This window comes from Kibdelosporangium aridum, assembly GCF_900176515.1.
Taxonomy (GTDB): Bacteria; Actinomycetota; Actinomycetes; order Mycobacteriales; family Pseudonocardiaceae; genus Kibdelosporangium; species Kibdelosporangium aridum.
In genome coordinates, this window is the sequence record NZ_FWXV01000005.1 from 186,617 (window position 1) to 244,287 (window position 57,671).

A 57,671-nucleotide genomic window follows, 5' to 3' on the forward strand; every position below is an offset into this window, starting at 1 on the left:
GATGCCGCCGCCGGGTGTGCCCTGGTTGGACCAGACCCAGGTGCTGCCCGTCCACGAGTTGAGCCACAGGTTCCCGTCGTTGCCACGGACGAACACGAACGAGCGTTCAGGCTGTTGGGGGGTGTCCCGGATCGTGGTGGCAGCGATGCCCTCGGCGATTCCGCCTGCGGGCGCGCCGTGGTTGGTCCAAGTCGAGCTGCTGCCGGTCCATATGTTCCGCCAGAGGTTTCCGTCGCCGCCCCGGACGAACGTGTACGCCACGTGACCCCCGAGGCCGTCCCCGATCCGGACGACACCCACAGCACTGGCGAAACCGGAGGCGGGGGCGCCGAGAATGGACCAGTTCCAGGAAGCACCGTTCCACCAGTTGGTCCACAGGTTTCCGTCGGCCCCGCGAACAAAGGTGTGCACCCGATTGTCCGGCCCGCCCTGCGGGGGCCGCATGGACACCGTGCCGACCCGTTCGGCCACAGTGGTGTTACCTGGCGTCCCCTGGTCCGCCCAGTGCCAAGCGGCCAGTATCGAGGACTCGGCGTTCGAGGTGCCAACGGTCCCGGCACCTACCATCAGGAAACTTAACAACAAGCAGGCGACTCGTCTGAGTCCACCGCGCATGCGCTTTCTCCTTGTTCTTGTCGTCGCGACACGCCAGAGCAGCGTGGAATCGCCGACCGGCGCGTCTGTCGGCTGCGGCTGGGGCGGCGGCCACCGCGAGATCCGCGGTGGTACTGCGGGAACAACCGGGCTGTTTGCCAGTTCGTTGTCCTGGCGCACCTGGCCGGTGGCTGCGGCGGCAATTCCCGGGGCATGATCGTGTCAGCGCGTCGTGCCCGGGCGCATCGTCATAGGGCGAGAATCGACGTCGGCGCACGGCAGCCGGTTTGTCACTTCTGACAAGCGGCCTACTGAGACGCAGCGCACGCTCGGGCGACGGCCGGGTCAACAGGTAGGGTCAGCGGGAACGACGAAGCAGTGAGGAAGCCGGTGCGAATCCGGCGCGGTCCCGCCACTGTCACCGGGTCGGTGTCAATCGACGCAGCGGCCCGGGAGCCAGACACTTCTGCTCGTCGCGTACCTGCGTCTCGGGGCGAGGACCTCGGGGGAGTGGAGTGAGCCGCGTGATCCTGCTGCTGTCGACGTCCGACACCGATCTGTTGTCCGCCAGGGCCAGTGGCGCCGATTTCCGCCTCGGCAACCCGGCCAGGCTCGAAGTCGATGACCTTCCTTCGTTGCTCGACGGTGCCGACCTGGTCGTGGTCCGCATCCTCGGCGGCCGCAGGGCCTGGGAAGAGGGCCTGGACGCCCTGCTCGCCGGGCCGCGTCCGGTGGTCGTGCTCGGTGGTGAGCAACAGCCGGACGCCGAGCTGATGGAACTCTCCACTGTGCCTGGTGGTGTCTGCGCCGAAGCGCACGCCTACCTGGCGCACGGCGGGCCGCAGAACCTCACCGAGCTGTTCAACTTCCTGTCGGACACCGTTCTGCTGACCGGGCTTGGCTTCAACCCGCCGGTGGCCGCACCGGCCTGGGGTCTGCTGGAGCGTGAATCGAAAGGCGAAGGCCCGGTCGTCGCGGTGCTCTACTACCGCGCACACCACATGGCCGGGAACACGGCCTTCGTTCACACCTTGTGCGACGCCATCGAAGCCGCGGGCGGCCAGGCGATGCCCGTGTTCTGCTCGTCGCTGAGGACCGCCGAGCCGGAACTGCTGGAGACGCTCGGCAGGGCGGACGCGCTTGTCGTGACCGTGCTCGCAGCCGGTGGGACGAAGCCGGCCACGGCCTCGGCCGGCGGCGACGATGAGGCGTGGGACGTCGGTTCCCTCGCGGCCTTGGATGTCCCGATCCTGCAAGGACTGTGCCTGACCACGAGCCGGTCGAGCTGGGACGAGAACGACGACGGGCTGTCGCCACTCGACACCGCGACGCAGGTCGCGATCCCGGAGTTCGACGGCCGGATCATCACCGTTCCGTTCTCCTTCAAGGAGATCGACGAGGACGGCCTGACCGTTTACGTCGCTGACGAGGAGCGTGCGGCCCGGGTCGCGGGCATCGCCGTACGGCATGCCTCGCTGCGGCACATCCCAGCGGCCGAGCGGCGGATCGTGGTCATGCTGTCGGCGTACCCGACCAAGCACTCCCGGATCGGCAACGCAGTCGGCCTGGACACCCCGGCGAGTGTCGTCCGGCTACTGGCCGCCATGAAGGAACGCGGCTACGACGTCGGTGAATTGCCCGGCGTCGAGGCGCAGGACGGCGACGCCCTGATCCACGCGTTGATCGCCGCTGGCGGCCAGGACGCGGACTGGCTGACCGAGGAGCAGCTGACCGGCAACCCGATCCGCATTTCCGCGGCGAAGTACCGGGCGTCGTACGAGAAGCTGCCGCAGGACGCCAGGGAGGCCATCGAGGAGCACTGGGGCCAGGCGCCCGGCGAGCTGTTCGTCGACCGGTCGTCCGATCCGGACGGTGAGATCGTGCTGGCCGCGTTGCAGGCCAACAACATCGTCGTGATGGTCCAGCCGCCACGCGGGTTCGGCGAGAACCCGATCGCCATATACCACGACCCGGACCTGCCGCCGAGTCACCACTACCTGGCCGCATACCGTTGGCTGGCTGAGGAGTTCGGCGCGCACGCGATGGTGCACGTCGGCAAGCACGGCAACCTGGAGTGGCTGCCGGGCAAGACCGTCGGTATGTCCGCCGGGTGCGGCCCGGACGCGGCGCTCGGCGACATCCCGCTGATCTACCCGTTCCTGGTCAACGACCCTGGCGAGGGAACGCAGGCAAAACGCCGCACCCACGCCACTCTGGTCGACCACCTTGTGCCGCCGATGTCCCGTGCCGACAGCTACGGCGACATCGCGCGCCTGGAACAGCTGCTCGACGAGCACGCGAACATCGCCGCGATGGACCCGGCGAAACTGCCCGCGATCCGCGCGCAGATCTGGACGCTCATCCAGGCCGCCAAGCTCGACCACGACCTGGGCCTTGAGGACCGGCCGCACGACGCCGAGTTCGACGACTTCCTGCTGCACGTCGACGGCTGGCTCTGCGAGGTCAAGGACGTCCAGATCCGCGACGGCCTGCACATTCTCGGCGTCGCGCCGCAAGGCGAGGCCCGAGTCAACCTCGTGCTGGCCATGTTGCAGGCGCGGCAGATGTGGGGCGGCCAGGCCGACGCGCTGCCCGGCCTGCGCGAAGCCCTGGGCTTGTCCGAAAAGGACTCCGACAGGACCGCGACTGACACGGTCGAAGCCACCGCGCGTGCACTGGTCGAGGGCATGGAGAACGCGTCGTGGAACGCGGCCGCGGCCGCGGGCGTGGTGTCCGAAGTGCTCGGTCGGTCTGACGACGTGGTCGAGAAGATCATGGTGTTCGCGGCGACCGAGGTCGTGCCGCGGCTGGCCAAGACCACGGATGAACTCGAGCATGTCCTGCACGCCTTGGACGGCGGCTACATTCCGGCCGGGCCAAGCGGTTCGCCGTTGCGCGGGCTGATCAACGTGCTGCCGACCGGGCGTAACTTCTACTCGGTCGACCCGAAGGCCGTGCCGTCCCGCCTGGCGTGGGAGACCGGCCAGGCCATGGCCGACTCGCTGCTGAACCGGTACCGCCAGGACACCGGGGAATGGCCGCCGTCGGTCGGGCTTTCGGTGTGGGGCACGTCGGCGATGCGGACCGCGGGCGACGACATCGCGGAAGTCCTTGCCCTCATTGGTGTCCGGCCGAAGTGGGACGACCAGTCCCGGCGCGTCTCCGGCCTTGAGGTGATCGGCCTTGAGGAGCTGGGACGGCCCCGCATCGACGTGACCGTGCGCATCAGCGGCTTCTTCCGTGACGCGTTTCCGCACGTGGTGGCACTGCTTGACGACGCCGTGCAAATGGTTGCGGCCCTGGACGAACCCCTTGATCAAAACTTCGTCAAGGCTCATGTGGACGCCGACCGGCAGGAGCACGGCGACTCGCGGCGAGCCACTATGCGGATCTTCGGCTCCAAGCCGGGCGCGTACGGTGCGGGCATCCTGCCGTTGATCGACAGCCGCAACTGGCGTGACGACGCAGATCTGGCCGAGGTCTACGCGGTGTGGGGCGGGTACGCCTACGGCCGTGGTCTCGACGGAGTCCAGGCACGCCAGGACATGGAGACGTCGTACAAGCGGATCGCGGTGGCGGCCAAGAACATCGACACCCGCGAACACGACATCGCCGACTCGGACGACTACTTCCAGTACCACGGCGGCATGATCGCGACCGTCCGCGCGCTCACCGGCAAAGCACCCGCTGCTTACGTCGGTGACAGCACACGCCCGGACGCGGTGCGTACGCGAACGCTCAACGAGGAGACCGCGCGGATCTTCCGTGCTCGCGTGGTGAACCCGCGCTGGCTCGCCGCGATGCGCAAGCACGGCTACAAAGGCGCTTTCGAGCTCGCGGCCACTGTGGACTACCTGTTCGGATACGACGCCACCACGGGTGTGGTGGCCGACTGGATGTACGAGCAGCTCGCCGCTTCGTACGTGCTCGACCCGGAGAACCAGAAGTTCCTCGCCGAAGCCAACCCGTGGGCGCTGCACGGGATCTCCGAGCGGCTACTCGAAGCGGCCGACCGCGGCATGTGGGAACACCCCGAGCAGAGCACCCTCGATGCCTTGCGTGCGGTGTACCTGGACACCGAGGGAGACCTCGAGGCTGGAACCTGAGAAGTTTCGCTCGCCACTTTCCCTGTCTGCACGGCGTTGTGGGTCGAACAGGTGACACCGTTTCGCGCCACCGCTCCTAGTGTTGGCTCCGATGTCGGCGTCAACACGTTTCAGGAACTACGAATGCGAAACGAGGGGAAAGCTATGACGGTCATACCGCCGTCCGCGGACAACGTCACCTCGGCCGCTACGTCGCCCGCGTGCCGCCGCACGTTCATCAGCGCCTCCGTCACGGCGCCGCAGATCGCCTCGGCCTGGTGGGCAGGCAGGAGAACCGGTCCAGGTGGCCCGGAGAACCGGGCATCGCCGCACAGGTCCGTGAGCACCGGAACCAGGTTCACCGCGTTGGTGGCGGCAAACCGGCGACTGTCACGGATGACGTACAGGTCAGCGACGGCCACGGCCACGTCGACCGCCAGCGTGACCCGTGGCTGATGCCGGAGCAGGACAAACCCCGCGACCGACCAGGTCAGTACCACCGAGGCTGCGACCAAGATCGCCGGGCGGTCGTCGGTGAACGGCGCGAGGACCGAGGTTGGCACGATGACCGCGACCTTCCATACGGCCGCGTATCGCCGTGCGGGCTCGTGCAGCTCCAGCACAACAGGTCCGGCGGTCACGTACGGGAATTGTGGCCGCAGGTGACGCCGTCACACGGACATACGTCAAAACTTCGTCCAATTGGCAGGCCGGGTGTAGCGGTGTTTGACACCGACCGGGAAGTACTCCGGATCGCCTGCCGGGCGCAGCACCACTTCCGGCAGTTGCCGCTCGGCCGGGACGTAGTTGGCGAACTCGCTGTTCAGCCTGCGCAGCTGGGCGAGGATTTGCTCGGCGATGCTGGCCGCGTCGCCCTGCTGTCCCGGCGCGAGTTCGACCGTGACCCGCAGGCGCCGGTCGCGGTCTTCGTCCTCATAGGTCTCCAGGACGAACTTCCCGGTCACCCAGTCACTGATGCCCGGCTGTTCCAAGCCGACGGTGACGTTCTCCGGGTAGATGTTCGCGCCGAAGTACGACACGGTGAACAGCGACCGGCCGAACACGAAAACGAATGGCAGATCGGGCCCGTCCACCGGAGTGAACCCGTTGGTGTCGCAGAACTCCAGCATGTCCTTGTGCGGGATCACACCGCCCTCGTCGGCGATGTGATAACGGATCAACGGAACGCCGTTGTCCCCGGAGAACAGCAACGTTCCATTGTGGACCTCGAAGAACCGGCTCCGTGGATCGTATTGGACGAGGGTCGGCAGCCGGGAGTCGCCGAAGAGCTCTCTGGCCAGATCCGGTCGGCTGGCGAGAAAGCGCCGGATCGACACCGACTTCGGCGTCTCGTTGCCCAGTACACCCGCGTCCGCGGTGCCGTACAGCGACGCCATGCCACGGACCGGATCCTGCACTCCTGCCCTGGACGCGACGAGATCCCGCCACTCCTCGCTGAACACCTCGCCGGCGAAGACCATCTTGACGTCGTACGACGCCCAGCCTGACCCGGAGTCGACGACGTCCTTGACGAACGGCGGGTACCCCAGCAGCACGACCTGGTCGAAATGCGGTGCGAGCTCGGGAATCACCCGCAGGATCTCGGCTTTGTTGTTACCGGGGGCCACGGCCGTGATCGGGAACCCCTGTGTGGCGAGGTGCCGTACGCAGGCGAGCGTGAACAACCCGCCGACCCACGTGCCCAAGGGAAAGCAGATCACCGCGAGCGTGGTCTTGGTGTCCGCCTCGAACGCCCGGAACACCTGCTCGAACCGCTTGGTGATGTGCAGCTCGTCCTCGACCGACCGCGGCCAGGTCGTTGGTGTACCAGAGGAACCAGACGACACCGAGATCATGTCCCCGATCCGCCCGTCCCGGCACAATTCGGCCAGCGGATACCGGCTCTGGTAGTTCGCCTTCGAGGTCAGCGGAAGCCGTTGGAAGTCCGCAAAGGACTGTACGGAACCCGGGTCAATCCCGTGCCCGGCAAGGAACTTGGGATACGCCGGAACGGTCGCCACCACGTCGTGGAAGAGCGCGAGCACATCATCCATGCCCCTGATTCTCCCGGTCGGCGAACCTGATGGCGAGCCCGTCCAGCAGGGCCCGCAGGCCCTGTTCGAAGAGGTCGTCCAGGATCAGGTCGTAGCCGTCGACGTTCAAGGCGGTGATCATCTTGGTGAAGGTCGGGAACCGGCCCATCGCGGTGATCGCCTGGATCGCGCCTTCAGTGCTGTCCAGCCAGTCCTCGTCGGACATCCCGGACGAGCTGAACGCTTGCTGCTCACGTTCCAGGTGAATGGCGATTCCCTGGGTATAGCTGAAGATCAGGACCGTGATGTCCAGCATTTCCGCCGCGCTGAGGCCGAGCGCGGCCAACGGCACGAGCATCCACTCGGAGTGCGCGGTCAAGTTGGGCAACGGCAGCGGACGGGTGATCGTGCCTAGTTGAGCGAGCCACGGGTGACGTTTGAACAGCGACCAGAACGTGCGCGCCGCCAGTTCCAGCCGAGGACGCCAGTCCGTCGGTCCCTTCGTGGGGTAGCCGCGCTCCCCGAATGCCGCGTCGGCCATCAGGAGGACGAGTTCGTCCTTACCTTTCACATGCCGGTATGGCGCCATGGTCGCTACACCAAGCCGCGCGGTGACGCTACGCATGGACACCGCGGTCAAGCCCTCGGCGTCGGCGATCTCGATGGCGGCACGGACGAGCCGGTCGCGCGTGAGGTCGTGCTGCCGTGACCACTTCGGCGTCCTCACGTTCTTCGTGCCCGTGACCACGAAGCCGGACCGAGGTTCGGCGTGGATGAGCCCTTCTTGGCTCACGGCGGCCAGCGCCTTGGCTGCGGTGGCCGTCGCCACGCCCCACTCCGCAGCGAGCTTGCGTACCGAGGGAACCTTGGCGCCCGGCAGCAGTTCGCCCTCGCTGATCCGCCGCTTGAGCTCGGCGGCGATGTCCATGTAGCGCGGCATCCGGGCCCTTCCTGTGCTAGTACAGATTGCCGCCTGTACTAGGTCAGTTTTGACGTCTTCGCCTGTTCGACTGCCAGTGTATGCGTCGTAGCGTACAGCTGAGTGATACAGGAGAATCTGATGCGAAACGTTCTGGTCTCGGGTGCGGGTGTCGCCGGTTCGGCCGTCGCCTACTGGCTCACGCGGAACGGCTTCTCGGTCACTGTCGTCGAGCGGGCATCCGAACCACGCCAGGGTGGCCAGGCGATCGACGTCCGGGGAGTCGCCCTCGACGTGGTCGATCGAATGGGCCTCGGCTCACAAATGCGCGCGGCCCGGACCCGCATGCGCGGCATGTCCATGCTGGACCGCGACGGCAACGAGATGTTCCGCTCGGAGGAAATCGCGTTCAGCAGCGGACGCCTTGACAGCGAGGACGTCGAGTTGTTGCGGGAAGACCTGACCGAGATGATCTACGAGGCGACGAAGGACCGCGTCGAATACGTCTTCAACGACGCGATCACCGCCCTGCACGAAGAAGACCACGGTGTGCGGGTCGAGTTCGAGAAAGGCGGCTTCCGCACCTTCGACTTCGTGATCGGCGCCGACGGCATGCACTCCAGCGTCCGCCGCCTGGCGTTCGGCCCGGAAGAGAACTACGTCCGTCACCTCGGCTCGTACGTCGCGGTGTTCCCGTCGCCGAACTTCCTTGGGCTGGACAACTGGCAGATGTGGATCCAGGACCAGGAAACCGGTACGGGCGGTGGTATCTACCCGGTACGCGACAACACCGAACTGCGTGCGACATTCGGCTTCTCGTCCGACCAACTGGAGTACGACTACCGCGACGTCGAGCAGCAGAAGAAGCTGATGGCCGACCGCCTGGCGCATCTGGGCTGGGAAATGCCGAAGTTCCTCACGGTGATGAAGGACGCCCCGAACTTCTACTTCGACGCGATGGCCCAGATCCACATGGACAAGTGGTCCATCGGGCGGGTCGCTCTTGTCGGCGATGCCGCCTACTGCGCCTCGGTGTTGTCCGGCCAAGGGACGAGCATTGCCCTGGTGGGCGCGTACATTCTCGCCGAGGAACTCGGCAAAGCCGACCACAGCGAGGCTTTCGCGGCTTATGAGCGTCGGATGCGGCCCTATGTGGCGCTGAACCAGGCACTGGCGACCGAGAACGCGGGCGCGCCCGCGTCCGAGGAGTCGATGGAGAAGGCCAAGAACGCCATCGTTCTCTGATCACCCGATCTGCGCTGAAGGCGGGTCTTGCTGCTCGCCGGGGCGGGGTTCGATCGCTCCACGGTGGCCATTGGCCGGTGGACTGATGGCCCGCAGGATCTCGCACGGGGATGTCAGGAGGTGCGGCTGATGATCGAGAAGCAGTTGCTGTTCCGCGGTGAGCTGGTGCACCGCGACAGTCCAGTCGACCTTCACGATCAGCACCGCGCCGATCCTGATCACCGCGTCCTTGGTGGGCTGCAAGGACGTCAGGACAGGGCCGACGTTCGCCATCATCGCCGCAGTGACCTTGGCATCCTGTTCGAGGACCAGCCTGGACTCCAGCGCGTGCACGGCGCTCGTCACGGCCTGCCTGCCGACCTCGGTTTTCGCCGCGGCGCGCAGCTTGCGGAACCACGAGCCCAGCACCGGCTCGTCCCGGTGGACGATGTCCGCGCCGGAGTCGGTGACCAGCTGCTCCACGGCGGCCTGTACGCGTTCGTGCCCGGCCTCGTCGGACAAGTAGATCGACACCGGGAACAAGGTCACATTGTCCTGGCTTTCCAGCAGGTCACGAAGGGTGTCCAGGCATCGGCGCCGGGTGGGGCCGATGCTGCCGCGCTTCATCTGCATGGCCTCGGCGACGATGCGGTATTCGCTACGACCTGCCAGCACGGTCAGCCGGAGCAGCTCCTGACACTTCTCCGGCAGCTCAGCGAACGCACGCCACAGCCGCGTATCGAGGTCCGTGCGGACCGCTTCGTCTTCCGGCTGGGGCAGCGTGCTCAGCAGCTGCTCGGCCATTTCGTCGGTGAGCGGCAGGTCGGTCGCGCGCTTGGTGCGCACTCGCTGGGCTTCGCGGCGGGTCGTCGTGATCAGCCAGCCGGCCAGCGCCTTCGGCTCGGCGATGGAGTTGATGTGGCCGAACAGTGCGAGCCAGACGGTCTGGACGACCTCCTCGGCAGCGTCCCTGCTCAGGCCATTTCCCCTGGCCACATGCCACACCAACGGCGTGAGGTCCTCGACGAGAGCGGCCCGCGCGGCCTGGTTGCCTGCGCGAGCCGTGTGCAGGCAGACGGCGTAGCGCTCGGTGCCTTGCAGGCCGTCCCATGGCGGGTGGCTGGAGTCAACCTGGATGTCCAATTCCCCACCTTTCCTGGCGTCAGGTACCAGGCAACCCGTTCATCGAACGGTGTATCCCGCATTTCGACGGGATTGCCTGGTACCCGAGCGTCAGTCAGGCGATGGGACGGTCCGTCGGTGCGATCGGGGCGGGTAGGACGTCGCGACCCATCAGGTACGCGTCCACCCCTGCTGCCGCCGAGCGTCCTTCGGCGATCGCCCAGACGATGAGCGACTGGCCGCGGCCCATGTCGCCCGCGACGAACACGCCATCGACGTTGGTGGCGAATGACTCGTCGCGGGCGACATTGCCCCGGGGGTCGTAAGCGACCCCAAGGTCGTTGAGCAGGCCTTCCTGCTGCGGGCCGACGAAGCCCATCGCGAGGGTGACCAGCTGGGCCGGGATCTCCCGTTCGGTGCCGTCGACCGGGACGAACTTCCCGCCGTCCATCTTGACGTCCACCAGCTGCAACGACTGGACGTTGCCGTCGGCGTCGCCCTTGAACTCCACAGTGGACACCGAGTAGATCCGGTCGCCGCCCTCCTCGTGGGCCGAGGACACCCGGTAGATCATCGGGTATGTCGGCCACGGGTGCGCGTCCGACCGGACCTCCGGCGGCCGGGGCATGATCTCCAGCTGTGTCACCGAAGCCGCGCCCTGCCGGTGTGCCGTTCCGACGCAGTCGGCGCCGGTGTCGCCGCCGCCGATCACCACGACGTGCTTGCCGGAAGCGTTGATCGGGGACGTGGCCAGGTCACCGCGGGCCACGCGGTTGGCCGGCGGCAGATACTCCATCGCCTGGTGGACGCCCTTCAGCGACCGGCCAGGGATAGGCAGGTCACGCCATGCCGTCGCACCACCGGCCAGCACCACGGCGTCATACGACGTCCGCAGTTCGGTGGCTTTGATGTCCACGCCGACGTTGACGTTGGTCTTGAACGACGTGCCCTCGGCGCGCATCTGGTCGAGTCGCCGGTCCAGCCGCCACTTCTCCATCTTGAACTCGGGGATCCCGTAGCGCAGCAGACCGCCGATCGCGTCGGCCCGCTCCAGCACGGTCACCGAGTGCCCCGCGCGGGTCAGCTGCTGGGCCGCCGCGAGACCGGCCGGGCCGGAGCCCACCACGGCGACCGTCTTGCCGGTCAGGGCAACCGGCACCTGCGGGGTCACCCAGCCTTCGTCCCACGCGCGGTCGATGATCGAGATCTCGACCCGCTTGATGGACACCGGATCGCCGTTGATCCCGACCACGCAAGCGGTTTCGCACGGCGCCGGGCACAACGTCCCGGTGAACTCCGGGAAGTTGTTGGTCGCGTGCAGCCGTTCGATCGCGGCGAGCCAGTCGGTCTGCCAGACCAGGTTGTTCCACTCCGGGATCAGGTTGCCCAGCGGGCAGCCCTGGTGGCAGAACGGGATCCCGCAGTCCATGCAGCGGCCCGCCTGGCGCTGCGTGCGTTCCGTCGCGAAGTCCTCATAGACCTCGCGCCAGTCCTGCAGCCTGAGGAAAACCGGCCGCCTGCCCGGGTTCTCCCGCGGGGTGGTGATGAAACCTTTCGGGTCAGCCATGCGCGGCCTCCATGATCGCCTCGTTCACGTCACGGCCGTCCCGTTCGGCACGGGCCCGCGCGGCCAGGACACGCTTGAAGTCCTTCGGCATCACCTTCGTGAACCGGTCAGCATCGATGACGGTGTCCCAGTCGACCAACAGGTCGTGGGCGACCACGGAGCCCGTTTCGGTCAAATGCTTCTCGACGGTCTCCCGCAGGAACTCCCGATCGGTGTCATCCAGCGGGTCCAGGTCGACCATTTCCGGGTTCACCCGGTGCTTGGCCATGTCGAGTACGTACGCGATGCCGCCGGACATCCCGGCCGCGAAGTTGCGCCCGGTCGCGCCGAGCACGACCACCCGGCCACCGGTCATGTACTCGCAACCGTGGTCGCCGACGCCTTCCACCACGGCCAAAGCGCCGGAGTTGCGGACGCAGAACCGCTCGCCGACCTTGCCGCGGATGAAGATCTCACCGCTGGTGGCGCCGTAGCAGATCACGTTGCCCGCGATGATGTTCTCCTCGGCCACGAACGGCGCCGACGGATCGGGCCGCAGTGTGATCCGGCCACCGGACAGGCCCTTGGCGACATAGTCGTTCGCGTCACCGATCAGCCGCAGCGTCACGCCGTTCGGGATGAACGCGCCGAACGACTGGCCCGCGGTGCCGGTGAACGTGATGTCGATGGTGTCGTCCGGAAGTCCGGCGCCACCCCAGATCCTGGTCACCTCGGAGCCGAGCATCGTGCCCACAGTCCGGTTCACGTTGCGCACCGGCAGTTCCAGGCGTACTCGGTCCCCTGAGGACAGTGCACCCTCGGCGAGCTGGATCAACGTGTTGTCCAGTGCCTTCTCCAGGCCGTGGTCCTGAGCCACCGCCTGGTGGCGCAACGCACGCGGCGGCAGTTCGGGCACGTGGAAGATCGGCGTCAGGTCCAAACCGGACGCCTTCCAATGGTTCACTGCCTTACGCGTGTCCAGCAGCTCGGCATGCCCGATCGCCTCTTCCAACGACCGGAAACCGAGCTGCGCCAGGTACTCCCGGACTTCCTGGGCGACGAACTCGAAGAAGTTCACCACGTACTCGGCCTTGCCGCTGAACTTCTCGCGCAGCACCGGGTTCTGCGTCGCCACGCCGACCGGGCACGTGTCCAGGTGGCAGACGCGCATCATGATGCAGCCCGAGACCACCAGGGGAGCGGTCGCGAAACCGAACTCCTCGGCACCCAGCAGCGCCGCGACGATCACGTCCCGGCCGGTCTTGAGCTGGCCGTCGGTCTGCACCACGATCCGGTCACGCAACCGGTTGGCCAGCAACGTCTGCTGGGTCTCGGCGAGCCCGAGCTCCCACGGGCCACCTGCGTGCTTGATCGACGACAGGGGAGAAGCGCCCGTGCCACCGTCGTGGCCGGAGATCAGCACGACGTCCGCGTGTGCTTTGGACACACCGGCCGCGACCGTGCCGACGCCCACTTCGGACACCAGCTTGACGTGGATACGCGCCCGGGGGTTGGCGTTCTTCAGGTCGTGGATCAGCTGGGCCAGGTCTTCGATGGAGTAGATGTCGTGGTGCGGTGGCGGCGAGATCAGCCCGACACCCGGCGTGGAGTGCCGGGTCCGCGCGATCCACGGGTACACCTTCGCGCCGGGCAACTGGCCGCCCTCACCGGGCTTGGCGCCCTGCGCCATCTTGATCTGGATGTCGTCGGCGTTGACCAGGTACTCGCTCGTCACGCCGAACCGTCCGCTCGCGACCTGCTTGATCGCCGAGCGGCGCAGGTCGCCGTTCTCGTCGCGGGTGAACCGGTCCGGGTCCTCGCCGCCCTCACCGGTGTTCGACTTGCCGCCGATCCGGTTCATCGCGATCGCCAGTACCTCGTGCATCTCCTTGGAGATCGAACCGTACGAGATCGCGCCGGTGGCGAACCGCTTGACGATGTCGCTGACCGGCTCGACCTCCTCGATCGGCACCGGCGGCCGGTCGGTCTTGAAGTCGAACAGCCCACGCAACGTCATCAGCCGCGCGGACTGCTCGTCGACGTACCGGGTGTACTCCTTGAAGATCTCGTACTTGCCGCTGCGAGTGGAGTGCTGCAGCTTGAAGACCGTCTGCGGGTTGAACAAGTGCGCTTCACCATCGCGGCGCCACTGGTAGTCGCCGCCCGTCTCCAGCTCGCGGTGGCTCGGGCGCACACCGTCGGGCGGGAACGCCTTACGGTGCCGCTGCGCCACTTCCTCGGCCAGCACGTCGAATCCGACGCCACCGAGCCGAGACGTCGTGCCGGTGAAGCAGCTGTCGATCACCTCGGCACCGAGGCCGATCGCCTCGAAGATCTGCGCACCGGTGTACGAGGCCACAGTGGACACGCCCATCTTGGACATGGTCTTGCGGACACCCTTGCCCAGTGCCTTGATCAGGTTGCGGGTGGCCTGCTCGGCCGTCTCCGCGATCGCCATCTCCTCGACGCTGGCCATCGCCAGGTACGGGTTCACCGCCGCGGCGCCGTAGCCGATCAGCAGCGCGATGTGGTGCACCTCGCGGGCGTCACCGGCCTCCACGATCAGCCCGACCTGCGTACGGGTCTTCTCGCGGATCAGGTGGTGGTGCACGGCTCCGGTCAGCAGCAGCGACGGGATCGGCGCGTGCGTCTCGTCCACGCCACGGTCGGACAGGATGATCAGCCTGGCGCCGTCGGCGATCGCCTCGGACACCTCGGTCTTGATCTCCTCCAGCCGCCGTTTCAACGATTCGCCGTCACCGGCCACTTCGAACAGACCGCGCACCGTGAACGTCTTGAACCCGGGCAGGTCGCCGTCGTCGTTGATGTGCACGATCTTGGCGAGTTCGTCGTTGCCCAGCACAGGGAAGGACAACGAGATCCGGCGGCACGCACTGGCCACTGTCGACAGCAGATTCGGTTCAGCACCGACCGAAGTGTGCAGCGACGTGACCAGTTCCTCGCGGATGGCGTCCAACGGCGGGTTGGTCACCTGGGCGAACAGTTGCGTGAAGTAGTCGAACAGCTGCCGTGGCCGCTCCGACAGCGGAGCCAGCGGCGAATCGTTGCCCATCGACCCGATCGGCTCGGCACCGGTCGCGGCCATCGGGCGCAGCAGGATGTTCAGCTCTTCCTCGGTGTACCCGAAAGCCTGCTGGCGGCGCACAAGGGACGCGTGCGTCGGCACTTCGCGGTCCCGTGTGGGCAGATCCTCCAGCCGGATCACACCGGCGTGCAGCCATTCGTCGTACGGGTGCTCCGCGGCGAGCTGGCCTTTGATCTCATCGTCGTCGATGATCCGGCCGGCCACGGTGTCCACCAGGAACATCCGGCCCGGCTCCAGCCTGCCCTTGCGGATCACGCTCGCCGGGTCGATCTCCAGCACACCGGCCTCGCTGCCGAGCACGACCAGACCGTCCTCGGTGACCCAATAACGGGCTGGACGCAGACCATTGCGGTCGAGCACGGCACCGATCAGCGAGCCGTCGGTGAACGACACCAGCGCCGGTCCGTCCCACGGCTCCATCAGGTTCGAGTGGTACTCGTAGAAGGCCCGCCGGGCCGGATCCATCTCGTCGTGGTTCTCCCACGCCTCCGGGATCATCATCAGCACGGCGTGCGGCAGGCTGCGGCCACCGAGGTGCAGCAGCTCCAGCACCTCGTCGAAGCTCGCGGAATCACTGGCACCACGCGTGATCACGGGCAGGATCCGCTCGATGTCGCCGGGGATGAGCTCACTGGCGAGCATCGACTCGCGAGCGTCCATCCAGTTGCGGTTGCCGCGCAGCGTGTTGATCTCACCGTTGTGGGCCACATACCGGTACGGGTGGGCCAGCGGCCATGACGGAAACGTGTTGGTGGAGAAGCGGGAGTGCACAAGGCCGATCGACGAGCACACCCGCTCGTCGGTCAGGTCCGGGAAGAACCGGTCGACCTGGGTCTCGGTGAGCATGCCCTTGTAGACGATCGTGCGCGACGACAGGCTGGGGAAGTACACGTCCGCCGCGTGCTCGGCCCGCTTGCGGATCACGAACGCCAACCGCTCGAGGGCCAGATCGTCTTCACCGGCTGCGTCTTGGAAAGTGAAGAACAGCTGGCTGAAGTAAGGCATGGTGGTCGCCGCTGTCGGACCGACATGCTCGGTGTCCACAGGGAGTTCACGCCAGCCAAGCACCCGCGCGCCTTCTTCGGCAGCGATCTTCTCGATCGTGCCGACGACCTCGGATCTCGCGGCGTCGTCGACCGGCAGGAAAGCCGTACCGACAACGTATTCGCCCGCAGGCGGCAGATCGAAGTCCACCACGGCGGCGAAGAACTCGTGCGGAACCTGAATCAGCAGTCCGGCGCCGTCGCCGGTGTCGGGTTCCGCACCCCGGGCACCGCGGTGCTCCAGATTTCGCAGTGCGATCAGGGCTTTGGCCACAATGTCGTGATTCTTGCGGCCGGCGAGATCCGCGACGAACGAGACGCCACAGGCGTCGTGCTCGAACTGTTCGTCGTAAAGGCCCTCGGTCTGATGGCGGGTCACAGCAGCGGCCCTCCCAGGCGGTTAAAGGGGCTGGTGCCGCACGTCGTTGTGCGAGAAAGGCTGCCGAGTTTCCCGGATGGCGGGATGGCGGTCAGCGCAGGACAAGCTCCCCGGGGTCTTCCGGGTTTCTCGTGACAGTAATGTGAACACACGGTTATACCTGATGTCACGTGGTAAATCCCACGTGACCGTTGACAGTTACGGACAAACGGTGCTCAACTGGGGCATTCCACAATGTGGACACCCATGGCGACTAGTCGTTTCCCGGCCTGTCCTCACTTCAAACGTGGTGTGGCCAACACCAGTGGTCTAGCATCGGTCCATCCTCAGATCGACGGGGATTGTGTGCGGCGCGTGATTGAAACGTTTCAATACCCAACGGAGGGTAACGCGATGGAGATGAACCGCCGTGTCTTCTTGCAGAGTTCTGCCATGAGTGCCAGTGCTTTCGCCATGCCGAGCGAAAACCCGCCCAGCGAGAACCCATCCGTTCAAGGCACGCCCAGTGAAAGGCGGCCTGAGCCGATGTGGGTCGAACGGACCACTGTGGAGTACGCCGATTCGTTGCTGGGCACCGATGTGGCGACCCCGCGGCTGTCGTGGGTACTCGGTTCGGATCTACCTGGTGCCCGCCAAACGGCGTATCAGATCAGGGTGCGGGGAATCTGGGACTCCGGCAAGGTTTCCTCGGACCAGTCGGTGACCGTGCGCTACGCGGGACCGGCGTTGCGGCCGCGAACCCGCTACGAATGGCAGGTCCGGGCATGGGATTCCCGCAACCGGCCGACGGAATGGTCGCCACTGGGGTGGTGGGAGACCGGGTTCCTCGGCACGGCTTGGCAGGCGCGCTGGATCGGTTCGCCCCCGCCGGAAGCGCCGCCCACGATCGAGGGTGCGTCGTGGATCTGGTCGGCCACCGCGCCCACGGCGTCTCGGTGGTTCCGTGGAGCCGTCGACATCACCGGTTCCATCACCCGGGCACGGATCGTCGCGACGGCCGACGACGACTTCACCCTGTTCGTCAACGGGACTCAGGCCCTGCACGCCCCAGAGGCGACGGACAGTTGGAAGACGGCGTTGACCGCGGACGTGACAGGCTTCATGCGTTCGGGCCGAAACGTTTTCGCGGCCGTGGCGACCAACCGCGGCGCACCCGGCTCCACCAACCCGGCCGGACTGTTGGTCCGCGTGGTCGTCGACACCTCAGCCGGGCAACAGGTTCTGGTCACCGGTGCCGGCTGGAAGGTCGCTGAAACGGAGCAAAGCGGTTGGCAGCAGCCGGAATTCGATGACTCCGCGTGGGCGCCGGCGACTGTGCTTGCGCCGTACGGGCAAGGAGTCTGGGGGAGCAACGTGTCTGTTGCTGCACCAGAGGCCCCGGCGCCGTTGTTACGCAAGGAGTTCTCGCTGAGCAAGCGCGTGACCAAGGCGCGGCTGTACATCAGCGGCTTGGCGTACTACGACGCGACCATCAACTCCACCCGCGTTGGAAAACAAGTCCTCGATCCAGGCTTCACCGACTATGACAAAACCGTCCTGTACGCCACTCACGACGTGACGAACCTGGTGAAGCAAGGCAACAACGCGGTGGAAGTCTTGTTGGGTCGCGGTTTCTACGGCATGACCACGCCCAACGTGTGGAATTGGCATCGTGCGACCTGGCATGGCGAACCGAGACTCCTGGCGCAGTTGGAGATCAGCCATCCGGATGGCACCAAGACGACCATCGCCTCAGGACCGGACTGGCAGCTCGCCGAAAGCCGCACGATCACCAACTCGCTGTACGCGGGGGAGACCTACGACGCGCGCAAAGCCATCGTCTGGCGACAGGCGACCGTCCTGGACGCTCCTCAAGGGACACTCAGGGCCCAGCAACACGAGCCGATCGAGGTCGTCGAGACCGTGACACCGACGATCCGGGAACTCAGCCCCGGCGTCTACATCGCCGACATGGGCCGCACGATGTCCGGATGGACCCAGGTGAGTGTCCGTGCTTCGGCGGGAACCGTGATCCGACTGCGGCACGGCGAGAAGCTCAAGGCGGACGGCACTGTGGCGTGGGAGAACGGTCACGTCCCCGGCAGGCACCAGACCGACGAGTACATCTGCGCAGGCACCGGCCTGGAGACGTGGGAGCCGAAGTTCTCCTACAAGGGATTCCGGTACGTCCAAATCACCGGTGCGCGCCCGGAGGCGTTGCAGGGCAAGGTAGTTCAAACGGCTGTACCGGACACCGGGACATTCCGGTGCTCGGAGCCGTTCTTCGAACAGCTCGACCGTGCGATGCGACGGACATTGCGCAACAACATGCACGGTATCCCGACCGACACCCCGATGTACGAGAAGAACGGCTGGACAGGCGATGCCCAAGTCGGCGCGCCGGTGATGATGTACGCCCTCGGCGTCGCGCGATTCCTGAGCAAGTGGCTCAACGACCTCGCCGACAGCCAGACCGACGTGGGGCAGCTGCCCGTGATCGTGCCGAGCGGCGGCTGGGGTTACCGGGAACTGGCGCCGTCACCGGAATGGACAACGGTGTATCCGTTCATCATCCGGGAGATGTACCGGATCTACGGCGACTCGTCGGTCGCGGCCGAGCACTGGGGCACGTTGACCCGTTACCTGGACTGGGAAATCGGGCGCCTGCAGGACGGGCTGGCGATCACGGCACTCGGCGACTACCTGCCACCCGGTTACGGCGGCAATCCGCCGGAGGACACGCGGCTGACCGCGACCGCGTACCTGCACCGGGCATTGACCAACACCGCGGAGCTCGGGGACCTGTTGGGACACAGCGACACTGCCGCCAGGTACCGCTCGGTCGCCGAAGGTTGCCGTACCGCGCTCAACGCCGCTTTCCTGGCAGACGGCCGTTATCGGACCGCGAAGGACCCGGACTACCGGCAGACGTCCAACGCGATCCCGCTGATGTTCGGGCTCGTCCCACCGGGCTCGGTCACCCAGGTGGTCACGAACCTGGTCGCGGACATCAAAGCGCGCGGAAACCACCTCAACACAGGCGCTCTGGGCACAAGCGTCCTGCTGCGCGCGTTGACGGCCCACGGTCACGCCGATGTCGCGCACGCGGTGGCGACCCAACGGACGTATCCGAGCTGGGGTTACTGGTTCGACAACGGCGCCGACACGATGTGGGAGATGTGGCCGCTCGATTCCCGGTCGCGCGACCACTACTTCCAGGGCACGGTCGTGCAGTGGCTGTACGAGAACGTGGCCGGGCTGCGGCCCGGTGATGACGGTTATCGGCGGTTCACCGTCAAACCGGACGCCCGTGTCGGTGTGAACTGGGCGCAGACCTCCGTGCGGACCGTGCGCGGCTTGGCTTCGGTGGCGTGGTCGAGGGTAGGCTCGACTGTCCATCTGACGACGGTCGTGCCAGTTGGCTGTACCGCCGAGGTTTTCGTCCCCGGAGTGGTCCGGTCCAAGCCGTCCGGCGTGGACTTCCTGCGTGCCGAGGCGGATTTCCAGGTGTTTCGGGTGCCTGCGGGCCGGTGGGTGTTCGCCGGTGACGTGGATCACCCTTAGCCTGCCCCTAATTCGGGGCGGGTGGAATGGTTCCGGGGCCGTCGCGCGTTGTAATAGTTGTTGAGGATTGTCACGTGCTTGGAGGCTTGTGGTGCTGGAGCCGGAGAACCTGTACGAGGTCGATTCGGACGTGCCGGATCTGACCGGCGCGGTGCTGCTGCACCACTTCGACGGTTTCATGGACGCCGGATCGGCCGGTGCGGCGCTTGTCGAGCAGTTGCTGACCGCGTACGAGAACCGCGTGATCGCCCGGTTCGACATCGACGGACTGCTGGACTACCGCGCACGGCGGCCGTCGATGACGTTCGTGCAGGACCACTGGGAGGACTACCAGACCCCTGAGCTGGTCGTCCGGCTGCTGCACGACCAGGCAGGCACGCCGTTCCTGCTGCTGACCGGCCCGGAACCGGACTTCCGCTGGGAAGCGTTCGTCGAGGCGGTCCGCCAGCTCGTGGACCGCTGGGGCGTCCGGCTGACGGTCGGGGTGCACGGAATCCCGATGGGCGTGCCGCACACGCGTCCACTCGGCCTGACCGCGCACGCCACCCGGCCGGAGCTGGTGAAGGATCACCAGCCGATGTTCAGCCGGGTGCAGGTGCCGGGCAACGTGGCCGGCCTGCTGGAACTGCGTCTCGGCGAGTCGGGCCATGACGCGATCGGCTTCGCAGCGCACGTGCCGCACTACTTGGTGCAGTCGACGTACCCGGCGGCGGCACTGGTGCTGCTGGACGCGGTGACCCAGGCGACCGGCCTGGTCCTGTCGCCCGGCGCGCTGGCGGAGAGCTCCCGGCGCGCCGACGCGGAGATCGCCCGCCAGGTCGCGGAATCCGACCAGATCGCCGAGGTCGTCGCGGCGTTGGAGCAGCAGTACGACGCCTTCACGGCGGCGAAGGACGAGGACAACCTGCTGCTGGACCCGAACGACATCCCGACCGCGGACGAACTGGGTGCGGAGCTGGAGCGGTTCCTCGCCGAGCAGAACGGCAAGTCCGACTAGAAGACGGCGTACGAAAAGCAGCGGCTGGTGATCCAGCCGCTGCTTTCGTACGCCGGGGACCGACCAGTTTCCGCGCCCGGCGGTGTCCATCTCTGTGGGAGAACAGACAGAGAGAAGGAACCACCATGCGGGACATCCGGCCGGCCGGTGATCTGCTGGCGCTGGCACGCGACGGCGACGGCGAGGCGTTTCGCGGGCTCGTCGAGCCATACCGCCATGAGCTCCAGGTGCACTGTTATCGAATCCTCGGCTCGGTGCAGGACGCCGAGGACCTGGTGCAAGAGACGTTGCTCGCGGCGTGGCGGGGGATCGGCGGCTACGAGGAACGCGCGTCCGTCCGCACCTGGCTCTACCGGATCGCGACCAACCGCTGTCTCAACGCGCTGCGCGCCGGCAGCCGTCGCCCACACGCCGGCTACGAGCCGGAGGTCCCCTTGCCCGAGCCGTCACACCGCCGACCGGAACCAAGCTGGCTTGAGCCGTACCCCGACACGCTGCTCGACGAGATCGTCGACGGCACTCCCGGGCCGGAGGCGCGCTACGAACTCAGGGAATCGGTGTCCCTGGCTTTCCTGACAGCGTTGCAGCAATTGCCGCCAAGGCAACGAGCGGTGTTGGTGCTGCGGGATGTCATGGGATTTCGCGCCGCCGAGGTCGCGACCATTCTTGACACCACCGAAAACGCTGTGACCAGTGCACTGACCCGGGCACGAGGTGCGCTGGCGAACGAGCTCCCTGACCGCGAGAACGCACCACGGCCGAACTCACCACTCGAGCGCCGGATCGTGGCTGACTTCATCCGTGTGTTCGAAGCCGGGGACGTCGACGCGGTCGTGGCCATGCTGACAGATGACGCGCTGCTCACGATGCCGCCACTGCCGCTGGAGTACCAGGGCATCGAGGCGGTCCGGCATTTCCTGGCGACAGTCGCCCTACGCGACGGTCGCCGGCACGTGTTGATCCCGACTCGAGCGAACGGCCAACCGGCATTCGGTTGCTACATGCGGGATCCACGGACATCGATCATGCACGCACACGGCGTGGTCGTGCTGACGTTGGCAGGCGACCGGATCGCCGCACTGACCCGGTTCTTGGACAACTCGCTGCTGACGACATTCGGCCTGCCCCGATCACTGCGCGTCTGAAATCCAGGGGAGAAAAACGTGAATACCAAGCAGGCGTGGGGTTTGGGGCTTGCTTCGTTGGCGTCGTTCATGATGGCGCTGGACAGCTTGGTCGTGACGACGACGCTGACCACGATCCGGCAGGACCTGGCGGCGTCAGTCGAATCACTGGAATGGACCGTCAACGCCTACAACCTGGCGTTGGCGGTGTTGCTGCTGACCGGGGCGGTCCTGGGGGACAGGTTCGGCCGCCGCCGGATTTTCATCGCCGGCCTGGCCGTCTTCACGGTCGCTTCGGTGGCGTGCGCGATGTCGGACACCATCGGCGCTTTGATCGTGTCCCGCGCCGTGCAGGGTGCTGGTGCCGCGATGGTGCTGCCACTGTCACTCACGCTGATCAGCGCGTTGTTCCCGCCGCGGCAGCGGGGCAAGGCGATGGGGCTCTACCTGGGCATCACGGGCCTGGCGACATTCAGCGGCCCGCTCATCGGCGGTCTCATCGCCGACGGGCTGGCCTGGCAGTGGATCTTCTGGCTGAACCTGCCGGTCGGCGTGATCGCGATCGTGCTCACGGCTCGCCGCGTCGATGAGAGCGTCGGCCCGAACGCCACCGTCGACTTTGGCGGCGTCGTCCTGGTCACCCTAGGCGCGTTCGGCGTGGTCTGGGGTCTGGTGCGCGGCAACATGGCGGGGTGGAGCAGTGCGGAAGTGCTGGCCGCGCTGCTGCTGGGTGCCGCGCTGCTGGTGGCCTTCGTGTTCTGGGAACGACGGACGACCGCACCGATGTTGCCGATGCGGTTCTTCCGGCTGCGGGCATTCGCCACAGCCACCTCGGCGAACTTCCTGGTGTTCGCTTCGCTCTACGGCACCCTGTTCTTTCTCGCGCAGTACTTCCAGACCGTGCTCGGCGACGGGCCGCTGCAGGCAGGTCTGCGGCTGATGCCGTGGACCGCGACGCTCATGGTGTTCGCGCCCATCGCCGGGCGACTGGCCGACAAGGTGGGCGAGCGGCGGTTCATGGTCGGCGGACTAGCCTTGCAGACCATCGGCGCGGGCTGGATCGCCGCGGTTACAAGCACCGATTACCTCGAACTGCTGCCCGCGCTGATCATCGGTGGCGCTGGGCTGACCATGGCCATGCCCGCGGCGCAGAAGGCGGCCGTCGGAGCGGTCCAGCCACAGGAGATCGGCCAGGCTTCCGGCGCCTTCATGATGCTCCGGATCTTCGGCGGGGTGTTCGGCGTCGCGATCTCGGTCGCCGTCTTCGCGAACGCCGGCGGCTACGCGTCAGCCGAAGAGTTCAGCCAGGGCTTCACGTCAGCGATGTACGCGGTCACCGCATTCGCGTTCATCGGCATGCTCATCGCCCTCGGCGTACCAGACAAAGCCAAAACACTGGAGGACGTCAATGCCCGCTGACCTGAAGGCGCACGCCGCGCGGTTGCGCGAGTTGCACAGCGGAAAGATGCTCGTACTGCCCAACGCATGGGACGCGGCGAGCGCGAAAGTCGTGGCAGAAGCGGGTTTTCCCGCAGTAGCCACGACAAGTGCCGCCATCGCGGCGATGCTCGGTCATCCCGATGGGGAAGGTGCGCCGTGGCAGGAGATGTTCGCCGCAGCCGGGCGGGTTGCCCGGGCTGTGCCGGTTCCGGTCACTGTGGACGCTGAGGCCGGATACGGCATGCGGCCGCGTGAACTGGTGGACAGGTTGCTCGAGATCGGAGCGGTCGGCTGCAACCTCGAGGACACCGACCACCGAGCGGGTGGCCTGGTTGAGGCCGGTGCACACGGCGAATGGCTCGCGGCCGTCCGGTCCGCCGCTGACGATGCCGGAGTCCCGATCGTCATCAACGCCCGTGTCGACACCTTCCTGCCTGGCAGGGAAGTTCACGAGCCGCTCGCCGAAGCGATCCGCCGGGGCCGGCTCTACCTGGACGCGGGCGTCGACTGCGTCTACCCGATCGGCGTACGGGACGAGGGCGACATCGCCGCCCTCGTCACCGAACTACCCGGCCCGGTCAACGGCAACACCAGTGACGACTTGGACCTGGCCACACTCCAGGAACTGGGTGTGGCACGAGTGTCCTACGGGCCGCGCTTCTACTGGGCAGCCATGGCCAGCCTGAAAGCCGAGCTCACGCACGCATGACGGTCGCGATGGGGATGCGGGCGGCCCTGATCGCCGGGATCAGGCCGCCCAGCAGCCCGGCGATGAGACCGGCGATCACCCCGGCGACGCCCGCCTGCCACGGGAAACTCAGGTCCTCCAGTGAGGCGAACCGGTTGCCGAACATCGAAGCCCCGACCTTGATCCCCGCGGCTCCGACCCCGATGGCCGCCGCCGCGGTCATCAAGCCCACGAGCAACGTCTCGGCCAGCACGATCCCGGCGAGCAGGATCCGAGGTGTTCCCACGGCCCGCCGCAACGCGAACTCCTCGATGCGTTCGCCGACCGTGGCCAAGCCGACGTTGAGAATCCCGGCCGTGCCGATCAGCAGGACGAGCCCTGCCATGCCCAGGAAGATCAGGCGCATCAACGCCAGTTGGTCCTCCACGCGTTCGCGGGACTTGACGGACTGGACGTAGATCTGGTCGCCGGGCATGCCCGAAGCGATCAGGCGCGCCTTCAACGTCTGTTCCAGGTCGTGTGCCTCGGGCGACATGAAGACCTGCAGCCGCATGTTGTTGCCGCTCAACGCGTTCGTGGGCAACCAGTTCAGCAGCTCGTCGGCGCGGACATACGCCATCGGCCCGTATCCGCTGCCGTCGTTGACCACGCCGATGATCTGGGGCGTCGCATCCGCTGCCGCGCCGTCCATGTGCATCTGGGCGGGGACTCGGTGGCGTTCGAAGCCTTTGGCCGCTTCCTTGTTCAACACCAGCCTGGGTGCCAACGACGGTGCTGAGGCGAAGTCCAGCCATTGGCCGGATTCCTGGCGGAACGCACGGAACGGCCGGATGTCGCCGGTCAACGCGACCACGGTCAGTTCGATCGCGCGGCCGGGTGGCGCGTCGGTCTGGCTGCCGTCGTAGCAGTTGCCCTGGTTGTCACACCGCATGAACCGTCCGCCGCCGGGCTGGTCGAACGGGCCTCCGCCGGGGTTCACCGGGGCCACGCCGGGTTCGCCGATGATCGCGCGGTTGTCGATCATCGCCACCGCTTCCGAGCGGCCCCGCAGGGTCTCGAGGGTGACCGGAGCGGCTTTCTCGTGTGGTGGCAGGTAGATCTGCAGCGTGCCGTCCTTGGCCATGTTCAGTTCCGACTCGGCCAGCACCTGGCGCTGGGCGAACTCCGAACCGGCCTGGACGATCACCACGGCGAGCACACCGAGGAACAAGCTCAGCATGGACAGGAACGTGCGCAGTTTGCGGGCCCGGATGCCTTGCCCGCCGATGATCACAGCGGACCGGAACCGGCCGGACAGCCTGATCACACGACCACCTGCTCATGGGCCGCGGCGAGCTTGCCGTCCTGCAACCGCAGTACGCGGCCCATCCGGTTGGCGTGCGCGTGGTCGTGGGTCACCAGGATCAGTCCGCAGCCGCGATCAGTGGCTGAGTGCAACGCGTCGATCACCAGGTTGCCGGTCTCGGTGTCCAGCGCGCCGGTCGGCTCGTCGGCCAACAGGATCCTGGGTTCACGCACCAGCGCACGGGCGATGGCGACCCGTTGCTGTTCACCACCGGACAGCCTGGGCGGCTTGTTCTTGGCCAGGTGCGCGATGCCGACCTGCTCCAGCGCGGCCATCACGCGGGCGCGCCGCTTGCGCCGCGGCAGCCAGCCTTGGCCGTTGACCAGCGCCATCGCCACGTTCTGCGCCGCGGTGAGGTTCTTGAGCAGGAAGAAGCGCTGGAACACGAACCCGAACCGGGCACTGCGCAGCGCCGCCGCCCTGCGCTCGGCGATCCGCGAGATGTCCTGCTCCTCCAGCAGGTACTGGCCGCTGTCCGGCCGGTCGAACAGGCCGATCAGACTCAGCAAAGTGGACTTCCCCGACCCGGACCGGCCGAGGATGGCCACGCTCTCTCCACTGTGGACAGTCAGGTCCACGCCGTCGAGAATCGTCCGCGGTTGCTCCTGGCCCTTGAGCGTCTTGGTGATCCCGGCGAGCCGGATCAGCGCGGGCGACCCGATGGGCTGTGTCATGTCTGTGGCGATTCCGGGGGTCACTTGCCCGGACCTCCCTGGGCGTCCTGCGGCGCCGGTGGCAGGTTCGGGCCGGGCACGGCCACCGTCTCGTCCCCGGTCAGGCCGGACTTGATCTGCACGACCTTGCCGTCGGTCAGGCCGAGCACGACGTCCTTGGTCACCCGCTCGCCGCCCGTGCCCATCACGTCCACTTTGCCCTTGCCCTGGCCGCCAGCGACCGCCTCGACCGGCAGGACCAGGACGTTCGTCGCCTTCTCGGTGATCACCTCGATGGTCGACTCGGCTCCGTTGATCAGCTTCACGTCCGTCGGCGCGGTGCACACCAGCCGCATCCCGGTCGGCTCGGACGGTTCCTGCTTCTTCTTCTCCTGTTGCGGGCCGCCGATCGTCGGGGGAGCGGGCGGCGCGCTGCTGCCCGACGGCGGAGCAGGATTCTCGACGGGTGGCGGCGGCTCGGGAATGGTGCCCGCGGGCAACGCGGCGATCGTGCCGAGCACGGCGCACGGGAACGGCCCCGGACCGTTCTTGATCTGCGCCTGCACCGACGACAGCGTGTCCGACAGTTGATACGCCTGCTCGCCCTTGATCTCCGCGACGATGCCGTACCCGACGTGTTTGGCGGACACGATCGGCTGGCCTGCTTGGACGTTGGCCTTGTCGTCGGCCAGCCGCCCGCTGAAGATCGCCCCAGCCGGGATCTCCACGGACGTCGGCCTGCCGCCCGCGAAGACGTTGGCCACCTTGGTCGGTTTCACCGGCGTCTTGTCCGGCGCCTTCACGTCCAAGTAGCGCACCTGGCCCGCGACCGGCGACACCAGCCCGAACGTCGGGTTGATCGTCACCTTGCCGCTCAGGCTGACCTTGTTGGTCAGGTCCTGACGGGTCGGCTTCGCAGTCGTCATCTGCGTGCCGCGCGGAGCCATTCCCGGCGGAGTCTGTTCCTCTGGTGCCGGCGTACTGCACCCGGTGACGACGAGCAGCGCCACAACGAGCGCGGAAAAAGTGCGCACCAGTTGACCCCCAAGGTCCGGTTCATGGTGATTCATTCACGGTGTTACTGACACTGACGCCACGCAGCCGGGAAAGGTTGCGTCGAGCGTCACCCCGGAACACCGCATTTGATCTTGCACTGGCCCCCAGCCTCAGTCAGGCTATCGGGGTGGCATGGCGCGTTCGAGGAGGGGGACCCTGAGCGATCAGACCGTCACTGAAGGAAACGACCTCAATGCCCAGGTAGACCGGATCACAACCACGATCGCGCCAGCCGAGCACGCCGAACATCGTGCACTGGCGCGCAAGTGGCTCGCCTCCGCCGGTCCTGGGTCTTCAGTGGCACATCGGATCACGGTGGCACGCGGCTACATCAAGCTGCTCGCCGCCGGAGTGTGGGGCGTTGACGAGAGTTGGCGTGGCGAGGTCCGTGACCTCGTGCACGCGTTGCGGCCGACCGAGGACGACCAGGCCAACGCGTCCGGTGAACAGCTGGACGAGCTGTACGCGCTGATCGCGATCGGCCTGGCGTTGCTGTTGCAGGACGCCAATCTGCACGGCGGCGCGGGCCCGGACCTGATCGCCAAGTCGGCGTGGGACGAGACCCAGGAACTGGCCGCGTTCGCCGACGAGTCCGTTGTCGGCAAGTACCTCGTGCACTCGACCCAGTTGCACGCACGCGTGGCGACGGAGTCCGAGGTGCAGAGCGTCGTCGAGCTGGCGATGGCGGCCGCGGACGACCCGAACGCGGAACTCGTTGCCGCGCTTGAGGCTGAAGGCCTGCATGCGGAGCTGATGGACAGCGTGTGGGTGATTGACGGCGACTTCCGCACGCCGTTGCGTGCCGCTGCCCGGGCCGCGACGCTGATCGGCAGCCCATGCGTCGTTCTGGCCCGCAATACCAAGAAGTCCACAGTGTTGCTGTGGCGGGACTCGACGCTGGCGATGGCGGACTCGACCGTGCCGAGGTGGCGGGTCTACCGGATCGTGCCGCCGACCACGCCGCAGTCGAAGTTCGGCGGCGGTGAGGGCCTGCCGTCCACCCGGGACATCTTCCCGCTCGCGCCAGCCCCCGAGCAGGTCCGCACGCTGGCCGAACAGGCCGGGGTGCAGCTGCCGATGCTGCTCGCGGCCCTGCGCTAGCCCGGTAGATCAGCCCGGCTACGATGCGTGGCCTGGGCTGATCACACAACTGGGGTGGGGGTAAGCCGTGAGGGTTGTGGCAGGCAGATACGCCATCCGCGACGAGCTCGGCCGCGGTGGGATGGGCGTGGTCTGGCGCGCCGACGACCAGGTGATCGGCCGCCAGGTGGCGTTGAAGGAAATCCCGCCGCCGCAGGGCGTGACCGGCGACGACCGGGCGGTCTATCTGGAACGTGTGCTGCGCGAGGCACGCACGGCCGGGCGCCTCAACGACCCCGCTGTGGTCACGGTGTACGACGTGGTCAGCGAGAACGGCGCCACGTTCATCGTGATGGAGCTGGTCGAGGCGCCGACCTTGGCCGACATCATCGCCGCGGAAGGGCCGCTGCCCGCCGAACGGGTCTCGTCGATCGGCCTGCAGGTGCTCGGCGCGTTGGAGACCGCGCACGCGGCCGGGATCGTGCACCGGGACGTCAAGCCCAGCAACATCATGGTGATGCAGGGTGACCGGGTGAAGCTGGCGGACTTCGGCATCGCCAGGGCGATGGACGACCCGAACCTGACCATGACCGGCGGCATCATGGGCTCGCCCGGCTACATGTCGCCCGAACTGTTCTCCGGTTCCCAGCCGTCGCCCGCGACGGACCTCTGGGCCTTGGGCGCCACGCTGTTCCACGCGGTCGAGGGGCGTTCGCCGTTCAACCGTGAGACAACGGCTGCCACGATGCACGCGATCATGTACGACGACCCGCAGCTCACGCGCTGCCAGGGGCCGTTGGCGCAGGTCATCTTGGGTTTGCTGACGCAGTCGCCGGAAGCCCGTCTCACCGTCGCGCGCACGCGGGAGCTGCTGTCGAGTCCGGTTTCCGACCGTACGCAGGTCGTCGAGCAACACACGCAGGTTGTCGACGCGCCGACCGTGCAGGTGCACGCGGTGCGTCGGGACACGCGTCCGCGTGAGCCATGGCAGGAGGCTTACCCGGAGGAAGCGCCGCTTGCCGCGCCCGCCCCTGTGAGCTGGGGTGAAGACCAGTGGGGAACGCCGTCGGCGGAGAAGAAGAACGGCAACCGCAAGCGGGTTCTCTTGTTGTCCGGCGCGGCCGTGGTCGTGGTGGGCGCGTTGCTCGCGGTGTTCCTGATCTTGCCGAGTGGGCAGGAGGGCGAGGCCGCGGGCAAGCCGGTAACCAACGTCGGCGAAACGGAGTCGCAGAGCGTGATCGCGACCCCGGTGTTGCCGTCGTCCGTGCCGCCGTCGTCCACTGTGTCCTCGGCGCCACCGCCGAGCACGGTCACCGTGACCAAGTCGGACACCCCGATCAAGCAGCCCAAACCAACGGGCGGCCAGCAGCCGGTCGGCACGCCGCCCCCGCCGCCACCCGACAAACCGCAGCGCAATCTGGTTCAGATCACCCGCTACAACCACCCCAAGGGGCCGCATTTCACGGCCACGCCGAATGTCCCGGCGCCCGCGGGGTTCAACCGCGAGTTCCCGATGGGCTGGCTGGTCGCCGACGCCGAAACAGGCACCAAGCGGCTGTACGCGTGCCAGCTCAAGGGTTCGGAAGACCGGATGACCTCAGTGGACCCGGGCTGTGAGGGGCACACCCAGGTCGGTGTGCTCGGCTACATCTTCACCAGCAAACCGGCGGGCGTGAACAGCCGGGGACTGTTCCGGTGCACCTACTCCGGCGGGCACTACGACTCGACCGACGCCAAGTGCGAGGGCTACAACCCCGAGTTCCAGTTCGGCTACATCCTGGTCTGAAGCAGTTCGTCGACCTCGGCCCTGGTCGGCGCGGTGGCCGGTCCGTGCCTGGTGACGGCGATCGCGGCGGCGGCGTTGGCACGTGTCGCGGCCGTCGTGAGGTCGTTGCCGCGCAACAGTTCCGCGGCGAGCACGCCGCAGTGTGCGTCTCCGGCGCCGTTCGTGTCCACGGCTCGCACCGCGAAGCCCGGGATGTGCGTGGCGTGTCCGTGTTCGATGATCGTGCAGCCGTTCGGGCCTTCCCGCCGGATGACCGTCGGCACGTCCACATCGGACAGCTTGGTGGCCTCGGTGGCGTTGCTGCTCAAGATGTCCACGTAGGCCAGCACCGCGCGCCACGTTTTTGCCGGGATGTCGGCGACCAGCGGGCTCGGGTCGAGCAAGACCTTGGCTTCGACGCGCGGCAGCCAGTCGATGAGGGCGTCCACGTTGTGCTGATGGGTCAGGCTGTACCCGGTCACGTAGACGATGTCGTCCGGTGTCGTGTCGACCGGGGTGAAGTGGCCTTCGGCGCCTGGGCTGGTCACGAACGTGCGCTCGCCGTCGCTCTCGACCAGTGCGACGGAGATGCCGGAATCCGGTTCGGTGGCCGGGTGGGCAACGAGAACGCCTTCGGCCGCCAAGGCGGCGCGGATCAAATCGCCGTAGGTGCCTGAGCCGTGGCTGCCCGCGTACACCACCTCGGCGCCCGCTCGCCGGGCCGCGGCCATGACATTGAAGCCGCCGCCGGCGGTCTGCAGGAAGTCGGAGGCGAGCACGTCCCCGCCGCGCGGAGGCATCTTGTCGATCCGCAGGACCAGGTCGACCACGACCTGTCCGGTGTGGACCAACCGGCCGCTCACCGCAGTTTCAGCAGGTCGTCGACCAGTGGTTCGAGTTCGAGCCGGTTCACGGTACGGACCTTAGTGACAAGGTCGGCAGGCAGACCAGACAGGCCGTGCTGTGCGCCAAGGATCGCGCCGGTCATCGCGGCGACGGTGTCGGTGTCTCCGCCGATCTCGGCTGCCAGGGTCATGGCGTCGACCGGGTCGTCGCCCAGCGCCTCGGCCAACGCGATCGCCGCGACCACGGACTCCTGTGCTGCCACAGAAGTCCCGATCACCTCGACGACCGCGTTGGCCAACGCGTCGCGGCTCATGCCGCGTACCCAGGTGCGGGCCCAGCGGATCCGGGGGGAGATCTCGCCGCCTGGCACCCAATGGCTCCGAGCCGCGCCGTTGCCGGCGGCGCGTTCGGCTTCGTCCAGCGCGGCACCGAGATCGGCGCCGTCGATGGAGGCGGAGACCGCGGCCGCGATGGCGGAGGCGGCCGCGATCCCCAGACTGGTGTTGTGCGTGACCATGCTTGCCTGCACGACGGCGTCGAGCAGGCGGTCACCCACTGGATGGGCGATGCCGACCGGAGTCACCCGCATCGCCGCCCCGTTGGTGGTTCCGGTGACGCCGGCCTGCTGGGGGTCCAGGCCGGCGTCAAGCAGCTCGAGCGCGCGCTTCGTCGACGGGCCAAGCAGGTCGAGGGAGCCTCGGGCGATCATGTCGGCTTCCCACGCCCGCAGCGCGCCGGCGAACGCGCGCGGGTCGACCTGCCCATCACCGTCAATGAGCAGCTTCGCAACGAGCACAGCCTGTTCGGTGTCATCCGTGATCGACCCGGCGGGCATCCCGGGTGCGATCGGCTGGTCCGCGATTGCGTCGACCAGCCCGACGACGGAGCCATACCGGTTCTTGATCTGGGTGCGGGACATCGACTGCGTCGGCATCCCGAGGGCATCACCCAGTGCAAGACCGTAGAACGCACCCAGCGCCCTGGCTCGCACCTGTTCAGGCATGTGCAAACAACTACCGGACAGGTGTGATCAGGTCAAGCCCGCGATTGCCGGAAAGTCAAGCCGCCGATGGGGTAAAGGCGCAGCTGGAAGACTTTCACGGCCGGGACCCACCTTGAGGTTTTGTCCATACTGGTCGTCACGGGCGGCATCCAGGCACGGTCAGCCGGTACTTCGCGCCTGCCCGGGACACCGTCGCGTCGGCGCTGTCGACCAGAGAAAGCAAGCGCGAGGTTGAACGTGGGTCGGTGGTCAGCTGAACACGGCGCGCAGTCCTGAGCTCCGCCTTTTCGTTGCGGTGCAATGGCTTCTGTTACTCCTGCGATCTGGCTGACACCTTGTGGCGAATTGCCGCCGAAACAGCGGCCGGTGGCCGAGCCCGGAGGTAGCCTCGCCAGTAGATCAACTTCCGCTCCCCTCGGAGGGAAACGTGCTGGATACCGGGTCGGCTCCAGGTGTGCCTCGGTCGGCGTCCCGGCTCGCGGGTGTGCCGGTCGCTGTCGTCGGTGGCGGTCCTGTCGGGCGGTGGACCGCGCTTCTGCTTGCCCAAGCTGGTGCGGTCGTCACGTTGTACGACGATGGTTCGCTGAATACCGGGCTCATCAATGGCGGCTGGGGATTCGCCTACCATTCACACGATCCCGCCGTCGGGCACCTTGCGACTCAGGGCATCGAGCTTTACCTGCGGATGCGGGACGTCGTTCTGCCGCAAGGCGTGGTCACCGAGGAATGGTCGACCGTGCAGCGGGCAAGCGGTGCGGCTCCGTTTCCCGAAGGGCTGGAAGAACTCGAGGGCTACCGGCGGCTCGACCCCGCCGACTTGTCCGTGAACATGGTCGAGGGAGTGGTCGTCCACTCAGTCGTCGTGCCAGGCGAGTTGCTCCTTGGCGCGTTGGCGCAGCTGCACAAGGACCTCGGTGTCACGTTCGTCCGCGAACACGTCGCCGATCCGGCGGACATCTCCGACGTTGCCTTCGTGGTCAACGCGACCGGCTTGGCCAGTGCGTGGCTGTACGACGACCGCGAGTTCACCCCGTCGATGGGCACGGTGGTCCGGCTGCGCAAACCGGAAGGTTTCAGCGGTGTCTACGCCTGGGACGACGCGACCAACTGCGCTCCCTACGCGATCTCGCAGGACGCGACGGGACACGTAGTCGTTGGCGGGACTACGAAGCCGGTCACGATCGAGCAGGCTCGCGAATGGGTCGACGCCGGATCTCCGCCCGACATGGCCACCGGCGAGTTCCTCCTCGGGCACATCTCCAGCTACTTGCCCGCACTGGCGAAGGCCGAATACGTCCGGACGGACACAGGCATCCGGCCCGAGCGCAGCGACATTCGCATTGCCCGGGACCAGAACGATGCCCGTGTCATCCATGCGACCGGCTTCGGCGGCTTCGGTGTCACGGTCGCGCCCGCGGTGGCTGCGCGGGTCGTCGACCTGGTCGCCGCCGGCGTCCAGCGCTGAGCGTCACAGCCGGGTCGGCGCCTCGATGCCGAGCAGGTCGAGACCCATGGTCAGCACCTTCGACGTGAGCGCGCACAGCACCAGCCGGGACGCGCGCAGCTCGTCCGATTCGGCCTTGAGCACCGGGCACTTCTCGAAGAACGCGGTGAACGCTGTCGCGGTGTCGAACAGGTACGTCGCCAGCTTGTGCGGCGTGTACCCGTCGATCGCGGACTGCACCGCCGCGGGCAGCTGGATCAACTGCAGAGCCAGGTCGCGCTCGGCCTTCTCGGCCAGGATCACCGGGGTGCCCGGCTGAGGGGTCTGGCCGGACTTGCGGATGATCGAGAGGGTCCGCGCGTTGGCGTACTGCAGGTACGCGGCCGTGTTGCCGTCCGTTGCCAGCATCTTCTCCCACGAGAAGACGTAGTCCTTCTCGCGGTCGCTGGACAGATCCGCGTACTTGATCGCGCCGATGCCCACCGCGCGGGCGACCTTGGCCTGGTCGGCTTCGTCGAGCTCGCTGCGTTCCTGCACCAGCGCAGCGGCCCGGTGGATGGCTTCGTCCAGCAGGTCGATCAGCTTGATCGTGTCGCCCGACCGGGTCCGGAACATCTTGCCGTCCTCGCCGAGGATCGACCCGAAGTTCACGTGTACCGCGTTGTGATCCGGCGTGAGCCAGCCCGCGTCCCGCGATGCCGCGAAGACCATCGCGAAGTGCTGCGACTGCGGGGTGCCCACCACGTACAGCAGATCCGTGGCACCACGCTCGCCGGTCCAGTACCGGACGGTCGCGAGGTCGGTGCTCATGTAACCGTAGCCGCCGTCGCTCTTGCGGATGATCAACGGCAACGGGTCGCCGTCCCGGTTGAAGAAGCCCTTCGGGAAGACGCAGACCGCGCCGTCGCTGATCTCGGTCAGCCCCTTCTGCTCGAGCTCGTCCACCGTGTCGGCCAGGAACGGGTTGTAGAAGCTCTCGCCGTAGTTGTCCTCGGGCGTCAGGCCGATGCCGAGCATCTGGTAGACCTTCATGAAGTGCCGCATGGACTCGTCCACGAGCTCGTTCCACAGCCGCAGCGTTTCCTCGTCGCCGCTCTGCAGCTTCACCACCCGCAGCCGGGCCCGCTCGGCGAAGTCCGGGTCGGCGTCGAACTTCTTGCGGGCTTCCTGGTAGAAGCCGTTGAGGTCGCTGATCGAATGCTCGGCGTTGAACCCCTGGTCGATCAGGTGCTCGATCAGCATCCCAAAGGGCGTTCCCCAGTCACCGAGGTGGTTGTGCGGGATGACCTCGTCACCGTGGAACCGCAGCAGCCGCACGAGCGCGTCGCCGATGATGGTCGACCGCACGTGCCCGACGTGCATCTCCTTGGCCACGTTCGGGCTGGAGTAGTCGATCGCGATCCGCCGCGGGTGCTCGGTCTTCTCGACACCGAGCCGCGGGTCGCTGAACAGACCCTCCATCTGGGTGGTGAGCCACGTGTCGGTCAGCGTCAGGTTGATGAAGCCGGGACCGGCGATCTCCGGCTCGACGATCAGGTCGGTGCCGTCCAGCGCGCCGACGATCGCGGCGGCGACCTCTCTCGGCGGCCTGCCGACCTTCTTGCCAAGGCCCATGGCGGCGTTGCACTGGTAGTCGGCGCCCGGTCGGCTGGACGGGCGGATCAGCGCCTCCGCCGGGGTGATGTCCAGGTCAAGCGACGACTTCACCGCGGCGGCGACCCGCGCGGCCAATTCCAGTCCAACGTCTCCGTGTAGCACCTGTCCAGTATCCCAAATGGCGCCAACCGAGTATCAGCCGAGCTTGTCCCAATGCTCCTGGGCGGCCGGCCGCCATTCCTGGTGCCTGCGGTGGAACAGTTCGGCGGCGTGCGCGCCGCGCCAATTCGCGGGCAACAAGTCGGCGGGCAACTGCGGGTCGAGGAACGGGAAGCGGCGCCATTCGTGCACCAGTCTTGTCTGCGCGTGCAGAGTCGCCGGGCCGTCGTCCGGGTCGAGCGCGGCGAACTCGTCGATGAATTCCTCGTACCTGCGTTCCACTTCGGACAGGTCCCACGCGCGGGCGACCATCGAGCCGACTTCGCCGACCGAGCCGTACTCGGCGACGAACGACATGGCGCCGCGGGTGAGCTCGAGACCGCTGAGGATGCCCTTGGCTTCTTCCTGCCTGCTCGCGTCCGGGCAGATCCACACACCCGCCTCGGGCGAGCCGAAACCGGCCCACGTCAGCCGGGTGCGCAGCCGGTGCCGGAGGTCGCGTTTGGACTCGGGCACCGAGACCAGCAGCACCAGCCAGCGGCCGTCCCACTGGCGTTCGACGCTGCCGAACTCGTAGATCCGCTGCGCGCCTTCGGTGAGCAGCTTGCGTCCAGGCGGGGTGAGCGACCACCGCACCCGGCGGCCGACCCGGTCGGAGGTCAGCCAGCCTTCGGCGGCCGTGCGAGCGAGCGCCTGGCGGGCCGACTTCTCCTCGATGTCGAAATTCGCCAGTGTGTTGACCAGAACGGATGTCCAGACGGGGCGGTCGCGGGGCAGTACGTACTCACCGAGTAGTGTCATCAGCAGTGAACGCGCGCTGGTGTGACTGACTTCCCTGCGCCGGGTCACCATCGGTCGGCTCATTCCCGACATAATACATGATTTCGACGTGGCGTCACGTTTTTGTAGAACTTTGGTTGTATCTGTTTTATAAGTCCCGGTCCGACACTCTCGCCGAGCATCCAGCGAAGGGACCGGGGATGAGAGTCAAGCGGTTGATCAGCTTGGGCGTCGCGCTGCTGAGTGCGACCGGATTCATTGTCTTCGCGGGGGCGGCGGAGGCAGCCGGGCCACGGCCCGCGTTCCAGTTGCCCTTCCCGTGCAATCAGGCGTGGCACGGCAACTCCAGCAATTCCAGCGCGCACCGGGCGTGGGAGATCGACTTCAACCGGGGCGGCACACCGGACGCGGATCTCGGCGACACCGTTGTCGCCGCGGCCGCGGGCAAGGTGGTGATCTCGGCACACCAGGGATCCGCGAACGGCTACGGGAATCTGATCAAGATTGACCACGGCGGCGGCTGGTCGACCTACTACGCGCACTTGCGTGTGCGCTCAGTCGGACTGAACGCGCAGGTCAGCCGGGGTCAGAAAATCGGCGAGGTCGGCAACACGAGCAAGCCGGGCAACAACATCTCGCCGCATCTGCACTACGAGGTCCGCACGACCGACGCGTCATATCCGGCGAACATCCAGAAAGCGGTCTTCAACGGCGTGACGTTCGGCTATCCCGACCAAACGGTGACCTCGCGCAATTGCAGCGGGGCAGCGAACCCGTATGAGGCGGCCGAGGTTTGCGGCAGTGGTTTCGGTGTGATCGACTCCGCGGCCATCGGCTCGGCGGCGACGGTCTATTTGCTGTGGAACAACAGCACCACGCAGAACTGCGTCGTGACGATCAAGAACGCCTCGATCGGCAGCGCGACAGCGGTATCGGCGTATTTGGAGGTCCAAGGGGCCTCCCGGGTGACCGATTCCGGCAATTTCGAGTACTACGCCGGACCGGTACGGGCCGCCGCGCCTGACAAATGCGTCAGGTGGGGCGGCTCAGCCGGATCAAGCCGCTACGACAGCCCTTTCGAGCACTGCTCGTGACGGGGCTACGGCCTTGACCAAAGCGAGGGCTGCTACTGCCGCTACTTCGGTGACGAGCAGTCCTCGCTCAACCGCGCCAAGGGGAATTGCCACCCACCACCGAACTCCGGTGACCGGCTGAAGCATCACGGCGCCGAGGATGAACGCGAACCAGCCAAGCGACAACACACCCAGCCACGTCGGCCACGCGGCCTTCGCCTTCCGGCCCACGATGATCGCGGCGATGGGGAGCGTGAGGAACGCGACCACGCTCGCGTATCGATGGATCATGCCGCCGAAGCTCGGCCCGATGGCCCAGTTGTTCTTCGGGAACACCACGATCGCGATCAGGCACAGCGCCCAGAGGCCGATCAGGATCGACGCGGGGGAGAAGGGCTTGATGATCTGGCGGCTGACCAGTGCCGCGATCACCGCGAACGACCCGATGGCCAGCGCCATTACCCCGACGTTGAACACCCATGCGTCTTCGAGTAGCGCGTACTCGCTGATGGTCCGGCGCACCGGGCTCACTTGCGATGACGGCGGCAACACGTGCAGTGACCCGATGGTCAGGACTGAGGCCGCGACTCCGAACAGGCCGAGGTTGGCGGTCGCTCGGGACCAAGGAGTGAGCGCGGCCATGGGGACTACCTCCTGCAGGTGAGTGTGTCTGACAAACGGACTAACTTCCGGGAAATTCGCGGCGTTCCCGACGACAGCGGTTTGACAGCTAGTTTGGCTGGGTAACCCCCGGCCATGTTTGCCGGCGCTGAGGAACGCATGCTCGGACCCCTGGTCTGGGTGCACCTGGTGATGTACAGACCGGTGCTGCTGCCGGATCGGTCGGTCAACGACGTGATCCGTGATGTCGAGGAGCTTGCCGGGCACATGGCCGACCTGCTCGCGGTCGATTCTCCTCAGCCTGGTGCGGCGATCGCGGCCGCCAACCGCGTGTTGGACGAGTGCTGCGTGTTCGTCGAGCGCTGGACGCTGGGGCAACAGCGCCAAGGGGCGTTCCGAGGTGACGTGCTCAAGCTGCGCATGCGCCTGGACACCATCGCCAACCGCCTGGTCCCCGACGCGGAGCTCGAGGTGGCCCAGAAGGCCTCCTGATCGGGGTTCCTCACCGAACAGGGCCGCGTCGCTCTCGGCCTGGTAGTCGCCTGCGACCGCTTGACACAGCCTGTCGTAGTTGAAGTTGGAGATCACCCCGGCCACCGCGTGACCAGTCTCCCGCGTGGCTTGCTCACGATGTCCTCCCAGTTCGGCCTCACCGCTGGTGGAAGACGACATATACAACGTTGTAAAAACGGGCTACCGTCTTCTTGGTGTCACCGCGGTGCGGCGTTGGCCGGACCGTTCCCTGCCTGCGTCCGACCATTGCGAGGAACGTCATATGCGCTCGCTTCGCCGTCTGTGCACCGCTGTGGTGGTCGTCGTCGCCCTGTTCGCGGCCGTGGTTACGGCGCCGGCGACGGCTGGGCCTGTACTTGGCCCGCCGCTGTACCCCGAGGTGGGTCCCGGAACGCACGTGCTGGACCACGCCGCGAAACTGGCCGGCTTCGTGGAGCCGGAGTGGTACGAGGCCAACATCCCGTTCGTTGATCTGCCGGACCAGGAGATCGAGAAGACCTACTACTACCGCTGGCGTACGTACAAGGAGGCGCTCAAGTACACCGGCCCCGAGGACGGTTGGCTCGTCTCGGAGTTCCTCGGCCCAGTCGGCTATTCGGCGCCGGGCGGTGGGATCGTGGCTGCGGCAGGGCATCACGTCTACGAGGGCCGGTGGCTACGCGACAACCGTTACCTCGACGACTATCTCGACTACTGGTTACGTGGCAGCGGCTCGGGCCCGAAGCCCGCGACCGACAAGCTGAACGAGAACACCACCGATTGGGCCCACCAGTACTCGTTCTGGGCCGCTGACGCCGTACTCGCTCGGGCGTCGGTCGACGGGCGGTGGGGTTTCGCGGTGGACCGGTTGCCCGAATTGGAAAAGCAGTGGGCGGTGTGGGCGCCCCAGTTCGACAGCAGCCTGGGCTTGTACTGGCAGGTGCCGGTGTGGGACGCGATGGAGTACACGGCCAGCTCCTATCAGAGCTCCGATCCCTACCACGGCGGCACCGGCTTCCGTCCCACGCTCAACGCTTACCAGTACGCCGACGCGAGGGCGATCGCGAGCCTGCTGCGGATGCGCGGCGACCGGGGACTCGCCGACCGGTACGAGCGCGACGCCCGTTCCATTCAGGCGGCCCAGGAACGGTACCTGTGGGACAGCGGCGACCAGTTCTACAAGCACGTGATGCGGGACGGCAACCCGGCTCGCACCAAGATCGACGACCGGGAGCAGATCGGTTTCGTCCCCTGGTATTTCCACATGGCTCCGGCGGGCAACTCGGCGGCGTGGGCACAGCTGACCGACCCTGCGGGATTCAAGGCCCGGTTCGGGCCGACGACGGTCGAACGGCGCAGCCCTTGGTTCATGCACGACGCGTTCCTGGGTTGCTGTCGCTGGTCGGGCCCGAGCTGGCCGTACGCGACAAGCCAGACGCTGACCGCGCTGGCGAACCTGCTCATCGACTATCCCGCACAACCCTTTGTCGGCAAACAGGATTACTACGACCTGCTCCACGGATACGCGTTGACACAACGCAAGAACGGCCAACCCTACGTCGCGGAGGCACACCACCCGGACGAGGACCGGTGGTTGTACGACGCGCGCGACCACAGCGAGGACTACAACCACTCGACGTTCAACGATCTGGTCCTGTCCGGACTGCTCGGCATCCGTCCGCGGCAGGGTGACCAGGTCCGGCTGTCGCCGCTGGTTCCGTCCACATGGGACCACTTCGCCGTTGAAAACGTTGCGTACCATGGACGAAACCTGACGGTCGTGTGGGACCGCGACGGACACGTCTACCGTCAGGGCGCGGGGCTGCGTGTCTGGGTGGATGGCGAACTCGTGCACCGCCAAGCAGACCTGCGCCCCGTCGACGTTCCCGTACGCCAGGGCAAGCAAAAGGTCTCCGCGCAGGTGGTCGACGACATGACCAACATCGCGAGAACCGGCTACCCGGCCGCCACCGCGTCCTACACCTCGCCAGGGGATCGGCCGGCCAACGCGATCGACGGCCAGGACTTCCACCTCGACATCCCGTCCACGCGCTGGACGAGCTACGGCAGCCCCAACCGGCAGGACTGGCTCGCAGTCGACCTCGGCGCCAGCACCAGCATCTCCGACATCCGGATCTCCTTCTACGACGACGGCGGCGGAGTCCGTACACCCGACACCTACGAGCTGCAGTACCGCAAACCGGACGGATCGTGGTCCGACGTCCCCAGGCAACTACGAACACCACAGGCACCCGTGCGTGGCCGGCTGAACCGGATAGTGGTCCAACCACCCGTCCACACAGACGGCATCCGCGTGCTGCCGTCCAGAACGGACGGTGGCGCGGTTGGCATCACCGCGCTGCAGGCATGGCGGACCGAAGACGAGCGGGTCAGCGTGCGGTTGCAGGATGGGAGCAACCTCGTCCACGTCCGACCCGGGCAGACAATCGAAGTCACGGGGACGGTACACAGCATCCGGCCAGTCAAGACCCGTTACGAGTTGACGCTGCCCAGGGGCTGGACTGCCCAACCGATCAGCGCCAGTGGTAACCAGTCGCTCACCCCGGCCAAGCCCTTGCGGTTGCGGTGGCGGGTGTCGGTCCCCGAAACGGTGCCATTGGGTACCCGAATGCCCCTGCGGCTGCTCGTCCACACGCTCGAACGAGGCACGGAAATCCGCGTCACCGCTGATGTACTGCACGTACAGGCGGCGTTCGACCCGGTCGACTTCGCCACACCGGTGTGGGACGACGACTTCACCCAGCCGGCCGCGTACCGAGTCGGTGCGCGGTTCGGTGAACCGGCGCCCGATCTCCACATCGCCAACGGCGCCCTGATCGCCTCGGCGGCGGGCCGACAGTCCGCCGCGGTGCTTGTCGCGCCCGTGGCGGCGCCGGCTGGAGACTTCACGGTGATCCTCGAACCACGGTCGTTCGCCGGCGCGGCACCGGAGGACAGCGTGTTGCTGGGCCGCGCGGCCGGACCGGACGACTTGGTGCAGGCCTGGTACAACAACCACTTCCACACCTCTGGCGCGGACGTGCGTGTCGAGGGCAGGGACCATGGTGACAACGCGACCGGAGGCTGCTGCGCTGACGTGGCCTGGTCGCCCGGCGACCGATTCGCGGTCGTGTTCAGCGCCGGGACGATGACGAGCTGGCTCGATCACGGGGGCCAGTGGCACCTGCTGCGCACAGTCCCGTTCGGCACAGCGATCACCCCGGAGAACATCGCCGGGTGGTCGCCCGCGATCGGTGTACGGCTGACCATCGGGCAACTGGCCATCGACCGGATGACCGTCCTGGCAAGGATGTGAAGCGGGCACTCATGATGAGACGTCGGGGTGGCGTCCGCTCATCCGGGCAGATCGCCACGGTGCTGTCCACGCCCGGAGTTCGAGCCGGCTTGAAACGTGTCGCGGTCGGCTGGCATCCAGTCATATGGTGCGCGGCATGGATCTGGGGACGGTCTTCGCCGGGGTGCCGCGCGTCGGCGGCCGGGTGGACGGCTGCACGTACTGCTACTCCGAGTCCGACCTGGAGTTGCTCGGCGGCGACCCGGCCGACGTGCCGGACTCCCTGGTCTCCTCGTTCGCCAGGGAGGTCATCGACCACTGGTCCGAGGACCACCGGCTTGAAACGCTGATCTGCGCCGCGGCCCACATCGATCACGATCTGGCGCCTTGGCTGTTGTACCTCGACACGCTGGGGCCCGACGCGGACGCGGCGATCGCGGAGGTGGCGGAGTACTGGGCCACGGGCGGCGAGCCGATGCTGTGGTGGTTTCCCGAAGACCCCGCCGCGCCGATCCGCGACTGGCTCCACTCCGACGTCCTGTGGGACCGCTTGTCACGGGCGAAGGCCGACGATGTGAAGATCGCCATCGCCCGGATGTAAGCCTGTTCACCTGCTGGCCGAGTCGGCGTCAGAAACCGGTGCTGGGATGAGCGGGTTGATCATCGGTCGTCCCTGAGGAGCATTCGTGCGCACTCGTCCGTTCCGAGCTGGCGTGGTGGCGTTGGTCGCCGCGTCCGCCGTGATCTCTGTCGGCGGTGGGTCGACCGTCGGCGCCACCGAGACCCCGCTTCCCGGCTGGCAGCATGATCGGTTGGCGCAGGGCGTCGATCTGTACCAGGGCGTGATCACGGGCCGTCCCGGCGCCGACTATTGGACGGTCACCGTGCGCGTCAACGGATCCCATCTGACCGCTGACCCTGACGCACTCGCTGCCCGCTTGCGTAGTGCCGGGTTCAGCCCGCGTGTCGAGCGTGTGGAGTGGCCTGCGGGATCCGATCGGCGTGGATTGATCGGATCCCGTGTCCGGGTCGGTGTCTTCGGCGGGCAGAACCAGGCGGACAACCAGCGGACCGCGTTGGCTGCGGCCGGATTCGACGCGATCAGCGAATGGACCGGCGGTGACGGGACGCCCGGCACGGGTATCGCGCAGGTCAAAGCCGTGATCATCGACCCGCGCCGGTTCCGTGGGCAGCTCTCGGCCAGTTACGGCAAGTCGGTCGCGGGGCGGGAAACCGTGACCGCCATGTCCGGCAACGCATTGCTGGCGATCAACGCGGGCTTCTTCATCATGGAAAGCGTTGACGGCGTCCCGGGCGCGTCGGCAGGCATCGCCGCGTACGACGGCAATCTGCAGAGCGCCTCGACGAACGGCCGGATCGCGGCGATCCTGCGCGGCGACGGTCTCCGTCCCGAATTGGCGCACCTCACCACGTCGACAAGGGTGCGCGCGGGCAATGCCGCCGAACTCGTGGACGGCATCAACCGGATCCCGGGCAAGATCCGCAACTGCGGCGGAGTCGGTGGCGACCAGCCGACCGAACGACCACAGCACGACGTCACCTGCACGGATCCATCGGAGATCGTGCAGTTCACCCCGCAACTCGGCGCCAGCACGCCAGCGGGCGAAGGCACGGAAGCGGTGCTTGACCGCACTGGCCGGGTGCTCGAACTCCGCGCTCGGGGCGGCGCTGTGCCAGCGGACGGAAGCGTGCTCGCCGGGATCGGTGATGGTGCTCAATGGCTGCGTCAGCACGCGGTGGTTGGAAGTGTGCTGACCATCGAGCAGCGCATCACCGACTCGACAGGCCGGGAGATACGGCTGGGGCGCGGCGACGACATCGTCAACGGCGGCCCTGAGCTCGTGCGGGGCGGCCGGGTCGCAGTGGACTTCGGCGCCGACGGCATCGAGCGGATCGGTGACCCGTCGTTCGCCTACACCTGGGGACTCAAGCGCAATCCGCGGATGGTGCTCGGCATCGACCGGTCCGGCAGGCTGATCATCGTCACGGCTGCCGGACGGCAGCCCGGATACAGCGACGGGCTTGGCCTGACCGAAGCCGCCGAGTTGGTTCGTTCGCTGGGTGCTGTGCGAGCGATGAACCTCGACGGCGGCGGATCAGTCACCATGACGGTCAACGGCAAGATGGTCACCATGCCGTCGGATGCCACCGGCGAGCGCGCGGTCGGCGACGCGTTGGTGCTCACGCGCTAGACGAATTCGGTGACGCCTTCGTACTTCGCTGTCGGGGCAACGCCGACTGGCTCGTAGTGAAGTATGAGCATGCCGGTTGTGGTCACCTCGTGGTGGGCGAGCTTGAGCCCGACAGGTCCGGTCGGATGGTCGAACAACCGCCGCCCGGACCCGATCACGGTAGGAGCGACGACCAGCCGGACCATGTCGACGAGACCCGCGGCCAACAGGGCGTTACCGAGCCGGGAACTGCCGTGGATCTGCAGTTCCCGGCCCGGCCGCGCCTTGAGTTCCCCGACTGTCCGAAGTGGATCGCCGCGTAGCACGGTCGTGGGATGCCAGCTGCCTTCGGTGAGGGTGTTGGTCACCACGTACTTCGGCAGTGCGTTCATCCGCTCGGTGAACGGGTCGTCCGGGTCGGTGATCTGCGGCCAGTCCCGGGCGAACGCCTCATAGGTACGCCGTCCCAACAGCAGGCCGTCGGCGAGGTCCAGCCATTGCGAAGTACGCCGGACGAACAGTTCGTCCAGGTAGGGCACGAGCCACCCGCCGCGGGTGAAGCCGTCGGTCGTGTCCTCCGCCGGTGAGCCGGGCCCCTGGCTGACGCCGTCGAGCGTGACGAACGAGGTGAGCGTGATCTTCACTGTTCAGCGACCTCGGCGAGTTGTTTGGTGACCGTGCCCCAGCCTTCGAAGAAGCCCATTTCCTCGTGACGGGCGCGGGACGCCGGATCCCCATGCCGGACAATCGCTTGGTATTCCGTGCCATCCGGGTGATCGCGAAGGATGATCTCGGCCGTCAGGGCGACCGGCTCAGGAGTCCTCGGGCGCCATGAACTGTCGATGGCGTTGGTGAACACGATCCTGGCGTTCTTTTCGACAACCAGGAAGCTCGCGTCCATGTGCGGCACGAACCGCACGCCGTCCTCGCTCATCCGCGTCACCAGCCCGCCACCGGCGCGGGCTTCCAGGCGGTCGACCTGGCACACCATCGGGGCCGGGAGGAACCATTTCGCGAAGCGGGCCGGATCGGTCCACGCGGTCCACACCGCGTTGCGCGGGGCGCGGATGACGCGCTCGATGGTCAAGTCGAGGTCGGGGTTCATTGCTGCTCCTCAGTGACAAGGCGTTCCAGCCGGTCGGTGCGCTCTTCCCAGATCCGGCGCTGCTCGGCGAGCCAGCCGTCGACCAGGGCGAGGCGCTCGCGGTTGAGCACGCAGGTCCGCACGCGGCCGACCTTGTCCGTGCGGATGAGGCCGTTCGCCTCGAGTGTCCGCACGTGCTTCATGAAGGACGGGAGGGTGATCGGGAACTCGCGGGCAAGGTCGCCGACGCTCGTCGGGCCACGGCCCAGACGCCGGATGACGTCACGCCGAGTCGGGTCAGCGAGGGCGACGAACACGCCGTCGAGCTCAGCCGAATACTGTGCCATGCGGCTAAGTATTAACCCGTCGAGACACTTAGCGCAAGGGCTAAGTATCAGCGAGCCGTGCAGGTCACGTCCGGCTTCACCGGGTTCGGGCCGGTGGTCCCCGCGATGAAGCCGAAGGAGGTCGACGACTCGACGGCCGTGTTCCACTGGGCCGCCGCCACCTGTATCGAGGTGCCGTCCTGCGACAGGGTTCCGTTCCACAGGTTGGTGATCCGTTGGCCGCCGGGCAGAGTCCAGCTCACGGTCCAGCCGTTCAACCGGGTGGCCTTGGCGCGGACGGTCACCAGGGCTTCATAGCCGTCCGGCCACGAGTTCGTGATCCGGTAGTCCGCCTCGCATGTCGACTGTGGACGGCTCGTGGTCGTACTGCTGGGAACAATCAGTGGTTCGGGCAATGCTTGTGGTTGCGACGGTTGGCCACGGTTGATCGCCAGCCCAACCACAAGTCCAATGGCCACAAGCAGAACGGCCGCTGCCGCCAGCCAGACCCCGCGCTTGCGAGGTTTTGGCGGCGGCAGCGTCATGGTCGCGGTGCGTGGCTGGAACTCCGGCGGTCGTTTGCCTGTCGCCAGGTACTCCTCGGCCTCACGCATGCTCGGGCGTTCGCTGGGATCCGCGCGTAACAGCCATAACAGCAACGGGCTGAGCGCTCCGGACTGGTATGGCGGTCGGATCTCCCCGGTGGACACCTTGCGCAGCAACGCGATGGTGTTCTCGTCCACGCCGAACGGCGGCGTGCCTTCCGTTGCCGCGTAGAGCGTTGAGCCCAGGGAGTACACATCGGACGGGAAGCCCGCTTTGCCGCCGTCCGCTACTTCCGGCGCCAGGAACGCCGGTGTGCCCGCGATGATGCCGTTGCTAGTCATCGTCGCGTCCCCGACCGCACGGGAGATCCCGAAGTCGGTGATCTTCACCGTGCCGTCCGGTGCTATCAAAACGTTGTCAGGTTTGACGTCCCGGTGCACGATGCCGACGTCGTGCGCGGCGGCCAGCGCCCCGGCGATCTGGGCGCCGATCCTGGCCACCTCGTCCGCGGGCAGCGCCCCCCGGTCGTTCAGCACCGCCGAAAGACTTTCGGACGGCAGGTATTCCATGACCAGACATGGCCTGCCGTCGTGCTCCACGACATCGTGCACTTGGATCGCGTTGGGGTGCTGGATCCTCGCGGCGAGACGGGCCTCACGCATCACGCGTGCGTCGGCCTGTTCGCCTTCCGTGCCACCGAGGGCCGCGTCGAACGACAGGAGTTTGACCGCGACCGTCCGGTCCAGGCGCTCGTCGTACGCGCGCCAGACCACCCCCATCGCACCGCGGCCGATCCGGCCTGCCAGCCGGTAGCGACCGGCGACCAGGTCGTCCTTGTTCGTCACCCGGCCGATTCTACTTTCGCGACGGCCATTCCGAGGCCAGTACGGACCAGACCTGTGCGTCCTGCCGGGTGCCGTTGATGGGGTACTCCGAGCGCAGCACACCCTCGAGTGTCATGCCAAGCCGTTGTGCCACAGCGATACTGCGTTCGTTCTCCGGGCTGCACCGCCACTCGACGCGGGACATTCCGCGAACGCATACCGCCCAGTCGATCATGTGCCTGGCGGCACGGGTGATGAGGCCGTGCCCGGCCGCGTCGGGATCCAGCCACACACCGATCTCGCACGTGCCGTTCGACGCGTCGAACGTGCGGAACAGCGTGCCGCCCATCAGTTTTCCCGCGACCCAGATGCCGTAGATCCGGCCTTCGTCCCTGGCCAGCTTGTCGATGTAGCGCTGCAGGACCGCGCGTCCACTCTCGGTGTCCGTCACGACGTGCGACATCCCGATCCACGGGCCGATGTACTCGCGGACGTGGTTGATGTGCGCCGCGAACTCCTCGGCGTTCCACGGCTCCAACGCGCGCAGTTCGGCGTCGTCGGTCAAGCGCAACGAGAGCATCCCCAGAACCTCCGTACCAAACGTTTGTTATGTACCATCATGCCATGCCTCCAGCCCCTGGCGACCACGACGCCCGCAGGCGTGACGTGTCCGAAGCGGTCTGGCGTGTCCTCGCGGCACGCGGATTCGGCCAGCTCACGCTGCGCGCCGTGGCTGCGGAGATGGGTGCGTCGACCGGCATGCTCACGCACTACTTCCCGGCCAAACGCGACTTGGTCCGTTACGCCCACGCGATCGCCGAGGAACGCACGCTGGCCGCGCTCTACCGCGAGCTGGACGTGACCGGGCTGGCGGCGTTGCGCGAGTACCTGCTGGACGTCCTGCCGCTGACGCCCGAATCGGTCGCGATGAACCGGGTATGGGTGAGTTTCTGGGACGCGGCCATCGGCGACGAGGAGCTCGCCGCGACCGAGACCGCCCGGTACGAACGGTGGCGCGGCAAACTCCGGCCACATGTCCTCGTCGCGCTCGAGAAGGGTGAGATCCCTGCCGACACTGACGTCGAGGACGTGGTCGCCTCGGCCGCGGCGATCACGCACGGATTGGTCGTGCAGGCCCTGTTCGACCCGGACAGGTTCCCGCCTGCCCGGCAGGTCCGACTGATCGACGACTACCTAAGGACACTCAGATGCCCATCCACGACCGGATCAACGACGTAGCGGGCAACGCCCCAGGCTTCGGATACGCCCACGCGGTGACCACTTCGGGCAGGCTCGCGTTCGTCTCCGGCCAGGTCGCGCTGGATGAGAACGGCCAACTCGTCGGCCAGGACAACCTGGCCGCGCAGACCAGGCAGGCGTTGCGGAACCTGGAGAACGTGCTCAAGCAGCTAGGCGCGACCTGGGCGGACGTGGTGCGCTTCAACTGGTACATGGTCGACACGTCCGAACTGCCGATCGTGCGGGAGATCCGCGACGAGTTCATCCGCCCAGTGCTCGGTGACCGTCCCAACCCGGCCAGCACCCTGATCCAGGTCGCGGGCCTGTTCCGGCCGGAGTGCCTGATCGAAGTGGACGCGGTGGTATCTATCCCCTAATGGCCCTGTTTTCGGCAAGCAGCGCCGGGTAGCACGGAAGACATGCGAGCTGTCTGGCGTGGAACCGTGACGATTGGCCTGGTGTCAATAGGTGTGCGCGCGTATGCCGCGACCAAGGACCATGATTTCCGGTTCCACCACGTCCATCGGGCCGACGCCGGCCGGATCCGCTACCGGCGGGAGTGCGAGGCGTGCGGCGAGGAGATCGACTTCGCCGACGTGGCAAGGGGTTACGAGCTGCCCGACGGGCGGCTCGTGCTGCTTGACCGGGCGGACTTCGACTCGCTGCCGAGCTCGTCGGACCGGGCGATGCAGGTGCAGTACTTCGCGCGGGCCGGCGACATCCACCCGATCTACTTCCAGCGCAGTTACTACCTCGAGCCCGAGGACAACGCGGTGCAGTCGTATGCCTTGCTGCGCCAGGCGATGGAACGCACGCAGCGGCTGGCGATCGTGAAGATCTGCCTGCGCCGCAGGGAAGTTCTCGCTGCCGTGCAGCCAAGGGGCGACATGCTGGTGCTGCACACGATGTTCTGGCCGGACGAGATCCTTCCCGCGGAATTCCCTGTTCTGCAAAGGGAAATCACCGTCCGTCCACAAGAGCTCGCCGCGGCCACGGCGTTGGTGACGAGCATGGCCGCTGAGTTCCAGCCCGGCGAGTTCACCGACGTCTACCAGGAAGCGCTCGCCGATCTGATCGAGGCGAAGACGGAAGCGGCGCAGTCGCCGCCGATTCCCGTCCAACGAGACGGCGATACCACTATGGATTTGCTGGAGGCGTTGCGGCTCAGCGTAGAGCGCGCACGGTTGGACGATTTCTAGCCACCACGCAACAGGCGAGCAATCGCAACGACAGACCGTCCAACGAGGTCCATACGAGCGGTGGTTCCCACCCGGCTTTGACCGCCTCCTGGTGAATCTCCTCCGCGTAGATCGCCAGCAACACCAACGGCGGCGCTTCGACGAGCTGCTTGCGGATCGCGGCGTCACGGTCCAATTGGGTTCGTACCACGTGGACGTGTTTCTCCAGCGCCGCGGCGATCACCGGATCGTGGTCGGCCGCGGTGTGGCCATGCTGAAGACGGGCGTCCAGCCTGCGCAACCAGCGCCGGGCGGACCACCTGGCAGCACGATCCCAAATGCTCACGTATCAGATTCTGTTGGACGGACATGATTTCGGCGGCCGCACAAATTTACGCTGTGCGGCCGCCGAACGCTCACACCGGCTGAGGAACCTTTTCGTGCTGCTCTTGCCGGCCGATGTGCCGGGCAAGCGTCTCACCCTCCACGTCCACGTTCGGGGTAATCCGATCGAGCAGACGGGGGAACCACCATGCGGCCTTGCCGAACAGCGTCATCAGCGCCGGCACCAGGGTCATCCGGATGACGAAGGCGTCGATCATGACCCCGAACGCCAGCGCGAAGCCCATCGACTTGATGACCGTGTCGTGGGAGAACACAAACCCGAAGAACACTGCCGTCATGATCAGCGCGGCCGCCGTGACCACGCGGGCGCTGTGGCCGAGGCCGTCGATGACAGCTTCCTTCGGCGTGTCACCACGTACGAACGCTTCCCGCATGCCGGACACGAGGAACACCTCGTAGTCCATGGCCAGGCCGAACAGGATGCCGGTCATCAGGATCGGCAGGAAGCTGATGATCGGTGAGCCGTGCGTGATACCGAACAGGTCACCGAGCCAGCCCCACTGGAAGATCGCCACGACCGCGCCGATCGACGCGGCCACGGTGAGCAGGAAGCCCGCGGTGGCCTTGATCGGCACCAGGATCGACCGGAACATGATCGCCAGCAGGATCAGCGACAGGCCGACGATGACGATCAGGTACGTCGGCAGCGCGTCGGACAGCTTCTGCGACACGTCGATGTTCAACGCGGTCTGGCCCGTGACACCGATCGTCGACCCGGTCTGCGACTTGACCTCACCGGTCAGCTCACGCAATCGCGACACCAGGTCCTTCGTGGCCTCAGTGGACGGTCCGCTGCCCGGGATCACTTGCAGCACGGCGGTTGTGCCGTCCGGGCTGACCCCGGCGGGCACGACGCGGGTCACGTCCTGCACCGAGCTCAGCTTGCCGACGAGCGCACCGAGCGCTTGCTGGGGGTTCACACCGGACGGCAGGTCGGCGACGACAACGAGCGGCCCGCTGAAGCCGGGCCCGAAGGCCTCGGTGACGAGCGCGTTCGCGCGCTGCTGCGGGCTGCCCTGCGGCGCGGTCGAGTCGTCCGGCAGGCCCATTTCCAGCGAGAACGCCGGAATCGCGATCGCGCCTAGGGAAACGACGATCAGCACGAGCGCGGTGATCGGGCGCTTGGCCACCGCACGGCCCCAGCGGTAACCGAACGCCGGCTTCTGCCCGGGCGCGGTGGCCTTGGCGCGGGCCTTCTCGGAGACGATCTTCTCGCCGACGAAGCCAAGGATCGCGGGGACCAGCGTCAACGCCACCAGTACGGCGATGGCGACGGTCGCGGCGGCGGCCAAGCCCATGACCGACAGGAACGGGATTCCGACGACCGTCAGGCCGACCAGCGCGATGATCACCGTAAGACCGGCGAAGAACACCGCGCTACCAGCGGTTCCGATGGCGCGCGCGATCGATTCGTTGACCTCCATGCCGCCGAGCACTTGCTTGCGGTGCCGGTGCACGATGAACAGCGCGTAGTCGATGCCCACCGCGAGGCCGAGCATGAGCGCGAGCACCGGAGCGGTCGAGGACATGTCGATCACGCTGGTCAGCGCGTACAGGCCGCCGATGCCGATGCCCACACCGACGATGGCCGTCAGCAGCGGAAGGCCCGCGGCCACGAGCGAGCCGAACGTCAGCACCAGCACGATCGCCGCGATCACCACACCGATGCCCTCGGTGACGCCGATCGCGACCATCTCACCAGCGATCTCCTGGCTGTACGCGACCTCCATGCCCGAGTTGGCGGCTGCCTGGACGGCGGTCTTGATCGCGTCCTTGGTCGACTCCTTGACCTCCGGCGGGGAGACCGAGAACTGCACCTGCGCGAGGCCGATCCGCCCGTCCTGGGAGACGGCCTGGGTGACGAACGGGCTGAAGGCGCCTGCGACCTGCTCGGTCTTGCCGATCTGCGCGATCACGCCGTCGATGGTCTGCTGCTCCTGCGCGAGGGTCTTGCCCTGCGGTGCGGCGAACACGATCCGCCCGGACGCGCCGGCGGCCTGGGGCAGCTTGTCCTTCAGGTGATCCAGTGCCCGCTGCGACTCGGTTCCCGGGATCGAGAACTGGTTGGTCGTCTGGCCTGCGAATCCGAGTGCGCCGATTCCGGCGACCGCCAGCACAAGCAGCCAGATACCGAGGACAAGGCCTCTGCGCCGTCTGGCCGCGTGCGCGAGCCGGTAGAGCAGCTTCGCCACGGGCGTGCTCCTTCATCAAAGTCAGGTGTGGGGAACCGATCCGCGCTGATCAGCTCTGGGGTTGAAATCCGGTACGCAGGTAGTCGAACGCCTCGTCGATGAGTGCGCTCACGCTGGCGTCCTCGTGGTCCATGGCACGGGTGATCGCGGCCTGGATCACGCCGAACGCGGCGTGCACCAGGGCGAGCGGGAAGAACGCCGAGCATCCGGCCGGCATCCGGTCGGCGAGCGCTTCGTGCGCGCCCTGCACCATGCGTTCCCTGATCACCAGCTCGTAGGGGACGAGCTCGTGGTAGTCGGACGCGATCGTGGACAGCCGGTTGACCAGGCCGAGGTTCTCCGGGCTGATGACCAGCTCGGCGACCACGCGCAACGAGTCGAACAACGGCTCGTCGGCAGGCCTGTCCTGCAGTGCGGCCATGGCGTCGTCGAACACGAACCCGCTGACCGCGACGACTGCTTCTTCCTTGCGGTTGAAGTAGTTGAAGAAGGTCCGGCGGGACACACCCACCCGGTTGGTGATGTCCTCGACGAGGAATCCGTGCAACCCCCGCTCCGTGGCGAGTTCGAACGCGGCGAAGCCGAGCGCTCGTCGCGTCTCGTACTTCTTCGCCTCGCGAATCCCCGGTTTGGGTGTCACACGATCAGACTATCGAGTAATCTTGCCCGGCGTGCAACTTTGCCCGGCGTGCAGGAATGTGATGTTGCTCATGGACTAGCTTCTCCGGTGTGCCGAATGTGTTCGATCCGCGGGTGTTCGCGCAGGGTGTGCCGCACGCCGCCTTCCAGGAGTTACGCGACACGGCGCCGGTCAGCTGGCAGGACGAGCACGCCGTGCTCGACTGGCCGGCCGGGCCCGGTTATTGGGCGGTGACACGGTACGCGGACGTCCGGCAGGTGCTGCGGACGCCCGAGGTGTTCTCGTCCTGGCTCGGCGCGACCCAGATCCGGGACCCGGAACCGGACGACCTGGCGTTCATCCGGCGGATGATCCTCAACATGGACCCGCCCGAGCACCAGCGGCTGCGCAAGATCGTCGCGGCGGTGTTCACCCGGCGCAGGCTCGAACAGTCAGCCGCCGAGATCACGGCACGTGCCTCGGCATTGCTGTCGTCGGTCGGTTCGCGCGGTTCGTGCGATCTGCCCGTCGACGTCACCGACGACTTCCCGTTGCTGAACCTCGCCGATCTGCTCGGCGTGCCCGCCGCGGACCGGAACCTGTTGCTGCGCTGGACGAACCGCGTGATCGGCTACCAGGACCCGGAACACGCCGACGAGGTCGTCCGGGACGCTTCCGGCAAACCGCTCAACCCGCGCTCGCCCGCGATGCTCGCCGACATGTTCGGCTACGCGTCGGAATTGGCTGCTTTCAAGCGAAAGAACCCGGGTGACGACCTGATGTCGGCCTTGGTCAGCGCCACAGTGGACGGTCGTGCGCTTGACGAGCCCGAGCTGCAGATGTTCTTCTTCCTCGTGGTGATCGCGGGCAACGACACCGTCCGCAGCGCACTGCCCGGCGGCGTCCTGGCGCTTGTTCGACACCCTGCGGAATACCGCAGGTTGCGGTCCAATATGGATCTTCTCGACTCGGCGGTTGAGGAGATGCTGCGCTGGCACCCGCCGGTGCTGAGCTTCCGCCGGACCGCTGCTCGTGACGTCGTCCTAGCCGGGCAACAGATCCGCGCGGGCGACAAGGTGGTCGTGTACCACGTGTCCGCGCACTACGACTCGCGGCAGTTCCCGGACCCGTTCCGGTTCGACATCACCAGGACACCGAACGACCACATCGCGTTCGGCCAAGGCCCGCACCTGTGCCTTGGCGCGCACTTCGGCAGGCTGCAGATGCGGATCTTCTTCCGCGAGTTCCTCACGCGCCTGCCGGAGGTTCAGCTAGCCGCCGAACCGACCCGCCTGACGTCGAACTTCATCAACGGCATCACACATCTGCCGCTCAGCTGGTCTCGTCAAGGATCGCATCGCTGAGCACCGGCCAGACCTCGGCGGCCCACTCACCGAAAGCCCGGTCGGTCAGTGCGATGGCGGAGATCCCGGCCTTCGGGTCGACCCAGAGAAAAGTCCCGCTCTGCCCGAAGTGCCCGAACGTCTCGGGGGAGTTGCGCTTGCCGGTCCAATGCGGACTCTTGTGGTCCCTGATGGAGAAGCCCAGGCCCCAGTCATTGGGCTTCTGGTGGCCGAACCCCGGCAGAACGCCGTTCAGCCCAGGAAAGACAACGGTTGTCGCCTCCTGGAACGTCTCATCGGAGATCAAGCTCGGCTTGAGCAGTTCGGCGGCGAACTTGCTCAGATCGGCGCAAGTGGACACACCGGCATGAGCGGGGCTGCCCTTGAGCGTGGTGTCGTCCATGCCCAAAGGCGCGAACACGGCTTCGGCGAGGTAGGCGTTGAACGGAATGCCGGACGCCTGCTGGACGGCCTCGGCGAGCGTTTCGAAGCCCATGTTGGAGTAGATCCGCTTGGTGCCAGGCTGTGCCTGGATCTTGTCCTCGGACATCGCCAGCCCGGAAGCGTGTGCGAGCAGGTGCCGGATCGTCGAACCCGCCGGGCCCGCCTGCTCGTCCAGCTCGACCGCGCCTTCCTCGACCGCGATGAGCACGGCGTAGGAGGTCAGCAGCTTGGTCACGGAGGCGAGCGGGAACAGTTGCTTCTGGTCACCGCGCGAGCCGAGCACCTGTCCGTCGCGACCGACCACAGCCACGGCCACGTTGTCGACCGGCCACGTCTTCACCAACGACAAGCTGTCCATGGGACAAACGCTATACGATCGCGCGGGTGTGGAAGTTCTCGGTGACGGATGCCGATCGTCGCGTGGTCGGCCTCGCGGCCGACATCTCGAACTTCGCTCCGGACGGGCCCAGCGCTTTGACAGACCGCGCCCGGATCTCGGACATCATTGATTTCTATTGCGCGATCGGCGAGCGATCAACGGACCAGGCTGCTATTTCGGCTGGAATCTCGACGCGTTGACCGACTGCCTTCGCGGCCGATGCGGACGTCCAGGTGGATTCGCGGTGAGAGCTGGACATGATCTGCCGGGCGGTGTTGTGCTTTCTTGATGCGACGACGCATCCTGCTGCTGAGCGCTGCCCTGCTGGCCTGTTCGCCGACGTCTTCGCCTGCGGTTCCGCCAGGGGATCGGGATGTGATCGTCCAACTGTTCCAATGGAACTGGGCGTCGGTCGCACGGGAGTGCCGGGATTTTCTCGGGCCGCGGGGTTTTGGGGGAGTGCAGGTCTCGCCGCCCCAGGAACACGTCGTTGTGCCGGGAAGGCCGTGGTATCAGGATTACCAGCCGGTCAGCTACAAGATTGACGCCACTCGCCGAGGTGATCGTGCGGCATTCGTGAACATGGTCAATACATGCCACACCGCGGGAGTGAAGATCTATGTCGACGCGGTGATCAATCACATGACCGGCCAGCCCGGCCCGGCGACCGGCAGCGCTGGCTCGTCCTATACGCAGTACAACTACCCGGGCATTTACCAGACGCAGGATTTCCATCACTGCGGGCGCAACGGGAACGACGACATCGTCAACTACAACGACCGGTTCGAAGTGCAGAACTGTGAACTGGTCAACCTCGCTGACCTCGACACCGGGTCAAACTACGTCCGCGGCAAGGTCAAAGCGTATCTGCAGGATCTTCAGTCGCTCGGCGTCGACGGGTTCCGCATTGACGCGGCGAAACACATGCCCGCGGTCGACATCGGCGCCATGAAGGTCGGATACGTCTACCAGGAGGTCATTTTCGGCGCCGGCGAGCCGATCACGCCGGAGGAGTACACCGGAAACGGCGACGTCCTGGAATTCCGGTACGGCGAGGACCTCGCCAAGATCTTCAACCGGGAGAAACTGGCCTATCTCAGGACATTCGGGTCACCGTTGCCGTCGAACCAGGCGATCGTGTTCACCGACAACCACGACACCCAGCGCGGTAAGCCAGTGCTGACCTTCCGGGACAACGCCCGTTATGCGCTGGCGAACGCATTCATGCTCGCCTGGACCTACGGCACGCCGAAACTCATGAGCAGCTACGAATTCTCGACCTTCGAGCAGGGGCCGCCGTCCGACGCATCGGGCCGTACCAACGACAGCACGTGTTTCTCCGGTGGCTGGCGATGTGAACACCGCTGGCAGGTCATCGCGAACATGGTCGCTTTCCACAACGCCGTCCGCGGAACGCCGGTCACCCACTGGTGGGACAACGGGAACGACACGATCGCGTTCGCGCGCGGGGACAAGGGACACCTGATCGTCAACGACGAAAGTTTCGCCGTCACCGGCCGGTCATTCCAGACCTCGTTGCCCACCGGCGTCTACTGCGACGTCATCCACGGTGATTTCACGTCGGGCCGGTGCTCCGGCCCGACGTACACAGTGGACTCAAACGGGTGGTTCCGAGCCGACGCCGCCGCGCAGGACGCGATCGCCCTGCACGTCAACGCCAAGGTCAGCTAGTTCTTCGGCTCCAGCACGAACACCGGGATCTGCCGGTCGGTCTTCTCCTGGTACTCCGCATAGGGCGGGTAGGCCGCGACGGCCCGCTCCCACCACTCCGCGCGCTCGGCGCCCTCGACCTCGCGTGCGACGTACTGCTTCGTCACGGTCCCGTCCTGCAGCGGGAACTCCGGATGCGCCTTGATGTTGTAGTACCAAGTGGGGTGCTCGGGGGCGCCGCCCTTGGACGCCACGGCCGCGTACTTGCCGTCGTGTTCCACTCGCATCACCGGGGTGTAGCGCAGCTTGCCGCTCTTCGCGCCGCGGAGCGTCAACAGCACAATCGGCCGGTCGTAGACGAAAACCCCTTCGGTGGTCCCGGTCTGGAGGATCTTCTTCGTCTGGTCCTGCACCCAATCCGTCGGGCTGAGCTCAATCGTCTCGTCTGACATACGCACAGCGAACGCCTCGTGCCGCCCAGTTATTCCCCGACCCGACCCGTCACATGAGATCGACCGTGATCGTGCCGGTCGCCAGGTAGAAAGGCGACGGCACCGGCGGCCGTCGCAACCGCGTGAGCCGCTGTAGCGACAGCAGAGGCCACCGGGGTGCGCGCCTTGTACCCGTGAAGAAGACTGTCGCTCGCGTGGATGTCGAGGCTTCGAACGCCAGCGCGGGACCGTAGGTTCCATGGCCGAACCACTCGGGTGTCCCTGGGGCGTCGGTATCGAGCAAACGCTTGGGCGTTGACCAGTCGGACCGGTCCGCGCTGGGATGCCGGGCTGTCATCCACCACAACCCCTGCGCGGGGAAGTCGGGCGTGCCATGCAGGTTGGAGCCGCGAGCGAGCAGCATCACCCACTCGTCGCCGCGGCGAACCACGGCGTTGTCGAAAAACCCTTCCGACGTGTCGGCGAAAACCACCGGCGGCGTCCAGCCGGTGCGGCCGTCTTCGCTTTGCGTGCAGCGCAACTCGTAGTCCGGCTGTTCGCCAGGGCCGATCTCATGTGGATTCGCCAAGTACCACATCCGGTAGCGGCCGTCGGCGTACACCACAAACGGTTCAAGGACGCTCGACCGGTGGTCGTCGCCGACGATGACGGGGGAGTCGCGTCGTACCCATTCGCCGTTCTGTCGCTCGAGCAAGCCAATCGCATAACGGCTTTTCGGTCCGTAGTGCTTCGAGGTCGACCGGCCGGTGTAGTAGATGCGCTCACCATGCTCACCGACCGCGGGCACGTAGCTTGGCGTGTGCATCCCGCCCGCGTCCCATGAACCCCGTGGTGGATCGGGTACGAGCGCGGCAACCCGGCCTCGGCGGTCAGTGTCGAAGTCCCACGCCCGGCTCGTCAGGTCAGAGCCCTGCGGCAACGTCGCGCGATACAAGCGATTGCGGAACTGTGTGGCGAAACCGCCAAGGAACATCGTCCATTGGTCGTGGATACGGTGCACATCAGGATCACCCACGCCGAGAAGGCCGCGAGGCATCGGCCCCTCGACCATGTCCCACAACACGTGCGCCTCAGGCGAGCCCTGCGTCCGCCACAGATCGGTGGCTGATGGCGTCATGACAAACGACCTCCTGAACGGGATCCGCGTTGCTACGCGGTGACTCCCCTGTGGTTCAGGTAGGTCGCTGCCACGACACTAACCGAGATCTCGGCCCTCGGTCAACGCGGGTCCGGCTACGCGGTTTCCTCTCCGTCCAAGTGCTTCGAGATCAGGCGCAGCAGCCGGTTGTTGTTGACCGGCTTGGTGACGTAGTCGTTCGCGCCCGCCGCCAACGTCCGTTCCCGGTCCTCCGGCATCGCCTTCGCGGTCACGGCGATCACCGGCAGGTCGCGGTGCGAGGACATCTCGCGGATCGCCGCGATCGTCGCGTTGCCGTCCAACTCGGGCATCATCACGTCCATCAGCACCAGGGCGATGTCCTTGTACTGCTCCAAAGCACGCACGCCAGCGACGCCGTTGTCCGCGTACACCACGTCGAGTCCGTGCTGTTCAAGCATGGCCGTCAACGCGAAGACGTTACGAAGGTCGTCGTCGACGATCAGGATCTTCTCGCCATGGAAGCGGATCGACAGCGGGACGCTGGGGTCTTCGTCCATTTCGTCCTCGAGCTGCGCCGGGCTTTCCACCACCATCGGGGCGGCGGACGGGGCGGGCAGCGACTTCTCC

48 protein-coding genes, 1 pseudogene and 1 riboswitch (1 of these 50 cut by a window edge) are annotated in these 57,671 nt (G+C 66.7%); of the genes and pseudogenes, 22 read left to right on the forward strand and 27 right to left on the reverse strand.

What is annotated here, in order from left to right; all coding sequences use genetic code 11:
- Positions 1-567, reverse strand: a 567-nt coding sequence (locus B9C43_RS56890; protein ID WP_200825721.1) for a DUF8189 domain-containing protein, incomplete at its 3' end; no start/stop codon positions are given.
- Positions 568-975: 408 nt separating this feature from the next.
- A riboswitch (cobalamin riboswitch) is annotated at positions 976-1,059 on the forward strand.
- A gap of 59 nt (positions 1,060-1,118) precedes the next feature.
- Between B9C43_RS56890 and cobN the strand changes: the two genes are divergently transcribed.
- Positions 1,119-4,700, forward strand: coding sequence for a cobaltochelatase subunit CobN (gene cobN, locus B9C43_RS28205; protein WP_084430381.1), 3,582 nt, complete (start codon positions 1,119-1,121; stop codon positions 4,698-4,700).
- A 110-nt stretch (positions 4,701-4,810) separates the two neighbouring features.
- Here cobN and B9C43_RS28210 read toward each other — a convergent pair whose 3' ends face one another.
- From B9C43_RS28210 to B9C43_RS28220, 3 genes are read right to left on the reverse strand one after another with little or no spacing between them, the layout of a single operon-like run.
- Positions 4,811-5,320 (reverse strand): sensor histidine kinase, encoded by a 510-nt coding sequence (locus B9C43_RS28210; protein WP_143446643.1) that lies wholly within the window; start codon positions 5,318-5,320, stop codon positions 4,811-4,813.
- Between the two features lie 45 nt (positions 5,321-5,365).
- Entirely contained in the window at positions 5,366-6,733 is a 1,368-nt protein-coding gene (locus tag B9C43_RS28215; RefSeq protein ID WP_143446644.1) for a phenylacetate--CoA ligase family protein, read from the reverse strand.
- A complete protein-coding gene (locus B9C43_RS28220) occupies positions 6,726-7,652 on the reverse strand; it encodes a TetR/AcrR family transcriptional regulator (protein ID WP_084430016.1) in 927 nt (308 codons plus the stop codon). Before B9C43_RS28220 ends, B9C43_RS28215 begins: the two co-directional genes overlap by 8 nt.
- Positions 7,653-7,772: 120 nt before the next feature.
- Here B9C43_RS28220 and B9C43_RS28225 point away from each other — a divergent pair, with 120 nt between their 5' ends.
- The gene (locus tag B9C43_RS28225; RefSeq protein ID WP_084430017.1) at positions 7,773-8,876 is read left to right on the forward strand and encodes an FAD-dependent oxidoreductase; all 1,104 of its coding nucleotides are present in this window, start codon (positions 7,773-7,775) and stop codon (positions 8,874-8,876) included.
- A gap of 534 nt (positions 8,877-9,410) precedes the next feature.
- Here the strand turns inward: B9C43_RS28225 and B9C43_RS58685 are convergent.
- The 3 genes and pseudogenes from B9C43_RS58685 to gltB all read right to left on the reverse strand — a co-directional run.
- Positions 9,411-9,998 (reverse strand): annotated as a pseudogene (locus tag B9C43_RS58685) (RNA polymerase sigma factor); the annotation flags it as partial.
- A gap of 94 nt (positions 9,999-10,092) precedes the next feature.
- Positions 10,093-11,544 (reverse strand): glutamate synthase subunit beta, encoded by a 1,452-nt coding sequence (locus B9C43_RS28235; protein ID WP_084430019.1) that lies wholly within the window; start codon positions 11,542-11,544, stop codon positions 10,093-10,095.
- Positions 11,537-16,051, reverse strand: a complete 4,515-nt coding sequence (gene gltB, locus B9C43_RS28240; RefSeq protein WP_084430020.1) for a glutamate synthase large subunit — start codon at positions 16,049-16,051, stop codon at positions 11,537-11,539. Before gltB ends, B9C43_RS28235 begins: the two co-directional genes overlap by 8 nt.
- Before the next feature lie 432 nt (positions 16,052-16,483).
- On the opposite strand from gltB, the gene B9C43_RS28245 reads away from it, so the two are divergent.
- The 5 genes from B9C43_RS28245 (at position 16,484) to B9C43_RS28265 (ending at position 23,864) form a co-directional block, all read left to right on the forward strand.
- On the forward strand, positions 16,484-19,594 hold the full coding sequence (locus tag B9C43_RS28245; RefSeq protein ID WP_235038881.1) for a family 78 glycoside hydrolase catalytic domain: 3,111 nt from the start codon (positions 16,484-16,486) through the stop codon (positions 19,592-19,594).
- 88 nt (positions 19,595-19,682) lie between these two features.
- On the forward strand, positions 19,683-20,591 hold the full coding sequence (locus B9C43_RS28250; protein WP_033393247.1) for a proteasome assembly chaperone family protein: 909 nt from the start codon (positions 19,683-19,685) through the stop codon (positions 20,589-20,591).
- Between the two features lie 125 nt (positions 20,592-20,716).
- Positions 20,717-21,736, forward strand: coding sequence for a sigma-70 family RNA polymerase sigma factor (locus tag B9C43_RS28255; RefSeq protein WP_084430022.1), 1,020 nt, complete (start codon positions 20,717-20,719; stop codon positions 21,734-21,736).
- An 18-nt stretch (positions 21,737-21,754) separates the two neighbouring features.
- Positions 21,755-23,134 (forward strand): MFS transporter, encoded by a 1,380-nt coding sequence (locus tag B9C43_RS28260; protein ID WP_084430023.1) that lies wholly within the window; start codon positions 21,755-21,757, stop codon positions 23,132-23,134.
- Entirely contained in the window at positions 23,124-23,864 is a 741-nt protein-coding gene (locus tag B9C43_RS28265) for an isocitrate lyase/PEP mutase family protein (protein ID WP_084430024.1), read from the forward strand. Before B9C43_RS28260 ends, B9C43_RS28265 begins: the two co-directional genes overlap by 11 nt.
- Here the strand turns inward: B9C43_RS28265 and B9C43_RS28270 are convergent.
- From B9C43_RS28270 to B9C43_RS28280, 3 genes are read right to left on the reverse strand one after another with little or no spacing between them, the layout of a single operon-like run.
- Positions 23,851-25,149: an ABC transporter permease gene (locus tag B9C43_RS28270; protein ID WP_033393240.1), complete on the reverse strand. Its 1,299-nt coding sequence runs from the start codon at positions 25,147-25,149 to the stop codon at positions 23,851-23,853. The two genes, B9C43_RS28265 and B9C43_RS28270, sit on opposite strands and share 14 nt — an antisense overlap.
- Complete coding sequence (locus B9C43_RS28275) at positions 25,146-25,862, reverse strand: ABC transporter ATP-binding protein (RefSeq protein ID WP_084430383.1); 717 nt, start codon at positions 25,860-25,862, stop codon at positions 25,146-25,148. The genes B9C43_RS28270 and B9C43_RS28275 overlap by 4 nt, the downstream gene beginning before the upstream one ends.
- A 20-nt stretch (positions 25,863-25,882) precedes the next feature.
- Entirely contained in the window at positions 25,883-26,875 is a 993-nt protein-coding gene (locus tag B9C43_RS28280) for an efflux RND transporter periplasmic adaptor subunit (RefSeq protein WP_235038882.1), read from the reverse strand.
- 154 nt (positions 26,876-27,029) lie between these two features.
- On the opposite strand from B9C43_RS28280, the gene B9C43_RS28285 reads away from it, so the two are divergent.
- On the forward strand, positions 27,030-27,998 hold the full coding sequence (locus B9C43_RS28285) for a hypothetical protein (protein ID WP_084430026.1): 969 nt from the start codon (positions 27,030-27,032) through the stop codon (positions 27,996-27,998).
- 67 nt (positions 27,999-28,065) lie between these two features.
- Positions 28,066-29,763 (forward strand): serine/threonine-protein kinase, encoded by a 1,698-nt coding sequence (locus B9C43_RS28290; protein ID WP_033393235.1) that lies wholly within the window; start codon positions 28,066-28,068, stop codon positions 29,761-29,763.
- On the opposite strand, the gene B9C43_RS28295 is transcribed toward B9C43_RS28290, so the two are convergent.
- Positions 29,748-30,605: a PfkB family carbohydrate kinase gene (locus tag B9C43_RS28295; RefSeq protein ID WP_084430027.1), complete on the reverse strand. Its 858-nt coding sequence runs from the start codon at positions 30,603-30,605 to the stop codon at positions 29,748-29,750. The genes B9C43_RS28290 and B9C43_RS28295 overlap by 16 nt on opposite strands.
- The gene (locus tag B9C43_RS28300; RefSeq protein WP_084430028.1) at positions 30,602-31,591 is read right to left on the reverse strand and encodes an ADP-ribosylglycohydrolase family protein; all 990 of its coding nucleotides are present in this window, start codon (positions 31,589-31,591) and stop codon (positions 30,602-30,604) included. Before B9C43_RS28300 ends, B9C43_RS28295 begins: the two co-directional genes overlap by 4 nt.
- 454 nt (positions 31,592-32,045) lie before the next feature.
- Here B9C43_RS28300 and B9C43_RS28305 point away from each other — a divergent pair, with 454 nt between their 5' ends.
- The gene (locus B9C43_RS28305) at positions 32,046-33,056 is read left to right on the forward strand and encodes an FAD-dependent oxidoreductase (protein WP_160096737.1); all 1,011 of its coding nucleotides are present in this window, start codon (positions 32,046-32,048) and stop codon (positions 33,054-33,056) included.
- A 3-nt stretch (positions 33,057-33,059) separates the two neighbouring features.
- Here B9C43_RS28305 and argS read toward each other — a convergent pair whose 3' ends face one another.
- Together argS and B9C43_RS28315 are read right to left on the reverse strand one after the other, a co-directional pair.
- Positions 33,060-34,793, reverse strand: coding sequence for an arginine--tRNA ligase (gene argS, locus B9C43_RS28310; RefSeq protein ID WP_084430030.1), 1,734 nt, complete (start codon positions 34,791-34,793; stop codon positions 33,060-33,062).
- 33 nt (positions 34,794-34,826) lie between these two features.
- Complete coding sequence (locus tag B9C43_RS28315; protein WP_268811595.1) at positions 34,827-35,642, reverse strand: PaaX family transcriptional regulator; 816 nt, start codon at positions 35,640-35,642, stop codon at positions 34,827-34,829.
- A 128-nt stretch (positions 35,643-35,770) separates the two neighbouring features.
- On the opposite strand from B9C43_RS28315, the gene B9C43_RS28320 reads away from it, so the two are divergent.
- Positions 35,771-36,664 (forward strand): M23 family metallopeptidase, encoded by an 894-nt coding sequence (locus tag B9C43_RS28320; protein ID WP_033393230.1) that lies wholly within the window; start codon positions 35,771-35,773, stop codon positions 36,662-36,664.
- On the opposite strand, the gene B9C43_RS28325 is transcribed toward B9C43_RS28320, so the two are convergent.
- Positions 36,626-37,285 (reverse strand): DUF998 domain-containing protein, encoded by a 660-nt coding sequence (locus tag B9C43_RS28325; protein WP_084430032.1) that lies wholly within the window; start codon positions 37,283-37,285, stop codon positions 36,626-36,628. The two genes, B9C43_RS28320 and B9C43_RS28325, sit on opposite strands and share 39 nt — an antisense overlap.
- 114 nt (positions 37,286-37,399) lie before the next feature.
- Between B9C43_RS28325 and B9C43_RS28330 the strand changes: the two genes are divergently transcribed.
- The 4 genes from B9C43_RS28330 to B9C43_RS58690 all read left to right on the forward strand — a co-directional run bounded on the left by B9C43_RS28330 (position 37,400) and on the right by B9C43_RS58690 (position 43,264).
- The gene (locus B9C43_RS28330) at positions 37,400-37,756 is read left to right on the forward strand and encodes a hypothetical protein (protein WP_033393227.1); all 357 of its coding nucleotides are present in this window, start codon (positions 37,400-37,402) and stop codon (positions 37,754-37,756) included.
- Between the two features lie 283 nt (positions 37,757-38,039).
- Positions 38,040-41,072, forward strand: a complete 3,033-nt coding sequence (locus B9C43_RS28335; protein WP_084430034.1) for a discoidin domain-containing protein — start codon at positions 38,040-38,042, stop codon at positions 41,070-41,072.
- Between the two features lie 136 nt (positions 41,073-41,208).
- On the forward strand, positions 41,209-41,652 hold the full coding sequence (locus B9C43_RS28340) for a hypothetical protein (protein WP_143446645.1): 444 nt from the start codon (positions 41,209-41,211) through the stop codon (positions 41,650-41,652).
- Between the two features lie 85 nt (positions 41,653-41,737).
- A complete protein-coding gene (locus B9C43_RS58690) occupies positions 41,738-43,264 on the forward strand; it encodes a phosphodiester glycosidase family protein (RefSeq protein ID WP_084430036.1) in 1,527 nt (508 codons plus the stop codon).
- Here the strand turns inward: B9C43_RS58690 and B9C43_RS28350 are convergent.
- From B9C43_RS28350 to B9C43_RS28370, 5 genes are read right to left on the reverse strand one after another with little or no spacing between them, the layout of a single operon-like run.
- Complete coding sequence (locus tag B9C43_RS28350; protein WP_084430037.1) at positions 43,261-43,887, reverse strand: dihydrofolate reductase family protein; 627 nt, start codon at positions 43,885-43,887, stop codon at positions 43,261-43,263. The two genes, B9C43_RS58690 and B9C43_RS28350, sit on opposite strands and share 4 nt — an antisense overlap.
- A complete protein-coding gene (locus tag B9C43_RS28355; RefSeq protein ID WP_084430038.1) occupies positions 43,884-44,348 on the reverse strand; it encodes an SRPBCC domain-containing protein in 465 nt (154 codons plus the stop codon). The genes B9C43_RS28350 and B9C43_RS28355 overlap by 4 nt, the downstream gene beginning before the upstream one ends.
- The gene (locus B9C43_RS28360; protein WP_037266965.1) at positions 44,345-44,674 is read right to left on the reverse strand and encodes an ArsR/SmtB family transcription factor; all 330 of its coding nucleotides are present in this window, start codon (positions 44,672-44,674) and stop codon (positions 44,345-44,347) included. The genes B9C43_RS28355 and B9C43_RS28360 overlap by 4 nt, the downstream gene beginning before the upstream one ends.
- A gap of 47 nt (positions 44,675-44,721) precedes the next feature.
- Positions 44,722-46,044 (reverse strand): serine/threonine-protein kinase, encoded by a 1,323-nt coding sequence (locus B9C43_RS28365; RefSeq protein ID WP_084430039.1) that lies wholly within the window; start codon positions 46,042-46,044, stop codon positions 44,722-44,724.
- A gap of 10 nt (positions 46,045-46,054) precedes the next feature.
- Positions 46,055-46,603, reverse strand: a complete 549-nt coding sequence (locus B9C43_RS28370; protein WP_084430040.1) for a GNAT family N-acetyltransferase — start codon at positions 46,601-46,603, stop codon at positions 46,055-46,057.
- Positions 46,604-46,647: 44 nt separating this feature from the next.
- On the opposite strand from B9C43_RS28370, the gene B9C43_RS28375 reads away from it, so the two are divergent.
- From B9C43_RS28375 to ku, 3 genes are all read left to right on the forward strand, one after another.
- Positions 46,648-47,262 carry a TetR/AcrR family transcriptional regulator gene (locus tag B9C43_RS28375; protein WP_084430384.1) on the forward strand — a complete coding sequence of 205 codons (615 nt, stop codon included), beginning with the start codon at positions 46,648-46,650 and terminating at the stop codon, positions 47,260-47,262.
- Positions 47,232-47,639, forward strand: coding sequence for a RidA family protein (locus tag B9C43_RS28380; RefSeq protein ID WP_084430041.1), 408 nt, complete (start codon positions 47,232-47,234; stop codon positions 47,637-47,639). The genes B9C43_RS28375 and B9C43_RS28380 overlap by 31 nt, the downstream gene beginning before the upstream one ends.
- An 81-nt stretch (positions 47,640-47,720) precedes the next feature.
- On the forward strand, positions 47,721-48,461 hold the full coding sequence (ku, locus tag B9C43_RS28385) for a non-homologous end joining protein Ku (RefSeq protein ID WP_160096739.1): 741 nt from the start codon (positions 47,721-47,723) through the stop codon (positions 48,459-48,461).
- Here ku and B9C43_RS28390 read toward each other — a convergent pair.
- From B9C43_RS28390 to B9C43_RS28400, 3 genes are all read right to left on the reverse strand, one after another.
- Positions 48,427-48,786, reverse strand: coding sequence for a DUF6401 family natural product biosynthesis protein (locus B9C43_RS28390; protein ID WP_143446646.1), 360 nt, complete (start codon positions 48,784-48,786; stop codon positions 48,427-48,429). The genes ku and B9C43_RS28390 overlap by 35 nt on opposite strands.
- A gap of 70 nt (positions 48,787-48,856) precedes the next feature.
- A complete protein-coding gene (locus tag B9C43_RS28395; protein WP_033390266.1) occupies positions 48,857-51,037 on the reverse strand; it encodes an MMPL family transporter in 2,181 nt (726 codons plus the stop codon).
- A gap of 49 nt (positions 51,038-51,086) precedes the next feature.
- The gene (locus B9C43_RS28400) at positions 51,087-51,677 is read right to left on the reverse strand and encodes a TetR/AcrR family transcriptional regulator (RefSeq protein ID WP_084430044.1); all 591 of its coding nucleotides are present in this window, start codon (positions 51,675-51,677) and stop codon (positions 51,087-51,089) included.
- Positions 51,678-51,766: 89 nt separating this feature from the next.
- Here B9C43_RS28400 and B9C43_RS28405 point away from each other — a divergent pair, with 89 nt between their 5' ends.
- Complete coding sequence (locus B9C43_RS28405; protein WP_200825722.1) at positions 51,767-53,020, forward strand: cytochrome P450; 1,254 nt, start codon at positions 51,767-51,769, stop codon at positions 53,018-53,020.
- On the opposite strand, the gene B9C43_RS28410 is transcribed toward B9C43_RS28405, so the two are convergent.
- The gene (locus B9C43_RS28410; RefSeq protein ID WP_033390269.1) at positions 52,989-53,801 is read right to left on the reverse strand and encodes a serine hydrolase domain-containing protein; all 813 of its coding nucleotides are present in this window, start codon (positions 53,799-53,801) and stop codon (positions 52,989-52,991) included. The two genes, B9C43_RS28405 and B9C43_RS28410, sit on opposite strands and share 32 nt — an antisense overlap.
- 26 nt (positions 53,802-53,827) lie before the next feature.
- On the opposite strand from B9C43_RS28410, the gene B9C43_RS57655 reads away from it, so the two are divergent.
- The 3 genes from B9C43_RS57655 to B9C43_RS28420 are packed head-to-tail and all read left to right on the forward strand — an operon-like array spanning position 53,828 to position 55,514.
- Complete coding sequence (locus B9C43_RS57655) at positions 53,828-54,022, forward strand: hypothetical protein (RefSeq protein WP_200825767.1); 195 nt, start codon at positions 53,828-53,830, stop codon at positions 54,020-54,022.
- The gene (locus B9C43_RS60180) at positions 53,959-54,111 is read left to right on the forward strand and encodes a barstar family protein (RefSeq protein ID WP_200825723.1); all 153 of its coding nucleotides are present in this window, start codon (positions 53,959-53,961) and stop codon (positions 54,109-54,111) included. Before B9C43_RS57655 ends, B9C43_RS60180 begins: the two co-directional genes overlap by 64 nt.
- Complete coding sequence (locus B9C43_RS28420) at positions 54,111-55,514, forward strand: alpha-amylase (RefSeq protein WP_084430045.1); 1,404 nt, start codon at positions 54,111-54,113, stop codon at positions 55,512-55,514. Before B9C43_RS60180 ends, B9C43_RS28420 begins: the two co-directional genes overlap by 1 nt.
- Here the strand turns inward: B9C43_RS28420 and B9C43_RS28425 are convergent.
- The 3 genes from B9C43_RS28425 to B9C43_RS28435 all read right to left on the reverse strand — a co-directional run.
- Complete coding sequence (locus B9C43_RS28425; RefSeq protein ID WP_033390278.1) at positions 55,511-55,945, reverse strand: nitroreductase family deazaflavin-dependent oxidoreductase; 435 nt, start codon at positions 55,943-55,945, stop codon at positions 55,511-55,513. The two genes, B9C43_RS28420 and B9C43_RS28425, sit on opposite strands and share 4 nt — an antisense overlap.
- A 49-nt stretch (positions 55,946-55,994) precedes the next feature.
- On the reverse strand, positions 55,995-57,062 hold the full coding sequence (locus B9C43_RS28430) for a hypothetical protein (RefSeq protein ID WP_200825724.1): 1,068 nt from the start codon (positions 57,060-57,062) through the stop codon (positions 55,995-55,997).
- A gap of 116 nt (positions 57,063-57,178) precedes the next feature.
- On the reverse strand, positions 57,179-57,671 hold part of the coding region annotated (locus B9C43_RS28435) for an ATP-binding protein (protein ID WP_143446701.1) (this coding region is incomplete at its 5' end). 2,327 nt of the annotated region lie beyond the right edge of the window; 493 of 2,820 annotated nt are visible.

What these genes read in the sequence shown, in the direction of transcription:
- B9C43_RS28370 (WP_084430040.1), bottom strand. Translation starts at nt 46,603, where the DNA reads ATGCTCTCGTTGCGCTTGACCGACGACGCCGAACTGCGCGCGTTGGAG.
- B9C43_RS28315 (WP_268811595.1), bottom strand. Translation starts at nt 35,642, where the DNA reads ATGGTGACCCGGCGCAGGGAAGTCAGTCACACCAGCGCGCGTTCACTG.
- B9C43_RS28285 (WP_084430026.1), top strand. Translation starts at nt 27,030, where the DNA reads ATGGCGCGTTCGAGGAGGGGGACCCTGAGCGATCAGACCGTCACTGAA.
- B9C43_RS28325 (WP_084430032.1), bottom strand. Translation starts at nt 37,285, where the DNA reads ATGGCCGCGCTCACTCCTTGGTCCCGAGCGACCGCCAACCTCGGCCTG.
- B9C43_RS28430 (WP_200825724.1), bottom strand. Translation starts at nt 57,062, where the DNA reads ATGACGCCATCAGCCACCGATCTGTGGCGGACGCAGGGCTCGCCTGAG.
- B9C43_RS28265 (WP_084430024.1), top strand. Translation starts at nt 23,124, where the DNA reads ATGCCCGCTGACCTGAAGGCGCACGCCGCGCGGTTGCGCGAGTTGCAC.
- B9C43_RS28320 (WP_033393230.1), top strand. Translation starts at nt 35,771, where the DNA reads ATGAGAGTCAAGCGGTTGATCAGCTTGGGCGTCGCGCTGCTGAGTGCG.
- B9C43_RS28275 (WP_084430383.1), bottom strand. Translation starts at nt 25,862, where the DNA reads ATGACACAGCCCATCGGGTCGCCCGCGCTGATCCGGCTCGCCGGGATC.
- B9C43_RS28380 (WP_084430041.1), top strand. Translation starts at nt 47,232, where the DNA reads ATGCCCATCCACGACCGGATCAACGACGTAGCGGGCAACGCCCCAGGC.
- B9C43_RS28235 (WP_084430019.1), bottom strand. Translation starts at nt 11,544, where the DNA reads ATGGCTGACCCGAAAGGTTTCATCACCACCCCGCGGGAGAACCCGGGC.
- B9C43_RS28355 (WP_084430038.1), bottom strand. Translation starts at nt 44,348, where the DNA reads ATGAACCCCGACCTCGACTTGACCATCGAGCGCGTCATCCGCGCCCCG.
- B9C43_RS28300 (WP_084430028.1), bottom strand. Translation starts at nt 31,591, where the DNA reads ATGCCTGAACAGGTGCGAGCCAGGGCGCTGGGTGCGTTCTACGGTCTT.
- B9C43_RS28330 (WP_033393227.1), top strand. Translation starts at nt 37,400, where the DNA reads ATGTTTGCCGGCGCTGAGGAACGCATGCTCGGACCCCTGGTCTGGGTG.
- B9C43_RS28225 (WP_084430017.1), top strand. Translation starts at nt 7,773, where the DNA reads ATGCGAAACGTTCTGGTCTCGGGTGCGGGTGTCGCCGGTTCGGCCGTC.
- B9C43_RS28340 (WP_143446645.1), top strand. Translation starts at nt 41,209, where the DNA reads ATGGATCTGGGGACGGTCTTCGCCGGGGTGCCGCGCGTCGGCGGCCGG.
- B9C43_RS28335 (WP_084430034.1), top strand. Translation starts at nt 38,040, where the DNA reads ATGCGCTCGCTTCGCCGTCTGTGCACCGCTGTGGTGGTCGTCGTCGCC.
- B9C43_RS28375 (WP_084430384.1), top strand. Translation starts at nt 46,648, where the DNA reads ATGCCTCCAGCCCCTGGCGACCACGACGCCCGCAGGCGTGACGTGTCC.
- B9C43_RS28215 (WP_143446644.1), bottom strand. Translation starts at nt 6,733, where the DNA reads ATGGATGATGTGCTCGCGCTCTTCCACGACGTGGTGGCGACCGTTCCG.
- B9C43_RS28420 (WP_084430045.1), top strand. Translation starts at nt 54,111, where the DNA reads ATGCGACGACGCATCCTGCTGCTGAGCGCTGCCCTGCTGGCCTGTTCG.
- B9C43_RS28360 (WP_037266965.1), bottom strand. Translation starts at nt 44,674, where the DNA reads ATGGCACAGTATTCGGCTGAGCTCGACGGCGTGTTCGTCGCCCTCGCT.
- B9C43_RS28425 (WP_033390278.1), bottom strand. Translation starts at nt 55,945, where the DNA reads ATGTCAGACGAGACGATTGAGCTCAGCCCGACGGATTGGGTGCAGGAC.
- B9C43_RS28220 (WP_084430016.1), bottom strand. Translation starts at nt 7,652, where the DNA reads ATGCCGCGCTACATGGACATCGCCGCCGAGCTCAAGCGGCGGATCAGC.
- B9C43_RS28245 (WP_235038881.1), top strand. Translation starts at nt 16,484, where the DNA reads ATGAGTGCCAGTGCTTTCGCCATGCCGAGCGAAAACCCGCCCAGCGAG.
- B9C43_RS28255 (WP_084430022.1), top strand. Translation starts at nt 20,717, where the DNA reads ATGCGGGACATCCGGCCGGCCGGTGATCTGCTGGCGCTGGCACGCGAC.
- B9C43_RS28410 (WP_033390269.1), bottom strand. Translation starts at nt 53,801, where the DNA reads ATGGACAGCTTGTCGTTGGTGAAGACGTGGCCGGTCGACAACGTGGCC.